Below are 57,671 nucleotides of genomic sequence, written 5' to 3' on the forward strand. Positions count from 1 at the left end.
ATAGATACCCAGTTACGTTGGTTGGCACTGAGTCCTGATGGAACTCTACCGAGCAAACTCAAGCAAATGAGGGAGAGCATAAGTCACTTCATTTTACCGGATAAAAGAAAGGACCGAACGTATCCACGTTCAGTCCTTTTTGTCCCTACAAAATATCCATTTAGATATAAGCATTAATGCTTATCCGAACGGCATTATCCAAATTTGGAGGCGCTTTTTAAATCGTTTTTAGTGTCAGTAGTATTCACCCAGTGAGCAATCATGCAAATCGGAAATACTATAGTTTCTCAATGAGTTGATTTTGAAATTAAAAATCACTTCTTTACAGACATTGTGTCCCCGCTCACTATAGGTGATGTACCCTTCACTATAAGCTCTTTGTCCATCAGATGACGTTACATGGGCAGCAAACTCTAAATGCGCAGTATGTGCGTGAACACGTTTTTTACTCTCATACATATCAAGCCATTCTTCTCGATTGGCCATTTGCATCAACATCGACTCAGCTTGCGACTCTAACTGCTGTGGATACACATAAAATCGATTGTAGGCAAAGTACGAGCTCATCAAAAAAAGTATTAACACTGCTGAGGCTGTTCTTGTCATAGAAGCTTCCTCTTATCTTTATGAATTTTTTATACTCATAAAGTTTAGGTTATGAAACTGACTTGAATAACAGCTTACAGTCAGAATCAGTCAATTCTATGACAAGCAGCCCCTTTATCTAACCTAATTCTAAATAACTAGACACTCAGTACTTACTTATCGATAGGGAACAACTTGCTTTCGAAGACAGTTGCATAAATTGGCACATCTTTTAGCTTGTTGATATCAACTTTGTAAGGGTCTTCTTCAAGTACCGTAAAGTTGGCTACTTTACCTACTTCAATACTACCGAGCGTATCTTCCATTCCCCACGAATATGCTGCTTCAATGGTAATGCCTTTTAGAGCGGCTTCACGAGAGAGCGCAAGATCTTTACGCAGCACATTTCCGTTGTTGGTTTGGCGAGTAGCGGCACTCCATGCTAGCAATAGTGGATCAGCAGGCGCCATTGGCATGTCCGAGTGTAACGACACTGGGATCTGCTCTTTCTCGATCGTAGCCAATCGAACCATAGCGTGCGCACGCTCTTCACCTAACCCGACTTCACCAAAACGGTCACCGAAACCCGTCACGTAATATGGATTAACACTAATAATCGCACCAAGCTCTTTCAGTTCCTTGACTTGTTCGTCGGTCGAATTGGCAAAGTGAACGATCGTAAAACGGTGGCTCTCACGTGGGTATTCAGCTTGACGACGTTTCAAAATTTCAATCAGCTTTTCAACGCCTTCATCACCGTTTACATGAACGAGGATTTGGTAATCCTTCTCCCAAAACAGCTTGGTGATGTCTTCAACTTCTTGAGGGGTTTGAATCCACTCGCCATGGTGACCATCCAGATAACCGTCTTTCATCATCATTAACTGAGAGATGATCGCGCCATCGAACAGTAGCTTAACTTGTTTTTTAAAGAAGCGAACTTTGCCTTCATCAGGGAAGGTTTTGGTGATCTCTTCAACCGCTTGAACCACACCCTCTTTGCCTTTTAGGAAGTACGGTGACTTACTTTCTGGTGTAAAGAAGGAGTACATTGGCGTTTCATCAGCACCCAAGATCTCTTTGTACAGGCCCACCATATCCTCGGGTATAAATGCGCCAGGTTCGTTGTAAGCCGTCACCCCTTTCTCGTGCAGCATTTCCACCATTTGCTCAAGTCCGGCACGGAATCTTGCTTCACTGCCAAGATCTTTGTAGATACGCGGTAGCAAGTAAATCAATGCGCCACCTTCCCAGAAATGGCCATTTGCCAAATCTGATTGAGCCGCCACCTCTTTACCTTGTTTATCGATATCTGCTTGGTTCAGACCAAACTTTTCAACAAATGCCGTGTTTACGTAGAACTCGTGTGCAGAACGATGCCACACACCAATTGGACGTGTCTTAGAGATCTTATCAAGATCAGCGCGCGTCAATTCACCATGGAAGAAGTTGTTGTAGCCCCATGTCCACAATACTTCATTTGGATCCTGCATCTCTTTTTCAACGGCAGTCAGCGCGTTCAGATACTCTTGATGTCCATTCACTGCAGGCCAAGTACGACTTGGTAACTGCCACTCTTCAGGAGCAATGACCGGCATACTCAACGTAAGTGCACCAAGGAATGGATGCAGGTGCTGCTCAATAAAGCCAGGCATGATCACCTTGTCTTCTAAATCGACTTTATCCGCATTTGGGAACTGCTTCAGCGCCTGCGCTTCTTCTCCAACAAAGACAATCTTGCCGTCATCGTCCGCTACAACCGCCTCTACACGAGGTTGGTCTTCGTCCATTGTGATGATGGTATCAGCCAAATAGATCGTTTCACCGCTTTCCGCAGGCGCAGTTGCTTGAGCTTGCTCTTCTACTTGGGACTCAGGCTCTGGTTCTTGTTGTTTCGCTTCTTCCGCAGGGCTACATCCTGCCATAGTTCCGATAAAGCCTAAGATGGCTCCTGCCACTAACGTTCGCTTGAATGGTTTCATGTGTTTACCTTATATCGCCAGTTTGATACTGCTTTAGTTATGGAACCCCGTTCCAAAAAGAAAGGAGTATGGTGTGTAAAGTAAAGATCGTTTTTGTCAGTATTGAGCAGATTTCACTCACAATCTTGAGAATGAAACAGGAATTAATTCAGAACGTTACCAATCACCGTCGTCACCAAGCGGTGATCAGAACCATTTGGTTGACTTGTCGATAGGCGAGTACAGATTTTTCTGCCTGTGTATTCCGATTTAAACCAAAGATGATCAATCCCAATCATGGCAAACGCCGGGACTGATAACTCTTTTATCGACGCTGGCCAACTGGCAACCGGTCGGGATTGGAAACGAGAGAACAGCTTGCTAAACCTTGGGCTTGCGGCAGAAAGGTTAAAGTCCCCAATCACAATCATTTCCGATGTTGGGTACAAGTCGGTAAGGGTTTCTATGGTTCGAATCAGCGCATTTCTGCGTTGCCACAGCGGCTCGGTTCTTGGTGAGGGAGGATGCGCCGTCATTAAGGTAATTGGGTTGTCCACTTGCCATGTTGCTCGAATCACCTCTTGACCATCTGGGGTGTGATAAATCGACACTGGCTCCAAAGGATAACGACTCAAAATCATCTGATTTGACGGGTAACCAACGCCGCGCTGGCCGCCATAATAGAAAGGATAAATATCGTCGAGAAGATGAAGTTTCTCCCCCACTTGAGGCGAGAGCTCTTGCATCACCACCAAATCCGCAGGGTGTTTAAGCAAGTAATTAATGAACTGATTGATATCCCGATTTTCGTAGAAAAGATTGAATTGGACGATCGTCAGCGGATTTTCGCAGGTTTGGTTGTTCGTGATTTGAGTGGGTAAGAGGAATGGAAAAAAAACACCGCTGATCACGATTGAGGTGAGCGCCTTCGCCCAGCGACGAAAGACGAAAAGCACGAGAGCGAGACTGAAATAGACAAATAAAATGAGGGCGGGAATCGAGGTCAGATTCTCCGCCCACCAGATATCATGATATTGCCTTGCTAGCAGCCAAATTAATGCAGGTAGAAACAACACAATCCATTTAATGACTCTCAGCACACGCACTGCTCGTTTAGCGATTACATATCATAAGCTTATATGCAGTTTGCTAACTCGCCAGTGCGTCGCTGACCAATACGCAGCTTATAAGCTTAAATGGTATGAACCGCTTCCGTTGCAGGCTCTGTATGTAGAACCTTTTCGCTCACTTCCACTTTAACCGCAGCGACCTTGAACTCAGGGATCTTCGCATGCGGGTCAGTAGCCGTTGTCGTTAAACGGTTCACTGGCGATTCAACAAAGTGGAATGGAATGAACACCACTCCTTTTTGAATGCGCTTAGTCACAAAGGCATCAATCTCAATGCTGCCGCGACGTGTAGACACCGTGAGACGCTGACCATTGCTGATGCCTAGCGCTTCTGCGTCTTCCACGCTCACCATCGCACGTGGGCCAGCAAGGTTATCCAACCCTTTGGTTTTGCGCGTCATGGTACCCGTGTGGAACTGCTCAAGCACGCGACCCGTCGTAAGCACCAGTGGATACTCCTCATCTGGCAGCTCAGCCGCATAACGGAACGGGACGCCCACCATTTGCCCTTTACCACGAGTAAACTGGGTTTGGTGCATGATGCGAGTACCCGCAGGGTTGTTCTTATTGCTCGGCCATTGCACACCGTTTGGCGTGATCGCCTCCCAACGAAGACCTGCGTATTGAGGTGTCACTCGTGCAATTTCGTTAGTGATATCAGACACACAGTGGTAGTCCCAATCACTGCCCATGGCATTGGCGATTTCTTGAATAATCCACCAATCTTCTTTTGCCTCCCCCGGTGCCGTGACAACCGGATTCACACGCTGAACACGACGCTCCGTATTGGTGAAATGCCCCGCTTTCTCTGCAAACGAGCAAGAAGGCAGAACCACATCCGCGTATTGCGCGGTTTCCGTTAGGAAGATGTCTTGAACCACTAAGAAATCGAGTGCTTCTAAGCCTTCAATCACATGCGCTTGGTTCGGGTCACTCAATACTGGGTTCTCACCCATGATGTACATACCACGAACGTCACGATGGCAAGCCGCATCAATGATTTCTGTCAGGGTTAGACCTTGCTCAGAAGGCAGATTTGGCGCGTTCCATTCAATCGCAAACTTCTGACGCACAATTGGGTTGTATACCTTTTGGTAACCCGGGAAACTGTTTGGCAAAGCGCCCATATCACACGCGCCTTGCACGTTTGATTGACCACGTAGCGGATTGATACCACCACCTTCAATACCGATGTTGCCACACAGTAATTGCAGGTTAGCGATAGAACGCACGTTGTCATGACCTGTCGTGTGCTGAGTAATACCCATCGAGTAGTACACAGCGGTACGATCTGCCGTGCCAATCATACGCGCCATTGCTTGAATGTCTTCGGCTTTAACGCCCGTAACCAACTCCACTTTGTCGAGGTTGTAAGCTGGCGACATCACCTCTTGCAACAAGGTATCAAAGCCGTCGACACGTTCTTCGATGTACTCTTGATCGTACCAGCCGTTCTTGATGATCTGCTGCATGACACCGTTTAGGAGCATCACATCCGTACCTGGACGGTGCGCCATGTACAACTCAGCATGCTCTGCCATATCGACACGTTTCGGGTCAGCTACAATCAAGCGAGCACCATGGTGACGAATTGCTTGTTTGATGTGTGAAGCGATGATCGGGTGTGCCGATGTGGTATCCGAACCGATAATAAAGATCACATCCGAGTGCTTAATACTTGGAATGTCGTTGGTCATTGCACCACTACCCAGTGACGCCTCAAGACCCGTTACACTCGATGCGTGACACAAACGCGCACAGTGATCGACGTTATTGGTGCCCAGTTCACGACGGACAAATTTTTGAAATGCGTAGTTGTCTTCGTTGGTGGTTTTCGCTGAAGAGAAACCCGCTAATGCGTTGCTGCCAAAATCTTGCTTGATGCCAGAGAACTTGCTCGCAATCAGTTGAATCGCCTCTTCCCAACTTGCAGGCTGCAACCAACCGTCTTTGCGGATCAATGGCGTGGTAAGACGCTCTTCACTGCCAATGAAATCAAAACCAAAGCGCCCTTTCACACACAGCATGCCTTGGTTCACTGGCGAGTCACCGCCCTTCACGTAACGAATCGTATTGGTTGCTTCATCCACGAACATAGTCAACTTACAACCCACACCACAGTATGTACAAATGGTGTCGACCGCTTTCAGATCTTCAGTACGGCCTTGCGAACGGTCACGACTATCGACCATTGCGCCCGTTGGACACACTTGAACGCACGCGCCACATTGCACGCAGTTCGAATCACCCATTAGGGTTAAGCCATTCTTGTTACTTCCAAAGTGTGGACGATCGTCAGGACGTAATGCCGGACGACCTTGTTTATCGCACACGAAGTTCAGTACACCGTGTACGGCTTTGTCGCGGCACGCTTGGATGCACTGACCACAGCTAATACAGCGGTTAGCATCAAACTCAATAAACTCAGAGCTACGGTCAACTTCGTACTTATGACGCAAGTCTTTCGCACGAAGATCTAACCAATCTTGATGTGATTTAATCTGCAAGGAGAAGTCAAAGCTTTGCTCGGCTTCATATTCGGTGGAGTAGTCACGCAGCGCACAATCGGTATTGGCCTGACAACCACATTCAAGACAGCGCGCGGCTTCCTTCATCGCTTCTTCGTTATCAAAGCCCAACTCAACTTCAGCGAAGCTTTGCTCGCGTTGTGCTGGAGTTAGTTCAGGCATGATAGAGCGAGCGACTTTTTGGATGTTCTCGAAGTGAAGCGGATCGACTTGAGAGAGCTTCTTCTCTTTACGTGAGTTGAACGCCGCCTTTGGCATGTCTGCCATATCACCATTCAAAAACAGATCAATGGCTTTTGCCGCAACGCGACCATCACCAACCGCTTCAACTGCCGTTGCTGGACCACGGCGGAAATCACCAATACTGAAGATGTTGCCCGTGCCGGTGTGCATGGTCTTTTCATCTGCATCAGAGGTGTTCCAGCGCGTAAGTGGAATCGACAAGTCTTCGCCTTCGAGGAAGCTCAGATCTGGCTTTTGCGATACTGCTGCAATCACGGTGTCGAACTCTTCGGTAAAGAACTCGCCGGTTGGTTTTGGGCTGCGACGACCAGATGCATCCGGCTCACCCAACGCCATGCGCTCTAGACGAATCGCATTCACGCGTCCGGTTTCATCGGCAAGGTTTTCTGCAGGGTTGGTCAAGAAGTGGAATTTCACCCCTTCGTGTTCAGCTTCGACAATCTCGTAGTCTTCTGCTGGCATTTCGTCACGAGTACGACGGTAAATCAACGTGGTGTCGGCACCAGCGCGACGCGCAGTACGAGCACAGTCAATTGCTGTGTTACCACCACCGATCACCGCGACTTTCTGACCCGTGACGTAGTTTTGCTCAGTCACGTAATCTTTCAGGTAATCAACGCCTAGGTAACAACCTTCAAGGTCGCTGCCTGTGTAATGCATTTCAACCGCTTGAGACGCACCGACAGCCAAACACACTGCGTCGTATTCTTCGCTCAATTGAGAAAGCGTGAAATCGACACCCAGCTTTTGATTGGTATGAACTTGCATGCCATTACGGCACATTAATTCGATTTCTTTATCGAGAATGTCTTTTGGCAAACGGTATTCAGGAATACCATAACGAAGCCAACCACCCGCTTTGGGCATGGATTCAAATACAGTAACGTCGTAGCCTTCATTCGATAAGTAGTAGCCAGCCGTTAGACCACCAGGACCACTGCCGACGACGGCAATGTTCAAACCTTTGCTTGGTTTCTTTTCTGGTACATAGGCTTCATGCGCAGACAAATCCGCATCCGCGGCATGACGTTTTAGCTGACGAATAGCGATAGGCTCATCGACTAACGAGCGGCGACATTCGCTCTCACAGAATGCCGGGCACACACGACCAATCGATAACGGCATAGGAAGCGTACGCTTAATCACTTCAATCGCTTTTTGATGATCGTTTTGTGCGATGTGATAAAGGTACGATTGGATATCCACACCCGCAGGACAAGCGGTTTTGCATGGTGCTTCACAGTCGGCGTAATGGTCCGTCATGATGCGGTTTAAGGCTTTTTTGCGATGCTCGCTTAGTTGTTCTGATTGCGTGACCACATTAAGGCCACGGTAAACTTCAAGTTCACACGCGCGCTTAGTACCGCCGCTTTCAACTTCAACCACACACAAGTCACACGGTACTTTTTCATTACTTTTGTTCATTCCGCACAGTGATGGAATCTCAACTCCACACACTTTTGCTGCTTCTAGAAGGGTCAGCCCCTCTTCTACAATTCTATATTTTCCATCGATGACAATTTCTATCATACAACCTCCGCAGCAAAGCAAATCCACATCTGCACAAATAAAACCATGCATTCTATAAGGATAAACATTTGCAAGACAAGGCGGTGTGATACAAAACTTATAAACCACATTTTTTTCGTGTCATAAAAAGAAAGCACTTCTGTCACGAAGTATCACAAGTAAGAACTCAACAAACGTTTTACTCCCTCGATTATGCAGAAACTAGTGAACGCTACTATTTTGATAAGAATGGCAATAAAATATTGACCTTCCCCTAAGGTTAACCTTTAGAATCGAAGGGTTTTCATCATTTTCATCAAACACATGGGAAAAGGTATGCACTTAAAGTCGCTGCATACAATCTGGTTAACTCTCTTCACAACACTGGTACTTTTGGTATCGAGTGTGGCGAATAGTGAGCCGTTGATGAATATCCAAATGATGTCAAAAGGCATGGCACATCATTCGTCTATGATGAGTGAAAGTGAACACTGCGGTATGCCTGGCATGATGGACGTCTCCATGACAGACGTTTCTATGTCCGAAGCTTCCGTAGCAGAAAATAGCGATGCAAGAGAAACCAGTATGAACTGTGGCGGAGGCTCAGGCATGGTTCATACCTGCTGTACTGCCGCGTGTACGATAGTTTTCGTCCCCCTACCGAATCCTATCAATAGCCCAATGCCTGTCGTTTATCGCGCAACCATTACTCCTGAAGTTGCTTCCCCAGTAGTACACGTCAGCCGCGACCTGTACCGACCTCCTATAGTTTAAGTCAGTCAAGCATTCGACCCTGCGTGTGTATCGCAGGTTGTTTTAATGCGCCTGAACGATGAGGTAACAAGGCTTTACTGTTCCCGCAATAAAATCCGCACCTCCATCGATCCGGCGAACACTGGATTTAGATTATGGATATCAAACCATACCGCTTAGCTGCACCTATTTTTATGGTGGCTCTGGTCGCTGCGCCAACCTTGGTTAACGCCGCAGGTAACGAGACGCACGCAGCGCAAAATTCCGCATCAAGTGAGCGAGCTTCAACCAACAAGCTTGCCCAACTGATCAACGTAGCTTTGAGTAATGATGGCAATCGTAAGCAATACTCAGCGCAATCTGCTGCCATGCGTGAAACGGGCGTTGCAAGCTCTACCTTGATGGACCCAAAACTGAAAGTGGGTTTCGGTGGCTTGCCTGTCGACAGCTTCAAGTTCGATGAAGACCCAATGACCAACATCTCCGTTGGTTTAATGCAACAGTTTGAGCGTGGCTCAACGCTTGATTTACAGCAGAAGAAAGCCAATCAACAAGCCGACGGCCTTGGACTTCAAGTCCGTGCTCGTGAGCTTGAGGTGGCCAACAGCATGACTCAACTTTGGCTAGAGCTTGGCTATCAGCAACAAGCTGAGCAAATCTTGCGAGAAAACCGTAAGTTGATGAAGGAAATGGAAATCTTTATTCAAACCAACTATTCGATTGGTAAGAGTGAAGCGCAAGATCTGCTCAACGCCCAACTTCAAGTCAGTAAGTTGGATGAGAAACTTCAAGCCAACGCACAAATGCAACGTCGTCTTATCTCTCAACTCTCCGAATGGTTGGGGTCAGATTGGTTAGCGACGGAACAGGCTCTGTACGCTACCAATCAACTCAACTGGGATACACTGAATAGCAAACTTGCTTCCAGCAAAGATTCCACCAAGCACTACCAACAACTTAGCCAGCACCCAATGGTTAAAATGGCCGATGTGAGTATTTCTGCCAATAAAACTCAGGTAGAGATTGCTGAACAAGCTTATAACCCACAGTTTGGTGTGGAGGTTATGTACGCTTATCGTCAAGCCAATAACATGAAGGGTGAGCCAGCATCAGACTTGGTCAGCGCTTACCTCACCATGGACATTCCACTGTTCACTGGTGACCGCCAAGATCGCAATCTCGCGGCCGCTCAATACCAAGTTGGCGCGGCACAATCACAAAAGGACACCTTACTAACGCAGATGAATGCCAAGGTGAACACTTTGCTGGTTGATCGCAGCAACTTAACCCAGCGTTTAGAACGTTATCAATCCACCTTATTGCCTCAAGCGAAAGCGCGCATTCAAGCCGTTGAGCGGGGTTATCAAAACAACACAGCGCAGTTTAACGATGTGATTTCTGCCACGACTGACGAGTTAGCACTGCAATTAGAGCAACAACGTCTGCTGACCGATCTCAACATCGCAAACAGCAATTTAGCCACCCTACTCGGTGGTTTCGACTATCAAGTCGAGCAGCCAGAACTGTCTGAATTTAAAAAATAATAAGGTAAAACAATGAAAACATTTAAGATTGCAACCATCGCGCTGATTGTTGGTGGTGCTTTAGGGTTTGGTGCTAATCATTTTATTACGGGCTCGGCTCACGACATGAGTGCGATGGGTGGCGAATCTGCTGCAAGCCCTAATGATCCGCTTTACTGGGTTGCCCCAATGGATCCGAACTACAAACGCGACAAGCCGGGTAAATCCCCAATGGGCATGGATTTAATTCCGGTTTACGCGGAAGATTTATCTGGTGAGAAAAGTGCACCGGGTACTATCACTATCGACCCTTCCATTGAAAACAACCTGGGTGTAAAGACAGCAAAAGTCACCTTGGAAAAACTGTCCCCACGTATCGAGACCGTTGGTTATATTGCCTTTGATGAAAGCCATCTATGGCAAACAAACGTTCGTGTTGCGGGTTGGGTAGAGAAACTTTACATCAATGCTGTGGGTGAGAAGGTGAAGAAAGGCGATGTGCTTTTCACTCTCTACTCTCCAGAGTTGGTTAAGGCACAAGAAGAATTGCTGAATGCTTACCGCACTGGTCGCAACGGTTTAGTGAAAGGTGCAACTGAGCGTTTGGTGACGCTTGGTGTTGACCGCGCTCAAATCAAATCCATCACACGTAGCGGAAAAGCCTCTCAAACCATTGAAGTCAAAGCGCCTGCTGATGGTGTTATCGCAAGCTTAAACGTGCGTGAAGGTGGCTATTTGTCCCCTGCACAAGCGGTAATCAGCGCTGGTCCACTGGACAATGTTTGGGTTGATGCGGAAGTCTTTGAGCGTCAAGCGCACTGGATGAAAGCGGGTTCTCAAGCCACGATGACCCTTGACGCGATTCCGGGCAATGAATGGCAAGGTGTCGTAGATTACGTGTACCCAATCCTCGATCCGAAAACACGTACGTTACGTGTGCGTCTTAAATTCCCTAACCCAAATGGCGAATTAAAACCAAACATGTTTGCCAACATCGCGCTGCAACCAGTGACCGACGATGCCGTATTAACCATTCCTAAGTCCTCCGTCATTCGTTCCGGTGGTATGACTCGTGTAGTTCTGGCAGAAGGTGACGGAAAATACCGCTCAGCTCGAATTGAAGTCGGTCGTGAAGCTGGAGAGCAAATCGAGGTATTACAAGGTCTGAAGCAAGATGACAAGATTGTCACCTCTGCGCACTTCATGCTCGATTCTGAATCTAGCCAATCTGCAGATCTATCTCGTATTAACGGTGTCGAACCAGAAGCAGAAACGGCATGGGCAAAAGGTGAAATCACCGATGTAATGGAAAATCACCGTATGCTGACCATCAACCACCAGCCGGTACCAGAGTGGGATTGGCCTGGCATGGTGATGAACTTCACTTTCGCAGATGGCATTGATATGGGTGACTTGAAAAAAGGCCAAGCCATTGAATTTGAAATGCAAAAGACAGAATCCGGTCAGTACCAAATCATTGATTACAAAGCGGATAACAGCGTCATTGCAGCAGAAGTTTGGCTAACTGGTGACATCACGATGCTAATGGCTGATTTCGGCATGATCACTTTAAACCACCTGCCAGTAGCTGAATGGAACTGGGATGCAGGCGAGATGAACTTCTCTGTCGGTGAAGAGGTGGATTTATCCAGTTTTGAAGAAGGACAAAAGGTTCGATTTCTAGTTGAAAAACAAGGGTCTGACTATGTTCTTAAACAGCTAGAGGCCGTTGAGGAGTAATTATGATCAGTGCAATTATTCGTTGGTCGCTCAACAACCGCTTTCTAGTGTTGATCGCCACTCTAGCGCTCGTTCTGGGTGGACTTTACAGTGTAAAGAATACGCCTGTTGACGCCATTCCGGATCTTTCTGATGTGCAAGTGATCATCAAGACAAGCTATCCGGGTCAAGCCCCTCAGGTCGTCGAGGATCAAGTTACTTACCCACTCACAACCGCAATGCTTGCCGTTCCGGGAGCAGAAACAGTTCGTGGTTACTCTTTCTTTGGCGATTCGTATGTTTATATCATTTTCAACGATGATACCGACATGTACTGGGCACGTTCACGCGTGTTGGAGTACCTAAGCCAAGTAGCACCAAAGCTTCCACCTAGCGCCAAACCGACCTTAGGCCCTGATGCAACGGGTGTGGGCTGGGTTTACAGCTACGTTCTCCAAGATAAAACTGGTAAGCACGATTTAGCTGAGCTTCGTAGCCTACAAGATTGGTTCTTGAAGTACGAATTGCAGACGGTTGAAGGCGTATCTGAAGTCGCTACCGTGGGCGGTATGGTGAAGCAGTATCAAGTGCAGATTGATCCTGCCAAGCTGCGTGCGTACAACCTCACGCTTCAGCAAGTTAACATGGCGATCCAAAACGGCAACCAAGAAACCGGCGCGTCGGTTATTGAAGTGGCCGAAGCTGAGCATATGGTTCGTACCACGGGTTACCTAACCAGCATTGAAGACATCAAATCACTGCCTCTGAAAGTGACTGAAAAAGGCACTCCGCTACTACTAGGCGACATCGCAGACATTAACCTTGGTCCACAAATGCGTCGTGGTATCTCAGAGTTGAATGGCGAAGGTGAAGCCGTTGGTGGTGTTATCGTGATGCGCTTTGGTGAGAACGCAAGTGAAGTCATTGAAAAAGTAAAAGATAAGCTTTCTGAGCTACAACGAGGTCTACCAGAAGGTGTTGAAATCGTTGCGACTTACGATCGTTCGACTCTGATTGACGCAGCGGTAGAAAACCTATGGAAGAAGCTTGCAGAAGAGTTCATCGTCGTCGCGATTGTGTGTGCGTTGTTCCTATTCCACATTCGCTCTTCATTGGTTATCGCTCTGAGCTTACCTGTCGGTATTCTTACTGCGTTTATCGTGATGCATTGGCAAGGCATTAATGCCAACATTATGTCCCTTGGTGGTATCGCGATTGCCATTGGCGCTATGGTGGATGGTGCAATCGTTATGATCGAAAACGTTCACAAGCACATTGAACGAACGCCACTGACCGATAAAAACCGATGGCAAGTCATCAGTAAGGCGGCCGAAGAAGTCGGCGCTCCGCTGTTCTTCTCATTGCTGATCATTACTCTAAGCTTCGTGCCTGTGTTCGCCTTGGAAGGTCAAGAAGGCAAGATGTTCTCTCCGCTTGCGTTTACTAAAACTTACGCCATGGCTGCGGCCGCTGGTTTGGCTATCACGCTTGTTCCTGTACTTATGGGCTACTTCATTCGAGGTAAAGTACTACCTGAGCACAAGAACCCAATCAACCGTGGCTTGGTCGCGTTGTACCGCCCGCTGTTGAACACCAGCTTAAAATACCCTAAGACCATGATCGTTATCGCCTTAGGTCTTATGGCATCGGCATACTACCCAACCAGCAAGCTAGGCAGCGAGTTCATCCCACCGCTGGATGAAGGCGACTTGATGTACATGCCAACAACCTATCCGGGTATCTCGATCGGTAAGGCGCGTGAGCTGCTACAGCAAACCAATAAGCTGATCAAAACCGTCCCAGAAGTACAGACGGTATGGGGCAAAATTGGTCGTGCAGAAACCGCGACCGACCCAGCACCTCTAACTATGATTGAAACCGTGATTCAGTTGAAGCCCCGCGATCAATGGCGTGAAGGGGTAACGACAGAATCACTGCGTAAAGAGTTCGATGATCTAGTGCAATTCCCGGGGTTAACCAACGCTTGGGTAATGCCAATCAAAACGCGTATCGACATGCTAGCAACGGGCATCAAAACCCCTATCGGCATTAAGATCGCGGGTCCTGATCTGAAAGTGATTGAGGAGATCGGTTCTCAGTTGGAGCCAATTCTTAATGGCGTTCAAGGTACTGCATCGGTTTACGCAGAGCGTGTGGCAGGTGGTCGCTATGTCACAATCGACATTAAGCGTCGTGCGGCGGCTCGTTACGGCTTGAGCATTAAAGACGTTCAGCAAGTTGTCTCCACCGCAGTGGGTGGCATGAATGTGGGTGAAACCATCGAAGGCTTGGAACGTTACCCGATCAACGTTCGTTACCCACAAGACTACCGTGACTCGGTGGTAAAACTGCAAAACCTACCGTTAGTGACTCCAAATGGCGCTCGTATCGCACTGGCTGACGTAGCAGACATTCGTTACGAAGACGGTCCTCCAATGATTAAGACAGAAAACGCTCGCCCGAACGGTTGGGTATTTGTTGACATCGATGGTCGTGACTTAGGCTCTTACGTTGTAGAAGCGCAACAAATCGTAGCAGACCAACTTGAGCTTCCTGCGGGTTACTCGCTGGCTTGGTCTGGTCAATACGAATACATGGAGCGTGCAAAAGACCGCTTGAGCGTCGTGGTACCAATCACCATCGCCATCATTATGCTGCTGCTTTACTTCAGCTTCCGCCGTGTCGGCGAAGTAATGATCATCATGCTTACCCTACCACTCGCAATGGTCGGTGGTTTGTGGCTCATGCATATCCTCAACTACAACTTCTCGATTGCCGTTGGGGTCGGCTTTATTGCCCTAGCAGGCGTCGCGGTTGAAATTGGGGTCATCATGCTCGTGTATCTCAACCAAGCTTGGCACTACAAAAAACTCGACGCGGAAGAGAACCAACAGAAGCTTGAGGCGAAAGACCTAACCGATGCTATTCGTGAAGGGGCTGGCTTACGTGTTCGCCCAGTAATGATGACGGTACTAACGGTCATTATTGGCCTTATTCCAATCATGTACGGTGAAGGTACAGGTTCAGAAGTAATGCAACGTATCGCCGCGCCAATGATTGGCGGTATGGCATCAGCACTGCTGCTGACGCTATTAGTACTGCCAGCCATCTTCAAGCTGTGGAAACAACGTGAGTTGCGTCAAAGCAATGCGACTGATCACCAAGCTAGCACACAAGCTAGTGATGTAAACAACAACGCTTAAACCCTATCTTCCCCTCACACCCTCGGTTTTGAGGGGAAGCGACCAAATTATTAATGAATTAAAACAAGGATTTAAAATATGAAAAAGACATTAATCACTCTTGCTCTAGCCTTAACAACAACGACTGCTTTTGCACAAATGGATCATTCAAACATGGACCACGGCAGCATGAAGATGGATCACAGCAAAATGGACCACTCCAACATGATGGATATGCCGGGCATGTCTGCGGTAGGTATGCCAGCAAAAGGCGCTAAGCCAGATAAAGTGGTACACGTACTCTTGAGTGATGACATGACGATCAAGTTCAAGAAAGACGTCAAGATTGAGCCAAACGATGTGGTGCAGTTTGTAGTCATGAACACGGGTAAAATTAACCACGAGTTCACTATCGGTTCTACCAAAGAGCAGCTAGAACATCGTGAAATGATGAAGACGATGACTGGTGGACACATGCACGACTCAGGCAACTCTGTGACGGTAGATCCGGGCAAAGCGAAGCAGTTATTGTGGCATTTCCACGGTGACAACAACGTTGAGTTCGCGTGCAACATTCCGGGGCACGCAGAAACAGGAATGGTTAAAAATATTGAACTGTAAATAAGTATCTAAATAGAAAAAGGAGCTGATAATGCAGCTCCTTTCTTCTAGTTGAGTCAGTAAAAGTGAGGGTAAAACTCAGAAGTTATAAGCCGCCATCACGCGAATTGCGGTTTCCTCTTCTTCTGAAAGACTCAGGTCTTCATCTATTTTGTACCCCTCAACAATTAATCCGACCTTGGCAATATCAACTTTAATGCCTACTGTTGGCGTAAAGCTGTTCTGGTTGAAAGAGTCCACATATTCACCTGTCTCTTCCTCAAAATACTCAATTTCGACATTGTTGTAGTTCAAACCAATACGAGGGGTGATCGCGAAAACACTACTCAACCGAACTTCATATCCCAAAGCAGTGTGTAGCCCCCACACTTGCTTTTCAGCCCAATGAGTTCCAACACGTTCTTCCTCTCCATTATCAAAAGGCGCATTAAACCCAATCGACCAGTTTAAGTTCGGTAACACTTCAGCTCCAATCTCAATGCTTAAAATCTCATGGTCGTCCATAAATGTCACTCCCCCCCCGCCACAAAGGGGTCGCTCTCTTCTGCAAATACTGGAGCACTGCTTAAGAGCACCAAAATGAATAAGCCAAATAGATCTTTAAGCATGACACCTCCGGGTAGTGAATGCATTAATTTGCCACTATCAGATTACGTGGATTCCATGCGCATTTTTGAAGGTTAAGAAGCTCAAATTTGAACCTTTGAACGCCACACAATGTCGTACCTAACGACAAAAATTTATAATCTAAGGCACGTTGTGAAACACTCGATAGACCTAAATCTTTACCGCTTTTTAAACTTGATCTTCGAACAGAAGTCGTTACCTAAGGTGTGCCACACACTCAACATCAGCCGTGCAACATTTAACCGACAGCTAGCAGATTGTCGGGAACAGTTTGGTAATGAGTTATTTATCGCAACCAAAGGGCTTTATCATCCCACGCTATTTTGTAGTCAGTTAATGCATATTATTGACGAACCACTAGAACAGCTCGAATCGGCCCAGACTCAAGTCAATGTTCTGGAATCAGCAACTCAGCCAAAAGAGTTTCGTTTTTTTATGCCAAATCCACTCAGCGCTATCCTCACTACTCCATTACTCGAACTTCTCAATCAACACAGCAATATCGCAGATTTCTCGATGGTTGATTGGAACCTAGAAGGCATCGAATTCCCTAAAGCGGGGTCACTTGCTGTTGGCATTTCTGGCTATCCATCAGTAATGAATGAACGCGTGGTAGAACGAAAGATAGGCGAGCTGGGGTTATTCCTCTACACCTCGACAAACAACGCCTTGTCGCAGCAGGAAATCATTGACATACAACAACTGCAAGGAGAAAAGCTAGTGAGAGTATCCATGGGAGGACTAGACGATACGCCCTACTATGACAGAATAAAACGTCAACTTGGCTTCACACTATTAAGACGCTTAACCGTACCGTCAGTTCATGCTGCGCTAGATTGGCTGACGAAGACTGACTATGTGCTAATTTGCTTGTCGCTACCTGATTCAGCCTTACCGAAAAACATAAAAAAAATCCCGCTGATACAAAACAACGTGCAAATGTCCTTCGATATCGGTCTGCAGTTTCATCGGGGTTATTACCAGCACCCAACGATGATGAAGTTAGAAAAGCATTTATCAGAGATGTTGACGGTGTTGTAACCATAATCGCGGTCACAGTCTGGCTCAGAGAAACAAAAAGGCCGCCCGTAAAAGGCGGCAAAACAAGCAGAATTATAAAGCAGTGAAATAAGGGGAATGTTAGACGTTAGAAGTTGAAGCTCAGCGTTGCTCTCACTACGTCTTCTTCGAACTTTTTATTGGTCATAGGGTTAATTGTCGAATCATTGATCTTCCCGTAGTCTACAGTTAGGCCAACCATACGCCAGTTAACTGTACCGCCTATCGAGGCATAAATATTATCGATGTTCATGCTCTCGCCAGAGTGCTCGCCACTCTTGATGTCTACATCAGCGTTGAAGTAGTTCAGGCCGATCTTTGGAATAATATCGAATTCAGCGATTTCGAAACGGTAACCAACATTCGCATACATCCCCCATGCGTCTTGGTCATTGCTTTCTGACATATCGACGGCATTGTCACCAAAAAAGACGCCACCGCCAGTCACAATGTTGTTGCCTAGGTCACGGCTGTAGCCTAGAGCGAACATTTCGTTGCCACCAACAAATGTTGCACCTGCCTCAATCGAATTATTGCGGCCTTCAGCCAGTACTTGACCAGAAGCGGCTAGAGTTGCCAATGTCGTTAGCGCTAGAATGCGTTTTGATGTGATAATCATCTTTACTCTCTCGGTTTGGATTACCTAACTACCCTAACCATTTCTGACTATCGAAATTGAGGCTTAAAAAACTCATCACTGAGCTAACCTATCCTTGACACTTAACGTATAATAAATAGCTCTTCGTGATAACTTTTATCAATATTAAATTGATGTGCAGCTAGCTCTTTTTTCAGTGTTTTTGAAAAAACTTCTGGCCCACAAAAATACATTTCATATTGACTCAAATTGCCACACTGCAGCGCGATGCGTTGAGCATTCAAACGTGGTGATTTTAGCGTATCGATCACATGCAATTTAACTTTCGCTTCATGGGCGAGATGCCATAACTCATCAACTAATTGGCCGTCTATACCACGAGTGCAATAAAAAAGATGAACGTTGCTAATGCGCGCTTGCGTTTTAAGCGCTTCCAAAGCGGCAAAGAAAGAAGCAATCCCCACCCCACCAGCGATCCAGATTTGTGGTTTATCTAAATCAAATGCTAAACGCCCGTAAGGCCCTTCTACCATCACGGCATCGCCCGCTTTTACTCGTTCATAGAGACCAGTAGTAAAGTCCCCTAGTTCTTTGATTAAGAAACGTAGTTCGCTGCTTTCGGTGCTTGATACAATAGTAAACGGATGGGCATCCTCATCACCAAAGCGCAAGTAGGCAAATTGACCCGCCTTATGGCCTTGCCAAGACGCATTTGGCTTTAAGACTAACTCCATCACTTCTGATTGTGGGAAGTAACGTGTCGCGCTCACCTCCGCCGAGTGTTTGTTACGACGCCCCACAAAACCAGACAAACTGTAAACCGCGGCAATCGAACCAATTAAGGCGAAAGCAATCGTGACATAGTAAATAGGCTCCCCCCCCAATACGCACGTTTCAGCAGCAAAACAGAATGTATCGCGATAAAGAGATACGCCACTGACATCAAGCGGTGCGACAATTTGAAGGGCTTGTATTTCACTGCGCTCCATAAAGAAACCACCAGCAAAACTAATAGTAAGTAGAAAGCCCATTCCCCCATGCCTTGAGCAAAGTCGCGTAAGCCACTTATCCAAGCCTCAATACCAGAAAGATTCCCTGCGGGGCCAGCACCTGAGTGTTTTACTGGTCTAGCCAATACACCTGACATAACCAACCATTTCGGCACCTGGTACCAAAGCCAGTGTGCAACACCCAATGCAACACCGCTAATGCCTAGCCATTTGTGAACTCGATACGCTTTGTCCATACCACTCAGCCAGCTTTCAACTACAGGGAGACGCATCGCCAGCACCATGGTGATCGACATCAGCATCAACGACAAAATCCCTGAATATTGGATCATGGCAGAACGCCATTCAAAAACATTGGTTGAAGAGAAAAGCTGTGGCTCCATCGCAAACCATAATACGGACATCACAGCGATCATTGCCCAAATAATATTGCGGACTATTTTCATGATTGGTTACTCGGTTAATTGACAACTTTACTTTAGCTATCCACATGTAAAGCAACGTCAATAAACGTAAAAGCTGGTAAAGCTTGGCACATGCAAAGATTCCTACAGAAAAAAGACAAGAATCTAACAGTGATTAGAGTATTCGCTCGTTATAGTGCTCCTACTTCTCGCAAAGTGCGAACCTGAATAAATAACACTAAGAAATCGATAATGAAAAAGCTCTTGCTGCTACTTGGATTACTGGCCTCTTCTAGCGTAACTTACGCCGCCAAGCTAAATGAAGATCTAGCCGCAATTGAGCAGCACATTGGAGGTCGTATTGGCGTTTCAGTTTGGGATACACAAAACGATCAACATTGGGATTACCGCGGAGATGAACGCTTCCCAATGATGAGCACATTCAAAACGCTTGCGTGTGCGACCATGCTCAATGACATGGACAGCGAAAAGCTTGATAAAAATGCCACTGCGAAAGTAGAAGAACGCAACATAGTAGTGTGGTCACCAGTGATGGATCGCATGGCTGGGCAAACCACCCGTATTGAACATGCGTGTGAAGCCGCAATGCTGATGAGTGATAACACCGCAGCCAACATTGTTTTACGTAGCATTGGTGGCCCAAATGGTGTAACCAGATTCTTGCGTTCTATCGGGGATGGAGCAACGCGTCTTGACCGTTTTGAGCCGAGATTAAATGAAGCGAAACCGGGCGACAAGCAAGACACGACAACGCCTAACGCCATGGTAAACACTCTACACACCCTACTAGAAGGCGATGCGCTATCTTACGAATCACGCATTCAGTTAAAGATTTGGATGCAAGACAACAAAGTCTCTGATTCTTTGATGCGCTCTGTGTTGCCAAAAGGCTGGTCGATTGCCGATCGTTCAGGTGCTGGCGGCTTTGGCTCGCGTGGTATCACGGCGATGATCTGGAAAGAAAACCATAAACCGGTTTACATCAGCATTTACATTACTGAGACCGATTTATCCTTGCAGGCACGCGATCAGGTTATCGCTCAAGTGAGCCAGTTAATATTGGATGAGTACAATACTATTTAACGCTCGCTAAATAATAAAAAACGGAGCTTTCGGGCTCCGTTTTTTATTGCGGGTAACCTACCAGTATGCAGGACTATCCAAACCTTGCACGCAAGAGGACGTGCCTTGGATTGGCGTCAGTTCACCTGCAAGTGATTGTGCCAACCAACCATGTGGAAAGCTCAAAGTATGAGGCGCTTTGAATTGCGCTTCCGTCACTTGTTGGAAACCAACGCGCGAGTAGAAATTAGGATCGCCGTAGGTAAACACCAACTCTATACCTTGCTGCTTCAAGTGTTCAAGGCCAAAGCTGATCAGGGCTTGTCCTACGCCTTTACCTTGGCACTCTGTCAATGTGGCCATTGGAGACAATAAGTAACCCACTTCACCATTCTCAAAGCTTAATGGAGTAAATAACACGCCTGCGATCAAGCGTTCACCCTGTTTCGCAACAAAGCCTTTCAATTCTTGCTCTGACGTTGTAGTTAACAAATCGCCGACGAGTAAGCCAATGGTTTTACCTTCTGCTTCACCTTCAGAATCAGAAAAGGTTTGAGTAAACAAAGCGATCATCTCGCTGCTCATGGCTCTCTCATATTGAGAAAGTTTGTAGTTAGATTTTTGAGTATTATGATTTGTTGTTTCGTTCATTTTTCTATCAATCTTTTTGTAAGATATACATCTGATACGCCACTTCATTACCACGGCGTTTAACGATATCTAATTCAACTTGTATGTCTTTCAATGCTTGTGATGCTGGCATCTCAGCTTTCAAACTTTGCACACGCTCATTTAAAGGAACGTAGTAGTTATCCCATGCCTGTTGGCTAATTGGGAACGTCTCTAACACTCGGTAGCCTGTTGCTTTCGCTTGCGCAATGCGCTTCTCAACGCTGCCCATATCTGGGTACTCTTTTTGCCAGAATGCCACCGTATCTTCGCTTGGCGTGTCTGTATTCCAAACCAAATCGCTCACCACTAAGATACCGCCGTCTTTAAGCAATGGTCGCCATGCTTTGAATGCGTTTTCCACGCCCATGATGTAAGCACTGCCTTCCGCCCAAATTAGGTTGCTCGTCCCGTCGGCGAATGGCAGTTCAGTCATGCTGGCACACACCGTGGTGATATTGTCACTTAGGCCAAGAGCCTGAGCTTTGCCTTGCAAGCGTTGCAAAGACGGCTCGTCATTATCGACCGCGGTAACATGTGCGTGTTTTGCCAAAGTACGAGTCGCAATGCCCTGACCACAGCCGATTTCCAAGATTTCATCAGGTTGAGTTGATAATAGGCTCAACGCTTTCAACGTATCTTGCTCTGAACCCGGCCCCCAAAACTCCAAGGCTTCATATACGCGGAAGAAGTCCGCCATGTAGTCGTCGTGAGTATTCATGTCTTTTGATAACCAACGTAAGTGAAGGGCTTCTTTCTCGCTAAAACCTTGCGTCATCAGCCATTTCAAGTGCGCATCCGGCGCGACTTCATCCAACGATTCATGCCAATCGGTTAACGGTGTTTCACCCAGCAGCGCTGCCAACAGCTGTCGCGATTTCTGCTTTTGCTCAATCTCTTCATCGAGCTGTTTGAGTCTTTCCAACATCAACTGGCGATCCACTTTCGCTTCCAGACAGGCTTTACATTCTTTGAGCGTCAGTCCACCGCTCTGCAATTGCTGGATCAAACGCAAGCGTTGCAGATCCGCATCGCTATACGCGCGGTAGCCGTTACTTAACCGTTGCCCTTTGATGAGCTCAATCTTCTCGTAATAGAGCAATGTGGTGCGAGACAAGCCCAGCATCTCAGCCAGTTCCGATATCCGATACATGTAATTTTCCTCAGCGCTGATGAAAGCATCTTAAACTGTAGAGTTATAGACAGGTCAACATGAATTGTAGAAAAAGATACGCTGAAAGATAAAACGCGATGAGAAAAGCATCAGGTTACTAAAAGGTAACTGGTTGAATTCACACTCTTGGTCTCCATATCCATTTTATAACTCGAAAAAGTAAGGTCTGTTTTATGGAATCAGTAATCAAAATCGACGTAGTGTCAGATGTGGTTTGCCCTTGGTGCATCATCGGCTACAAACGCTTAGAACAAGCAATTCAAGAGCTAGGATTGGAAGATAAAATTGAGTTGGAATGGCAACCGTTCGAATTGAACCCAAACATGCCAGCAGAAGGTGAAAACCTACGCCAACACCTAGCGAATAAATATGGAACAACACCGGAAGACAGCATTCGTGCACGCGATAACCTGACTAATCTGGGTAAAGAAGTGGGATTCGACTTTGACTACTTTGATGACATGAAGATGGTCAATACGCGAGATGCACACGTACTGCTGCAGTGGGCGGAACAATTTGGTAAGCAAACTGAACTGAAGTTAGCCCTGTTTGCCGCGTTCTTTGGTCAACGCAAAGATGTCTCTGACCGAAGCACACTGGCAACGATTCTGACTGACATTGGTTTAGATGCAAATATGGGCATCGCCACCCTAGACGATGCAAGTAATGCTGACTCTATCGAGTATCAAGAAAGCCAATGGCATCAACTTGGCGTGAGCTCAGTACCAACAGTCGTGTTCAATATGGAAAGTGCAGTGACAGGCGCTCAACCAGTTGAAGTCTACAAGCAGATCCTGAGCGAATACGCAGAAAAACTGGCTAAGTAACAGGTCATAAGAAAACGCCCACAATACGGTCGCATTGTGGGCGTTTTTGTATTCTGTTCGTGATTGGGTGCTACTTCACTAATCCTTGTTCAACCAAGCGTGGGAAGACCTCATTGCGAAAAATCGTGCTTATCGCGATGTTATCCACGTTTGAAGAATCTACCCATTGGCACTCTGCGATTTCGTTACTGGCAACCACCTCGCCCGAGTAATCATTAACGAAGAACACATCCATGACCAAAGTAATGCCGTCTTTATCGTGTGCAGGCGCTTCAAAGCGACCAAAAAGCGTCAAGGCATCTTCCGCCACGACAATGCTTACTTCTTCTTGCAGTTCACGACACAACGCTTGCTCTGGTGTTTCGCCACTATCCAGTTTTCCACCCGGCGCATAAAAGGTGTCTTTGCCTTTTGAGCGCAGCACTAACAGTGCGCCGTCTTTAATGATGATACCTGCAGACTTGTGCATCTTGCTTTCCTTCTAAGCGTTAGAGAAACTTCTCGATCATGACTTCATTGATGTACTGGTCTTTAACTTTGGCGTGCTTCTTAGCGGTGCCGACCACTTCAAAGCCATGTTTCAGATACGTTGCGAGCGCGTTGGGGTTGTCCTCTCGTACATAAGCAAACAACTTTTCGTAACCTTTGGATTTAGCATCGGCAAAAGTGGCGGTAAACAGTGCTGAAGCGACACCTTGTCGGCGGCACTTGGCATCGACGAACGTACCAATAATGCCAACGTGAGCAAATGCCTTGGTATAGCTGGCGAAGGGCTCTACGTTTTGGAAACCCAGTACATTACTACCTTCCTCGTCTCCTTCTGTCACATTCAATGCCACATTGAATACACCCGTTTCAGGAAAGCTTTCAATGAAGCCTTCTTCCTCTTCTGGGGTGAAGGTAGTATCAAGGATTGTATATAAGCCCTCTTTGATGATGGGATTGAGAACTTCGGTAATGCCTTGAGCGTGCTGTTTCTGTGCCTTTGTGACGACAACTTTCATAGTATTTTTCGTTCTTTTTATAGGGATGGAATAGGAGCTCTATTATCTTCTATCTTGATCGTAAAACCAATGACCTAACGATCGTTCGATCAGTAAGTATCCACTGGATAATCGTATCGTTAACGCTCTATAAATAAACCACCGCTTCAATGTTGTTACCATCAGGATCATAAAGAAAAGCTGCGTAGTAATTTGGCGCATAGTGTTCACGCAAGCCAGGCTCACCATGACAAGTAAAACCAGCCTCAATAGCTGCTTTATGAAAGACCTCGACGGACGCTTTATCATTCGCTTTAAACGCAATGTGGCAAGGAGCACTTTGGTCACCCTTTTCTATCAGGAAACGCGTATTGGGTTCATCAACTAATCCAAAGCCTGCCGCTGCTTCGTCCGACCATTTTAACTCGATGCCCAAAGGGGTAAGCACCTTGGAGTAAAAAACGACACAGGCGTTAAAATCCACAACCTCAATTTCAAAATGATCAATCATACCAATCCCTATTTGATTGAATTTCCTGCATAAAAAAGACCACCTTAGTCAAAGGTGGTCTCAATTGCGAAGTCTATCGTTTTATCGGTGACAAACTTGTCGGTAACGCCTCAACTTAACTTAAAGGGCGGCCTTCATAATCGCCCGTCAGTGTTTTCAAGAACGCTTTGATGGCATCCACTTCTTCATCCGACATTTCCACTCCGACTTGGTATTTACCCATGTCGTAGATGGCTTTTTCTAGCGTATCAGCATGTCCATCGTGGAAGTATGGCGGTGTCAGTGCAATGTTACGCAAGGTTGGCACTTTGAACTTGTGTCTGTCTTCTTTGTTGCCAGTGAAGTTGTAACGACCAAGGTCTGCGTCCGTCATGTCAGTACCACGCTCAGCAAAGTAATCCGCTTTCATGCCCATGGTTTCAAACGTTTCACCACCCATGGCTTCACCTGCGTGACAGGTTTGACAGTCGTACTTTTTAAACAACATCAAACCGTATTTCTCATGTGAATCCAGTGCCTTTGTATCACCCATCATGTATTGGTCGAAGCGGCTGTTTGGTGTGGTTAGGGTTTTCTCAAACTCGGCAATCGCATCCGTAATGTTGTTGCCATTAATCTCACCTGAGTAAACCTTTTGGAACATCGCGACCATATCTGGGTCTTGGCTTAACTTATCGACGATTTCATCCCAATCCATAGAACCCATTTCAATAGGGTTAAACGGAGGACCACCCGCTTGGTCTTGCAGATCCGCGGCACGACCATCCCAGAATTGCAGCTTGTTGTACACAGCGTTAAACACAGTTGGCGCATTTATGCCACCAACTTGGCCATGAATGCCAACAGACGTTACGAGTCGGTCCACACCGCCTGTATCAAGGCTATGGCATGACGCACATGAGACACTATTGTCTCCCGATAGTCGCGTGTCGTGATAAAGCACCTTTCCCAACTCAGCCTTGTCTGCGTCGGTTTCAAACGTAGTGTAAATTGGTTGTAGAACTTTGGTTTTACGTTCTTCAGATACCGGCGATTGTGCGTGGCGCTCTGCACGCTTCTCACGAATCCATTTCAGTAGCGTGTGTTTTTCATCTTTCGACATACTTGCAGACCAGTGCATCGTGAGGTAAATCGCTGGCGGCATAGAATCGTCGTAGAGCACCTTCTCAAGACGAGCCAAAGCCACCTCAGAAACTGGATCGTTCTGCTTCACGTCATCCAGCAAGTTTGTCATGTCAAAGTGACGCATGGCCACTTTCACATCCGCTTCCATAATTTGTTTCGCCACTGGCATTTCAGAATAGAAAGGCATTTCACTGCTCGGCGTATGACAGTAGCCACAACCTTTATCCGCCAATACCTTCATCGCTTGATAATCCAGTGTCGATTGATCTAACGAACTAAATTGCGTCAGATTTTGTTGAGCCACTTTTTTATCGTCTTGGTTCACCATGTAAATGGCACCCAAGTAAGCCACCAAGCCTGCACCTACTATCCCTAGCGCTATTTTCTTTTTATTCATGAAGATTCCCCTTAATCAGTTGCGGCGAAAGTTATTTAAATGAAGCAACTTTTAAAAATGGGAAAAAGGAATTGAAATTAATCGAATATTTAGATGAGTAACTTATTTAACATCTAACATTTTCTAAATCAGTTACTTGTAGATAAAAGTGAAAAACACAACATAAAAACAACAAGTTAAAAGTGGATCTTTTCTTGATATGAGTCAAAAATGGTAGGAGAGAAAATATATAACTGGGATTAATTAAAATTGATCAAAAATAAATCAGAGCGGATTAGATAAGGAATTATAGACACAAAAAAAGGCAGCTCATGAGCCACCTTTTTTGTAAGTCAGCAAATTAAATTATGCTTTCTTAACATCTTTAGCTGGGTAAGTCAGAGTTGCTTCACCAGCTTGAACGCGTACGTAGAAACCGCCGCTGCTCAGACCTGTAACAACCATTTCACCTAGATCGATACCTTTAGTAGCTACTACTACGTCACCGATTGAAAACATATTTAATACCTTGTTTATGTAGATTATGACCTTAAGTCGTTGGCGGTATTTAATCTGAAATTACCCCCTTAACCTAATCAGGTTTTTTGTCGTTATGATTAACTTTTATTATCGCTCTAAGCCTTGTTTTTATTGGTTTTATCAGAGCTTGATGGAGATCGCTTTTACGCATTGCGACTTACATAAGTAAAGGGGAGATTTCCCCCTAATGAGCTAAGATGGAGGAGTCATAATTGCCTTTGATTATGCTTTTGCTCTCTGGAGATAAACGATGAAAAATGGTCTTACTATTCGTGCATTAGAACGTTCAGATCTGCGCTTTATTCACGATCTTAATAACAACCGTAATATCATGACGTATTGGTTTGAAGAGCCATACGAATCGCATGATGAATTGGAAGAGTTGTACCAAAAGCATATTCATGATGACGCTGAGCGTCGCTTTGTAGTGGAAGATGAACACGGCGTATTAATTGGTTTGGTAGAGTTAATCGAGATTAACTACATTCACCGCAGTGCGGAATTCCAAATTATAATCGCACCAGATCATCAGGGACGAGGATATGCCGAAGAAGTAATCCATCGTGCTTTAGACTATTCATTCTCCATTCTCAATCTTCATAAAATCTATTTGCTGGTCGCGTTGGACAATGAGAAAGCGATTCACCTATACCAGAAATGTGGCTTTATTGAGGAAGGGCATTTAGTACAAGAGTTCTTTATCAACGGAAGCTACCGCGATGTAAAACGCATGTATATCCTGCAAGAGCAGTATCGAGCCACACTGGTAAGCAACGAATGAAAAAACGCAGCCTACAGGCTGCGTTTTTATTTCAGTTCAAGCCTAACTTATAGCTTTTCGACACCCATGTTGAATAGCGTAAAGCTGTAAACATCCGCTGTTTTTTCGATAATTTTGCTAGTTGGCGTACCAGCACCATGCCCTGCATTGGTTTCAATGCGAATCAAGGTTGGATTGGTGCCTGCTTGTTTAGACTGTAGCTGCGCCGCAAACTTGTACGAGTGCGCAGGGACCACACGGTCATCGTGGTCACCCGTTGTTACCATAGTTGCGGGGTACTTAACACCGGCTTTGACGTTGTGTACTGGCGAGTAACCGTTGAGGTAATCGAACATCTCTTTACTTTGCTCTGCTGTGCCGTAGTCATAAGCCCAGCCCGCCCCTGCCGTGAAGGTATGGTAGCGAAGCATATCCAATACACCAACTGCTGGCAGTGCCACTTTGAACAGTTCTGGACGCTGCGTCATTACCGCACCGACGAGTAAGCCACCATTAGAGCCACCGTTAATCGCGAGCTTATCTGACGAGGTGTAGTTTTTATCGATAAGGAACTCTGCACCGGCAATAAAGTCATCAAACGAGTTTTGCTTCTCTAACTTTGTACCTGCATTGTGCCACTCTTTACCATATTCACCTCCACCACGAATGTTCGCAACAGCATAGATACCGCCCATTTCTAACCATGCAGCTCGGCTTGGACTAAAGTAAGGCTTTAGACTGATGTTAAAACCACCGTAACCATACAAGATTGTTGGTGCGCTGCCGTCCATCGACGTGCCTTTCTTGTAAGTGATGATCATCGGAATCTTAGTTCCGTCTTTCGATTTATAAAACACTTGACGAGATTCAAATTGAGCAGAGTCGAATGGCGCGTTCGATTTGTGGTAAACCTCGCTGTCACCCTCTTTGATATCTAATCGATAGGTCGTGCTTGGTGTCTTGTAATTGGTGAAAGAGTAGTAGACTTCAGCGTCTTCTTTCTTACCCCAAAAGCCGTAAGCACTGCCGATGTCTGGTAACTTGATTTCACGAATGAACTTACCGTCCATGTCGTATTGTTTGACCATCGAAAGGGCATCAACAATGTAGCTTGCGAATAGGTAACCGCCCGCGGTTGATGGGCTAAGCACGTTGTCAGTTTCAGGAATTAAATCTTTCCAATTCTTCGGCTCAGGGTTGCTCGCATCCACCGTCACCACGCGTTTGTTTGGTGCATCTAAGTTGGTGACCAAATACAGCTTGGTGCCTTTGCTATCAATCACCCAAGTATCAGAATTGGTGTCATCCAAAATGGTTTGCAGCGGACTATCTGGCTTGGTCAAATCTTTGAAGAACAGCTTATTGCCAGACGTTGAAGTGCTTGCCGAAATAAACAGGTAACGTTGGTCGTCGGAAGTGTAACCACGAACGTATCGGTGTTTCTCAGCCTCTGTGCCACCGAAGATAAGCTTGTCTTCACTCTGCTTAGTGCCTAGCTCGTGGTAGTAAAGCTTGTGTTGGTCGGTTTTTGCCGAAAGCTCGCTGCCTTCTGGCTTGTCGTAACTTGAGTAGTAGAAACCTTTGTTGCCTAACCAGTTTACGCCGCTGAACTTAATATCCACTAGCGTCTCACCGACAGGCTTTTTGGATTCTGCATCAAGCACAATCACTTTGCGCCAATCGCTACCGCCTTCTGAAATGCTGTAAGCGACTAAAGAACCATCTTTAGTAAAGCTCACATTCGCCAGCGAGGTCGTACCATCTTCGCTAAAGGTATTCGGGTCGAGGAAGACTTCAGGCTTGCCACCGTCAAGTTGGCGATAAAGCACATCTTGATTTTGCAAACCGTCGTTCTTGTAGAAATAGGTGTATTTACCTTCTTTGAATGGTCGCCCTAACTTCTCGTAATCCATCAACTGAGTTAAGCGTTCTTCGATCTGGTGACGATAAGGAATTTGCGCCAAGTAATCGAACGTGACTTGGTTCTGCGCTTTTACCCAATCTGCGGTTTCTTTACTGCGGTCGTCTTCTAACCAACGGTATGGGTCACTGACTTTGGTACCAAAATACTCATCCACCACATCGACTTTCTTTGTCGTTGGGTACTTCACCGCCATTTTGTGTACGTGTTCAACCAATTCCTTTGTTGAGTCTTCGGCATAAGCTCCCGGTAATACGCCCGTCATCGCAAACGCGGTCACCAGTGCTAAGGTTTTCTTTTTCATAGACTTCCTTTTCTGTTTTTGTTTTGTGTAATGCATCAAGCATCTTACCCATATCGAAGTAAGGATTCTAATTGCTTTGAGAAAATTGCTTGGTGAAGGTGTTAAAGTCACCAAAGCCAAACTAACTGCTTAGCTTCGGTGATTCCCCTCAATGTGGAGTTATAGACAAGAGCTTGTTAGCTCAGTTCAATGCTTCGAGACACACCCGATTCCGCGGCAAAATCTTGGTCGTGACTGATAAGAATAAAGCCGCCTCGATACGCGCTTAGTGCCTGAGCAAGCATGATTTTCGAATCCAAATCGAGGTGATTATCTGGCTCATCCAAGAGCAGCAAAGGCTGCGTTGGTTGATGACTGACGATCAGCATCGCGAGCTTCATTTTCTCGCCGCCACTCAATACGCTGCCCAAACGAAATACACTGTCTCGGCGAAAGCCAATGCCTGCTAGTAATGTTCTTGCATCGCTCTCTTTCATCCCCTCACAATGTTGCATCAGGTTTTCCAACATGGAGAGTTCAGGCTCTATCGCACCAAAGTGCTGGTCGAGATAATAAAGCGGCGTATTGATTTGTAGCTCACCACTTTGCAATGAGAACTCGCCCAAGAGTGTTTTCAGTAAGGTCGATTTACCGCATCCGTTTTTGCCCAACAAATGCAATTTATCATCCGCATGAACTTGCGCAGTGATGGGTTGAGCCGACCCAAATGGCAACACGCCTTCTAAAAGCGACACGACTTTTCGTGAGCGACTTTGACTATCTGCCAAATACAGTTTTTGCCCTTTGATTTGCTCTTTGCGCACTCGCAAGCTTTGCTCTTTCTCTTGCAGATGCGCTTGGCGAAGTTGCTCGTTTTTATTGCGACTGGCGGCTCGGGCTGTCGCTTTGTCTTTCATACCATCCAGTAAGATTTTCGGCTGGCTGCCATCCTTTCTCAGCTTGTTACCTTGAGCCGCTCTTTGTTCTGCTTTCTCTCGATTGCGCTGAGCTTGCTCTTCCAATTGCTTTTTTTGTTTATCGACAGCAGCTAATTGGCGTTCCACCGCTTGTAGTTCGGTGCGCTTTTGCTCAGCATACACGTCGTAATTACCGCCAAACACTTGCAAGCCTAGTCCGGACAGTTCCCAGATTTCCTCCATCTCGCGCAGTAACTCTCTGTCATGACTGATGAGCAGAATCGCGCCTGAAAAATTGCGCATCGAATGAATCAACCACTGCTTGGCATGTGTATCAAGATGGTTTGACGGTTCATCAAGGATCAGCAATTCCACTTCACTTTCGAACAGCTGCCACAGTTGCAAACGCGCTAACTGCCCGCCACTCAATTGCGAGCAAGGAAAGTCTGGCTGTGGCGGTAAACCCATGGTTTCTAACTGCTTGGCAAGTTGGAACGGCAAATCCCATTGTTCACCCACCACCTCAAACAATTGCTCAGAGCAATCGCCCATTTCGATCTGCTTGAGCGCACTTAGCACGTTGTCCTTTGCTAAAAACTGGGCAATCGACAGCCCTCCCTCCAACAAGTGAGATGGTTGCTGGCGATACACTGCAAAGGACCTTGGTAAAGTTACTGTACCGCTGGTTGGGGTTTGCTCACCGCTGAGTATCGATGCAAACACCGATTTTCCGACACCGTTGCGTCCAACTAACCCAACACGACGTTTGATCATTGAACATGAGATTTGCTGAAACAGCGTTTCGCCATTACCAAATTGGTGACTGATATTGTAAGCCTGTAAAACTGGCATAATTTGCCTCCTGTATGACAGGGACAACAGCCGTAGCTTGAGATAAATCTAGAGATGAGATCGATGCAAATACACGCGCCCATAGAAGCGCTTCAAATAGAAAAATGGTAACCGCAAAGAAATATCGGAAAGTGAGCTACGCCTACTAACCCTGTAAATCCAAAAAATAAAATGAGAGTTGGATGACAGGTTTAGTTGTTCATGTTGGCGTAATCTCCTAAAGAAGTGATAGGCAAAGTCTAAAGGCTTTCTTGTATAAAAAGCAAGCGACTTCTGTCACAACCTAAAGTTGGAGATATCAGTTTAAGCATATCGAGGTTACTCAGGTATAAGTGAACCAAACTCCGCTACTGACCGTAACAGCCAAAGAGTGACAACACTAATGGGACATGGCTATGAATCTTCTGATTGAATCGGTCGAGGGTGGTATTTACCTCGCATACAACGTAGAAAACCAAACAAGATCATTAATCTTAAATGAGCAAAAAAGTCCGCTAACGTTTGCAAGCCTTTGTGAAGCAAGGGAACATTTTCGTGGTGAAGGCTATTCTTCAGCGAAGTTGGTTCACCTCAACGCAACAGACGAAATGTGCGGCGAGAGAATACGCTGCGACGTGCCATTGGAAATTGAATTGAGCTGGTACTAGAGCCAGCTTAGCTATCCCTCCGTTTAACCTGCTGCTCTCCCTTTCCTCTTCATGATAATTTGCCAAAACTTTGAGCGATTTCGGGATCTTATCAACACATTTTTTGCCAAAGGCATACTATGCTAAAGATAACGTATTCCACATAAGGGCGTGGTTATGAAATACAAACATATCCTAGTAGCACTAGAACTATCTGACGAGAGCACTGTGTTGATTGACCGAGCGGTATCGATGGCGAGTTATCTCGGTTCAGAGATTTCATTTATTCATATCGATGGGACTCATGGTGAGATCTATCGTGAACTTGTCGACATCGTTGCTGAGCCAGATCAGAGACCTCTAAACGAGCACTCTATGGAATGCCTAAGAACGTTTAGCGATTATATGGACCATCCTTTAAAACATTTCTTTGTCGGTACCGGTGACCTCGGTGATAAATTGGAAGTGACAATCAAAGAGCAAGAAGTAGACCTACTTATCTGCGGCCATCACCAAGACTTCTGGAGTAAAATTATTTCCTACTCTAGACACCTAATAAATAAATCACCTGTCGATATTCTTGTGGTTCCTATTAGTGACTAGCATAAGCAAGCAAATCATAACCGCCTAATAACAGGCGGTTTTTTATTTCCAAAGTTTTTCGATAAATAAAATTAATCCAGTCGACAACAATATCTATTTGTCTCGACATGTCTCGACTCCTACTATTCCACCCCATATTAACGCCACTAATGCTGTGAAGTAGGTAATGCCCGATGGCAAAGAAGGAATCAAAAGTTAAGATTGGATGGCGCTTCCACAGAAAGCACATTGAAGCACTAGAACAATTGTCAAAAAAGGACGATGTTCCTATGGCCAGGCATGTGGATAAAGCTTTAGAGCAATACCTTATGTCACAGGGGGTGCTTCACTCAGCAAACGGCGATTAATCGTCAAAAAAAAGGAACTTTGAAAACTCTAGGGAATTAGTCCAACTATTAACATAGAGAATCAAATGAAAACCCTAACCTTTTTTCTCTTCATCGCACTGAGCATCAGCAATATTGCAGAAGCAAAACAACTTCCGAATCTAAAGTGTATTCAAAAGACAGGCGCATATGTTCTATTCGACTCCACAAAAGAAACTGATGACGAATTTGCGATACACACCTTCACGAAAAGCAACGCAGAACAAACCCCTATCTACATCATCGATGGTGAAGGGTTTCGGGTTCTCAGAAATACCAATGAAAACATCAAAAATGAATTTATCTTAAGTGATGGAATGGAATTTAACTATCATTCCGGAGATTCCTACGTATCAAGAAAGAACGAGCGTACACTATTTTCGTGGATGTTTTTTGAAGACTATTCACGCGCAATACGCACGACATTTGCAATAAACTCCGATAGCACATCAGGAACAACATTAGATACCTACTACTGTGAACCAACCAACATGACTTATTGGAGTTTGAAAGAGCGCTACCCTATAGCTCAGTAAGCATCGCCAGAATACCGTGCCACAACAAGAGTGGGCTAAGTGAAGCTCACTCAAAAACATACTTAGTTTGAAAAGGATAAAGGCGTCATCAAGTCAGCTGCAGTTAACATAGATTAACCACTCCATCAAACAATATCCGTTATTGGCTTAAACAATTTATTTTGTTTGTCGCATCCCAAAGCAGCCCATATTATCCGCAACACAAGGGATAACCTTCCTTACGCTCTTTAACAATCAAATGCCGCACTTCCTAATTTGGCCACTGTTCTCCTGCTGTAAAAATTTCCTTTTGATTCCCATTTTCTAATTTTTACAACCACTGAGCAGAGCATTTAACGCTGTGTTCAACATTACAGTCTATTCATGTAGGAAATCATCGTGGATAAATATCAAGCTGCATACGCTAAGCGTCTAGAGAAACTGAAGAGCAATCGTTCACCAAAAACTATTGCACGTATTTCGGCGTGGGATGCATTTTTTAACAAAGAATACGAGATGCAAGATCTAGAGTCTCAAATGGCAGACTCTGCTCGCAAGCACTACGAGCAATCTGACGTTAAAAATGAAATCAGCTTTGGTTCATTCAAACGCGCATTCTATAAAGAGTCTATCGTAATTTATGACTTGACCGATGGCGCTTCAATTCAAAAAGTATTCACACCGCTACTTGTTTTAACAACAGCATGGGTGCTGTTTGTTTACTTTAGTCAGTAATTGAATAACCCGATTTAATAGAAACGATTGGTAGAGAGTTTAAGGATGAAAGGAAGAAACATTGCGGCATTTGCCATTGTGGTGGCAGCACTTGCGTTTGGTTATGGCTTTAAATCCTACCAAGAAGCAAATGGTGTCATTTACCCAACCTTTGAGAAGGAGTTTAATCTCTAATGTCTAAGATTACCCTTCTGCTACTCGCAACGACCGTTGGTATCGGCATTACTGGCTCTGCATTCTGTGTTGGCGTCACGTACGCATTTACACAGCTGCCAATCGAACAAATTCTATCGAGCTTATAAAAAAGTAGAGCATTTCGGTGCTCTACTTTTTGCTATTCGAGGCTCAGTATCTGAGTGTAGAAACGAAAAGCGCAATCAAAATTCTTTGTTCATCTTCTGTAAGCAAGCAAACAAAATCGCCTGATGCTCAGGGTCGATATTGCGCGTTAAGTCTTGAACCAAATCTAAATGCAGTTGATTGTGATGATGATGAATCTCTTCACCGGCAGGAGTGAGCTTCACTACAATTGCGCGACGGTCTTCTGGATGAGGACAACGCTCTATTAGCTCTGCTTTCACCAGTTTCTCAATTTGAACCGTTAGTGTACCAGTTGTAATACCGAGCTTTTCCGCCAGCTCCTTCATACGCAACGCACCATGCCCACCTAACACTTCAATCGTGTGGATTTGAGCCAGTGAATAACCGGTGCCTTTTACTACAGATTGCTCCCAAGAAGACATTTTGTCATAGAACTCGGTAAGCGTTTGATTCAGCTTTTCTAATTCGCGCATCACTCAGTCGTTTGAACTTCCAAAGTTAGGTGGTGAATCTTATCAAATTTACTCAATAATTGCTTAAATTCATCCAGCGTTTTGTCGCTGTGATTTTTAAGCGCAATTGCCGCAGAGTAATGGTGACCACTCACCTTCCAGATGTGTAAATCAACAATCTCAGCATAAGGTGCAAGCGTCTCTGTAATCTCATCTTGGTAAGACTTGTTGATGCTCTCATCCAACAAGACTGGTGCGGTTTGTTTCATTAAACCCAAGGTCCATTTACCAATCACAACAGCACCAACAATACCCATCATGGCATCCAACCAAACCCAACCGTAAAACTTACCGACAATCAACGCGACAATCGCCAACAAAGACGTCAACGTATCCGCCAGCACGTGGAAGTACGCTGCAGTTAAGTTGTGGTCGTGATTATGTTCGTGCTCATGATCGTGAGAATGGTGATCATGACGCTCATGCCCATGATGATGGTGATCTTGTAGAAGCAGCATGCTTGCAAAGTTCACCACTAAACCAATCACCGCCACCATAATGGCTTCATTAAACTGAATGTTTTCTGGGTTGAAGAGACGATGAATCGACTCGACCATCATCATCAATGCCACAATCCCCAACGCAATCGCACTGGTAAAGCCTCCTAGCACACTGACCTTACCCGTACCAAATGAGAAGCGGTCATTGTTCGCATTTTGTTTCGCGTAGCGGTAAGCAAAAAGAGTAATACAAAATGCCGCTGCGTGTGTCCCCATATGCCAACCATCAGCGAGCAATGCCATTGAACCAAACATAGTCCCTGCAGCAATCTCCACCACCATTGTGGTCACGGTTAGGATCAATACATAGAGCGTACGTTTTTCACCCTTTTGGTTATGAGAAACGAAATCATGTGAATGTTGCGATACAGCCATTGAGACACTTACCTTCTGATTTTAGTTTGATTATCAAATTATTTGATTTCAACTTAGTTTGATAATCAAACAATGTCAACACAGAAAGACAACATCACCAAAAGATCATGATCGCGGTGTTAAGGAAGAATAAGAATAGGGAAACAAACGAAGAGGGAGATGAAAAAAGAAACACGGGCATTAATGAGAACAATGCCCGCTGTTATTAGTCTAGTCTTAAACCAATTCACAAGAGAGAAGCTTTGCTTCAAATTGCTCATCAATGCTGTCTGCAATCAGTTCAATTCGGCTTTCAGCACAGTCATCCAACTCCACTTCCTGTAGCCTATCCGGCGTTAGGTTGTAGCCATAAATGCCATCGTCAGTAATAAACACCGCTTTCATGCGCTCCACTTCCAGCTCGACCAGAAGAGGGATCAACTTCCGGCGATCGAACACTTTCTCTGGTGAAAAACGCCAACCGACACTCTGGAAACCTTCGCCTGAATTGGTCGCTTTGAGCATGCCACTCTCTGGCATTGGCATATCTGAAGCCAACGTCTTGTCACTTGCGTGATGATGATGGTGGTGTGGTGGATGTTCATGAATTGTGGTCTCACCTTCAAATTCAGCAAACGGAATCACACCATGCTGAGCAAAAATCACCTTTGTATTCGGGCGCCCAACTTCCGCCACGTAAGCTTCTAACTTCTGGAGATCACCTTCTTGATACAGATCGAGCTTGTTACCCACCACCGTATCGGCAATGGCGATTTGCTGATTGAATGTATCGTGCTCGGTGTAACGAAGATCTGCCAGCTTACGAGCATCAACTAAGGTGATGTTCTTTTGAAGCGAAAGCACTTGGCGATAATGATCAGTAGATAAAACCTGTAACACCTCTTTTGGATGCCCAAGACCAGTTGGCTCAATCAGCAGACGGTCTGGCTTCGCTTCATTAAGCAGTTGGTTTAAGGCGATTTGCATTGGCAACCCCGCCGCGCAACACATACAGCCGCCGGGTACTTCACGAATAAACACTTGCTGCTCTTCGCTTTGTTGCCCCCGAACTAAGCTGCCATCAACGCCGATTTCACCAAACTCATTCACTAATACTGCCCAGCGCTCGTCCTCTGGCTTGTTCGCCATCAAATTCAAAATCGCAGAGGTCTTTCCCACCCCCAGAAACCCCGTAATGATGTTAGTAGGAACACCAAGTATGGGTTGGTTCTCAGAGCTCATTGGCAATTCTCCTGTAGCCTTGCACCAGTTCGTGGTTTGCTGAAACCACAGACTCTGAAAACGCCGAGTACTCCGGTGGCACTTTCGAGATGCTGTTCAAATCAAAATCGGCACCAATATTCGTCATTGGCGGAACATGGAAGTTCTCTGGCAAGTCTAGTCCATCGACCACACAGTTATGGCGAATCACACAGCCCTTGCCAATCACAGCATTGAACACCACCGAGTTAAAACCGATGAACACGTCATCGCTAACTTCACACGGACCATGAATAATAGATCGATGTGCAATGGATGAGCGCTCACCAATGGTCACGGCAGCACCTGCTTTTGAGTGGATAACGACGCCATCTTGAATGTTGGTATCGCGCTTGATCACGATGGCTTCCATATCGCCTTGCTCGTTCACTTCATCGGCACGAATCACCGCGTAAGGACCAATAAAAACGTTATCTTCAATGATCACTTTGCCACAGATGATCGCCGTCGGATCGATGAACGCGGTTTCCGAAACTTCAGGCATGTGACCAGTAGGGTTTCTTCTTAACATATTGATTTCTCTTTATTCGGTGCCTCAAAGACACTCAAGCTACGACAACTATACTTCTACAAATAAAGCTCTAAGAAAGCGGATAAATGTAGCTTTCGAAAATAAACTGAGCTTTCAAATAATCTAAGTTTTTGAAAAACATGAGTCCTAGCGATCAAAGACCAATCGCACAGCATGTGCTGCCTGCTCATTGACTTGCTGGTCGGCATACACCAATCCACCATTGACCCAAGTCTTCTGAATTTGTGCCGAGAACTGATGGCCAGCAAATGGCGACCAACCACAGTGGTACAAGCTATTTTCATTGGTCACTAAGGTTGGCGTTTTTATATCCACCAGCACCAAATCAGCAAAGTAGCCTTCACGAATAAAACCACGATCCTGAACGCCATAACGAATCGCTGGGTTGTGAGCGGTTTTCTCTACCACTTGCTCCATCGTCATGTGTCCGCGGCTCACTTGATCGAACAACGTCAGTAGTGCGTGCTGCACCAAAGGTAAGCCAGCAGGTGCTTGCTCGTAAGGCACCTGCTTTTCTTCCCACGTATGAGGCGCGTGGTCGGTCGCTATAATGTCAATTTGGCCTGTACTCAACGCTTTTAGAATTGCTTCGCGGTCACTTGGGTATTTCACTGCTGGATTACATTTGATTTCGTTACCGCGCTCTGCATAATCTTCATTGCTAAACCACAGGTGATGAACGCAAGCTTCAGCGGTAATGTTTTTGTTCTCGATAGGGCCAGCTTGAAACAGTGCCAGCTCTTTTGCTGTTGTGATGTGCAGAACATGCAGCTGACTGTTGTGCTTCTTGGCCAGCTCTACCGCATAAGAGGAAGACGCATAACACGCTTCGTCATCACGCAGTACCGGATGATCTTCAATGGTGAATTCCGACTTCTCTTTAAGTAGTCGCTGTTTGTTTTGCGCAATCACAGGCCCGCTTTCACAGTGCGTTACGATAAGCACAGGTGAATCACGGAAAATTTCATCCAAGGCTTGAGGCGCTTCGACCAACAAATCCCCAGTCGACGCACCCATAAACACTTTCACGCCGCAGTGCTTCTTCGGATCAAGCTGTTTGATTTGTTCAAGATTGTCTTCGGTTGCGCCAAGGTAAAACGAGTAGTTGGCTAGCGAGTTCTGCTCAGCAATCGCGAATTTGCGCTCTAGCGCTTCAATGGTGGTCGTTGCCGGGCTGACGTTCGGCATTTCCATATAGCTTGTGATACCCCCAGCAACTGCTGCACGCGACTCCGTCGCAATCGATCCTTTGTGAGTCAACCCCGGCTCACGAAAGTGCACTTGGTCGTCAATCATACCGGGAATAAGGTAGCACCCTTTCGCATCAATCACCGTATCTTCCGGGTTCGCGGAGATATCTACGGCGATGGTTTCGATTCGTTGATCGACAATTCGTAAATCGGTCTCAGTGATACTCCCTTCATTGACGACAAGGGCGTTTTTAATCAGTGTTGCAGACATAGCGGTTCAGTATCTCCTTGCTGAATAGGCTAATGGTGGAAATGGATAAATAAGTCATGACGTTGTGGGAGTGAATGTGGCGGATAGCTCAGCGCTCAATACCGAGCACCTTTAGTTAGATTTGGCGCAGTCATCACAAACACAATTGATCTCTAATTGCGGGCTGACAACGGTGAAGCCTTCCTCTTTTGCATGGGATTGCAGACCGTGTATCAAGGTGGGGTCGATGGCTTGCTCGCTGATTTTGTTGCATTTGGAGCAGATAAGAAATTGAGGAACGCCGTGTTCGTGTTCGCAGAGAATATGGGAGCAGACGATGTATTTATTGGAGACTTTGAGCTTGTGAGCTAAATGCTCTGCTTCAAGAAAATCCAGAATTCGATACACCGACATCGCCTGAATATTCTGCTCAAAATGGGCTTTACAATAATCCACTAACTCATAAGCAGATAAAGCTTTATCGGCATGAACTAAAGCACGCAGCACCAATTTCCTTTTCGAGGTTAACTGCTTCCCTTGAGCTTTAAAGCTCATCTCTACATGCTTAATAATGGCGTCGACATCGCTCATTCTCACCTCACACAAGACACACGCTACCTTTTAATTATTTGAGTAATTGTTATGTTATAACATAAAAAACAAATTCATCAAGATGACGTCCAAACGAAGACAACTTGGGTATGCGCATTAGATCCGTTACTCTAATTAGTTCGTATCCTAAATCAGAATTATCAAAACGGATGGCAAGGATGAAACATATCGGCTCACGAGCGCTAATTGTAGAAGGCGGCGCAATGCGCGGGGTATTCTCCTGTGGCATACTCGACCACTTTATGGAACAAAACTTCTCCCCTTTTGACAGTTTTTGGGGCGTCTCGGCAGGCGCAAGCAACTTAGCTGCATATCTTGCAAAAATGCCGGGCAGAAACCTCAAGATCTACCTCGACTACAGCCTACGCAAAGAGTTTATCTCACCGACTCAATTGGTGCGCGGAGGCGATATGATGGACTTGGATTGGATGTGGCAGGTCACGCTCAAAGAACTTGGCATTGATAGAAAGGTACTTTCTGCTGATTCTCGACCGTTCTTTTTGGGAGTAACTCGTCAAGACAATGGACAACCAGAATACCTCACGCCTTCCGTAGAGATGCTGGCAGAAACCATGAAAGCCAGTAGCGCCTTACCAATTATGTACCGTAATGGTGTGCCATTAGATGGCGTCAGATACGTAGACGGCGGTGTGGCGGATGCGATCCCCGTTGCCGAAGCAATCAAACGGGGCGCAACCAAAATCATGGTGCTAAGGAGCCGACCTGCTAGCTATCGTAAATCCAAACCTAAGTTTGAAAAACTCACTTCACGTTTACTGAAAGATCATCCCGCGTTGATCGAGCCAATGCTCACGCGACATGTTCGTTATAACCAGAGCTTGGAATTGATAGAGAATCCACCAACTGGTGTTGAGATTATTCAAATCTGCCCGCCAGAAGGCTTTAAGTTAAAACGCTTGAGCCGCTCGCCAGAACCATTGCGCAAAGCCTATGAATTGGGGTTGGAATTTGGCAAGCATGCCATAACGCGTTGGGAACAAAGCTAAACACAAAAACAACTTTCAAAACGCAGCAGAACAAAAAAAGCCACACCATGTCGGTGTGGCTGATGCAAATTCGATGGCAGTGGATATCGTCTTTGCTTGCGTATGAGCCCAATTAACGGTCTCCAAATCAGTTAGCATGCTTCTCTTCTACTCATCCTTAAAGGGATACCTTCGGATTTTTAGTAGGTTTCAAACACGCCAGAATTATAGTCTTGAATCGCTTGTTTAATCTCGTCGATGCTGTTCATCACAAATGGACCGTAATGCACAACAGGTTCATTGATCGGTTCACCAATAAAGAGCAGTACACCGCTGGTTCCATCGGATTGTAGTTCGACCAATTCCGCTTGCGAAAGCAATGCCATCTCGCCTTGCGTGACGACATGTTCACCCACTTTGATGCTGCCTTTATAAACATAGGTCATCATATTGTGATGGTTAGGCGTCATAAGATTTAGCGATGCGCCTGAATGAGCACGCCAATCGCAACCGTAACTGGTACACCCGTTTTGCTTAGTGGGCCTTGAATAACCTCATCACCAATGTTCAACTCACCAGAAATAACGCGAACCAGACCATGAGTCTCTCCTCGGTGCTCGGTAATGGTTTCTGGTTGGAAGTCGTGATACTGAGCCGAAGACATCTTGTCTCGCGCTGGCTGATTAATCCAAATTTGGAAACCATGCAGCTCACCGTCTTCCATGATTGGCATTTCACTGTGAATCACACCGCGTCCTGCCGCCATCCATTGCGCGCCGCCGGAGCGCAACTCACCAACATTATCCATGTGGTCACGATGCTGGAAGTGCCCTGTCTGCATATAGGTGAGTGTTTCGATCCCACGGTGTGGATGTGGAGGGAAACCGCCAACATAGTCTGCTCGTTGGTCTGATTTCAGCTCATCCACCATCAAAAATGGCGAAAAGCTCGTGTTATTGAATCCGGCTACGCGACGAATTTTCACTCCATCACCATCCGCCGTGGCGTGCGATGGAATGATCTGACGAATCTCTCTCACTGTACTCATAATATTGCCTCCCTTATTGGTATGGATTCATTGTAGGAAGGGCGAAAACAAATCATGAGGGGATGAAGTTGTTCTACACCATCAGTTTTTTCGAACAAAAATTTGAAAAATAAAGGTAGCTATTTTTTAAACACCCTGTATAGTGGCGGCTGGCTCTAGAAAAGAGCTGTTAATGCTACATTTAGTTTAAGTTCCCTCTCAGTAACATCCTGAATCATTGATTCAGACTCCTGCGTAAAACTTCCTCTTGATTGCACATTCAATAGCTTAAAAAAGATCCACCACAATTCGTATATTATTGTTTAATTTCAGAGGTTTTTATGTCTGGTAAAGTAACTGGTTCAGTAAAATGGTTCAACGAAACTAAAGGTTTTGGTTTCCTAACTCAAGACAACGGCGGCCAAGATGTATTCGTACACTTCAACGCTATCGTTGCTGACGGTTTCAAAACTTTGACTGAAGGTCAGAAAGTAAGCTTCAATGTAGAAGACGGTAAAAAAGGTCCTCAAGCGACTGAAGTTACTCCTCTATAAGATAGCTTTTCTTGGTGCAGCATTTCCTTGCTGCACCAAACTCTCTCCCCCTTCAAAAATTCCTCAAACTTAACAGCCCGCAATTTAAATTTGCTCGGTTTTCTGCTGCCTAAAATAAATGGGGCGCGGATACGATATCCATCGTTGGATCGCTGTATCTATCGTTAGAACACCATAGCCATCGTTGGTATTTCACTTACTTAAAATTAGGAAAAATTATGTCTAAAAGAACAGGTCGTCAAAGACACTGGTATCAACTAATGAATAAAGAAAAGATCACTAAAAAACAGGAGAATAAATGATAGAGATTGAATTCCGTTTAAAACAACCCGACATCTCTTGGTGCGCAAAAATAAATCAACTGAACAGCGATATTTTAAGGCGTCACATATTACCGAAACTCCAATCCGCTTGTTATCTCATTGATTTTAAATATTGCGAAAAAACCTATTCTGGTGACATTCTGTGTGACTCAGGTTCAAAGCTAGGAAGTTTTATTATTAAATAAATCAATTTTAGTGCATTAATAATTAATGCGGATATTTAGGAAGAAACTCCCAAGGTAAAAACATGGCAAAGAAAACGAAAAAGCAGATTGAGCAAGAAAAGAAAGAGTCTGAACAAAACGCAGCTGCGATAAAACAACAAACGCGCCGCCGAATTGAAGACATCATGGAGCAAAGAGAATTTGATAGAATGTTCGAACTATAAACACATTCCCTTTCAGTCTCTCTTCTCTACTCTTCTCAATCTAAATATCGATGTGCAAGGTATCGCCACCCCTTCTCAGTTCACAATGAGCAATGCACAGTAGATTCGATATAACTCCCAATGTTTCTCGCGTGATGATATTCAGTTTTAGCCACTGAACTTCGAAGATCAGCAAGGTGTGTGCTGACAACGAAACCATCATGCGATGAATCAGCCCTTGCGCGATTAATCTATCGCTCAACTACGCCAACACGTTCCTCCCTTTTTTAAAATAACAAATTCATCAGCAACTCTAGCCAAGCCTCAGTTTTGGCGTATAATCGCGACCGTTTGCTTCGTATAACCCCAATGATATGGTTTGGGGGTCTCTACCAGTTCCCGCAAAGTGCTGATTACGAAGAGTCGAGATCACTGTGGATCTTACTCTTTGTAATGGCGTTCGATTTTTCTCAATCTATACCTATCCTTAGAGTAATTGCATCCACAACAACCATAAGAAAAAGTGGGAGTTTATTATGAAAGTATTTATTCAAGGTCTTCCAAAGGTAGAGTTACACTTACATATCGAAGGTTCACTAGAGCCAGAATTGTTGTTTGAACTGGCACAACGCAACAACATCGACATTCCATACGAGTCACCACAGGCATTGCGCAAAGCTTACGAGTTTGAAGATTTACAGTCTTTTCTAGATATCTATTATCAGGGCGCCAACGCGCTGCGTACGGAACAAGACTTTTACGACTTGACTTGGGCATACCTAGAGCGCTGCAAAGCCGACAACGTTATTCATACAGAGATCTTCTTTGCCCCACAAACCCATACCGACCGCGGTATTGAGTTTGAAACTGTCATCAACGGTATTTACCGTGCGATGCAAGATGGCAAAGAGAAGTTGGCTATTACCTCTCAAATCATCGCATGCTTCTTGCGTCACCTGTCGGAAGAGAGCGCCATTGAAACACTACAATCGATACTTGACCATCAAGACAAAATTATCGGTGTCGGTTTGGACTCTTCAGAGCTCGGTCACCCACCAGAAAAATTCAAACGCGCTTTCCAACAAGCAAAAGAAGCTGGCTTATTGACCGTCGCGCACGCAGGTGAAGAAGGCCCGGCGCAAAACATTGTCGATTCTGTCGAGATGCTTAGCGTCAGTCGTGTCGACCATGGTGTTCGTTGTGTTGAGGATGCATCGCTGATGCAAGCGCTGATTGAAAGCAAGATGCCACTGACGGTTTGCCCGTTATCGAATATCAAGCTGTGCGTGTTTGATGAAATGGCGCAGCACAATATTGTCGACTTGCTACGCAAAGGTGTTGCAGTGACGATAAACTCGGATGACCCGGCTTACTTTGGTGGTTATATGACGGATAACTTCATGGCGGTAAGTAACGCTCACCCAATGACAAAGCTAGAACTGGCTCAGTTTACAATTAATGCCATTGACGCGAGTTTCATTAGCGAAGCGCTTAAAGCGAAGTACCGCGCTCAAGTGACTGATTACTTAGCGAATCACTGATTATAAATACAAATCAATAAGGGCTAGCAATCTAGCCCTTATTTTGTTGTTTGGCATTCCTATTTCGCTACGCACCTCATGATGCATCTCGCTCGGTTTTAACGCAATTTCTACCCGACCTTTTTGCATGATATAGCGCTTTGTCAGCTCGCATAACTAAGCCACTAAATGACTCTTCTTTGCGGTATGTGGCTACGCCAGCACTGACTGTCACCTTAGAAACAGGCGAAAAATCAACATCCTTCAATTGCTTAAGAAGGTTAGAAGCGGCAAATTTAGCTTATTCCAACTGCGCTTCGACAACGACAATAACGAACTCTTCACCTCCCAACGCACAAAGACCTTTCTATACTGAGGAATATATCTACAGTCTAGATTGGCATGAATTAACCTTCCATATGGTATTTGGTAAATCTTCGCTTAAATCTAATAATTGACCGTAAACTTCTCAGCTGCTAAGAAACATTGCTCCCTTAACCACTGATGACTAGGGTCATTGGTACGTGAAGAGTGCCAATACATTGCAACTTCAATAGGCTCTTTTAAGAAGCTCGCTTCTAGCGCTTTTAAGTTATGCATACCCTTATATTGATCTAACAGAATCAGGGGCATCAACGCCAAATAATCGCAATGTTGAACCACAGGTAACATTTCCATAATGCTGCTTGTTTGCCACGCGACCTTTCGTTGCCCCAATATCTCTTCATCCTTGATACCCCTCCCGATCAAGTAACCACTTTGCTGGTCTAATTGAGACAAAGTTACATGCTTTTCAGCTAGGTACTCTTCAATACTGATTGTCTCCCCGGTGAGTCGGGGGTGATCAGCTCGGCACATAACCGTAAGCTTATCTGACATCAAGACCTGAGATCTAAGATGGGGATGTAAATTAGTTTGTGCCTCAATCACCAAATCGCACTGCTGCGTTCTAAGCAAGTTAGTTAAATCCATGGTGTAAAGTGGCTCAATACGTGTCGTTGCCTTGGGGGCTTTTTCACTGATTAACGCAGAGAGTTCAGGCAGAAGCGTGAAACCAAACACACTGAGGGACGAAATCACAAAACGCTTATCGCATTCCGCAGGATTAAACCGGGAGTGCTCAGGTAGCATATAAGCAATATTCTCAACCGCATTGGCCAGCGTAGGATATATATCAATGGCAAACGCTGTCGGTGATACCCCATGGCTACCTCGAACAAATAACGCATCCTTAAACACCTCACGAAGTCTCACCACCGCTTGGCTAACGGCTGACTGGCTGACCCCAAGTCGCTGCGCAGCTTTGGTATAACTTTTCTCTTCCACGATAGCGACAAACGTGGGGATGAGGCTGTAGTCAGAGTGTTTCATATTTAATGCCATATCTAAATATCTCCACGTGATATTAGCTTAACTTATATCGTTTATCACCCTACTTATGACGCTTTTTCGTACAATCATGAGCACGTGATAACACTCAGAATAATAACAATCACGCGCTCAACGGTTTACCCTCATAACATAGACAAAAGGTATAACTATGAACGTCATAAAAGCCATAGGTCGCGTTATTTTTGCGATTTTTATGGTGTTACTAAAGTTCTCAATCTTTATGGCTCTGATGCTTGGTGGTGCGTATTTACTCGCTCCCATGGGCACAATCAATTCGAAAGACATTGATATGAGCATGTTTATCAATACCCCTAACGACACCATGATGGTGATCTTCAACTCCGAATACTTCAGCGGTTACCTCTTCTCTGTCACCATAGCGCTTGCCCTTTTTGTTATCTATTTGCTATGGCAGATCCATGAAGTAGCCCTACATCGAGCTCAAGAGAAGAAAAGCTCTCACATCCAACTGGTGTTTGCCCTTTCCCTTTGTGGTTTGTTCATCCATAAAGCGTGGTGGGTTCTCGCGCTGATCATCGCCTTCGCTAACTGGGAGCACATTGGCAGCTCGTTAAGCAACATCATTCGTAATAGTCGCCTGGCTTCAAAGCCCCAAACACCAACCAAAGTGACGGAGGAATAAACCATGAAAGAGGTAATGATTCCATACATTCTGATCATGTGGATTTTGGTCTCAACAGGGGCAATTAAGTGGACGTTTAAAAGCGCCTTTTGGATCATCTCTGGCGGTGCTTTCATTCTTGTGGTGTTAGGGATCCTCTCGCGCCTTTGGGCTCCGGTTGATTTGACTTATTCATCCACAGTGAAAGCGCCCCACTCAGTTCTGTCTCCACTGTTTCGCGAGCAGATTGACCATATCTATGTAGACCACAACCAAGTCGTAAAGAAAGGGGATGTGATTTACACCCTAGCCGATACCACTTCCTTGGCGGACGTCGAAAAAATCAAAGCAAGCATCGTTCAACAAGAAGAGAACGTTGCGCAATTAAAACGCGACATCGTTCGTGGGAAAACGTCACCAGAGATCTTCAAAGGTCGAGATATTGAGTACTACGAGTCTCAACTTCGCGTAGCAGAAGCGTCACTAAAATCGTTACACGCAGATCTAGAAAAGACCGAATTTGAGCAAGAACGTAAAACCGTTCGCGCTCCTTATGACGGCCAAGTAGCTGTCGTGAACGTAGCAGACGGCAGCCGCGTAGGTAACATGCACATCTACGACACATCACGTAAATTCCTAGAAATGCGTATTCCAGATCAAAGCTACCGTTACATCGAGAAAGGACAGTTTGCTGAATTCTACGTTGATGCGTACCCAGGTGAAGTCTTCCGTGCTCGCGTACACAGTATCACTGCGGGTACCGGAGAATCATCCGTTTCACCATTACAGGGGCCACAAAGCGTGCGTCAACATGTAGGCTCAAACACTAGTAGTCACGGCCGCACGGTGATTCTAGAAATCTTTGAGCCCGAAGGCAAAACCATCCCAATTGGCGCGACAGGCTCTGCTTGGATTGCGGCGAATAAGCCACACAGCCTGTTTGGTTTCATTGATGTGATTGGCGCAGCAACCGTTCGCCTGCACTCGTACAAATCCTACTTAAACGCAATTTAACTTTTTAATAGGCGGTGTTGCCCCCTATCAATACTGTCTATTTCTTACTTCAAACACCAACAAGCCATTCACTAACTCGAATGGCTCACAGGTTTTACAATGAAAAAAACACAACTCTCTCTTATCACTCTTTCGTTATTTGCTGCAAATGCATCTGCCGCAGGTTACATGTTCCCTGAACTAGGCATGATGAACATCAGCACTGCGGGCGCCGGAGCACAAGCTATCGCAGAAGGCGCTGAAACAGCGTTTGCTAACCCAGCCGCCATGTCCGAGTTCGAATCCACTGCCATCGCCTTTAATCTACAAGGCATGGTGTCTGATATTGAGTACACTGATGCAGGTTCAACTGGCTTATTCCGTGGAGGTGAAAACTCAACCCAAGCAGGAACAGCGATGCCGGTGAGCTCATTTTACCTTGTTCAGCCCATTAATGACAAATGGACAGCGGGTTTAGCAATCGCTTCTTCAGGCGGTTCTGTGATTGATTATGGCCCTCAATTTTCTGGCGCTTTATTACTACAAGACGCTCAACTTCTTACGGTTCAGTTCAATCCAAGTATTGCCTATCAAGTGCAAGATAACTTCTCTGTTGGTGTAGGTTTAGTCACTGAATACGGCATGCTCAACCAAACGCTTGCAGGTTCAGGCAGCGGTTTAGTTCCACAAATTGATGCATCAGGCTCAAGTCTTGAGTTCGGCTACACCTTAAGTGCGTTTTACAAATTGGACGAACGTAACCAGTTTGGCTTTGCTTATCGCTCCCAAATCGAACACGACATGGATGGGGAGCTAAAAACTCGTTCAAACAAAGTGGATTCTTCAGTCAACATCATTATGCCTGCTACGGCTCTATTAAGTGGCTATCACAGCCTAAATGAGAAAGTCGCTGCGATGTGGAGTTTAGGTTGGACAGACTTCAGTAAGATCTCTGATACCTCGATCTCATTAACAAACCGCGAAGCTGATATCGCTCGAAACTGGGAGGATACCTTCTCTGCGAGCGTAGGTATGCACTATCAACTGACGGAGCAATGGCGTCTAGAAGGTGGCCTTTATTATGAAACATCACCACAAGATGACCCTCGCTATCAGTATCCAGATGTGCCTACTGGTGAGATCTGGAAGTTCGGCACTGGTGCAAGCTATGACATTAATAAGCAATGGCGCATGCAGATGTATTATGAATACTACTACGGTGGAACCCCTAGCATTGAATATACTCTGTTTGAAGGCTCACCAGCAGAAAGTACACTGCGCGGTGATTACGATGCCGATATTCACTTCTTTGGCGTCTTATTCAACTATCAGTTTTAATCGTCACTGTGAGCGCAGGGAAGCGCTCACTGAATGCACTTTACCTTAATCAGATTAAACCCTTACATTTCGTCTGTGGTTAACCCGTAGTTTTGGCGCTAGACTGAGTGAACGATATATACCTAAAAGGAAAGAAGTCATGATTCAACAAGGTCAAACATTGCCTGCTGCAACGTTAAGCGAACTGACGGCTGAGGGCATGGTAAACCACCAAGTAACCGAACTCTTTGCAGATAAGAAAGTGGTTTTATTTGCCGTACCAGGCGCATTTACGCCAACTTGTTCTGAAGCGCACTTGCCTGGTTATGTTGTATTGGCTGATCAGCTCAAAGCGAAAGGTGTGGATCTGATTGCTTGCGTATCTGTAAACGATGCATTCGTGATGCAAGCTTGGGGCGAAGCGCAAAACGCATCTGAGCTTCTAATGCTTGGTGACGGTGACGCAAGCTTTACCAAGGCATTAGGTCTAGAGATGGATACAGGTGGTTTCGGTGGCGTTCGTTCACAGCGTTACGCGATGATCATCGACAATGGCGTGGTCACCACATTGAACGTTGAAGAACCAAAGACATTTGAAGCAAGCAAAGCGGAAACCATTCTCGCAGCACTTTAAGCTCATCGCTAAGATCACAAAACGGAAGCCTCATCGCTTCCGTTTTTTCTATCTGAACTCACTGATTTAACTAGCTCAGCGCCACACATTTAATAAAGATGAAATTAGGGAACGTCGCCAAGCGTTGGTAATGCTCTTGCGAAATTTCTCGAATCTTTTCATTCACCTTACCTTCTGAAATCGCCAGCATCACCATGCCACTGCTAGCAATTGCATTGGTAATGTCTTGTAACGAACGACGGTAGAATGCCACAGGAACCGGTTCTCCTACCGTATTCCATATATCTTCTACCAACTCTTTATCGTAGTAATTGCCTGAAGCCGAACATTCGAAATCCGCAAAAGGGTGGTGAGTTGAAAATACAAACTGACCGCCCGCTTTTAAAACACGTTGAATGTCGTCAAACAATGGGCGTAAATCTTCAATGTAATGAACCATCAGAGGACAAATCACTAAGTCATACTGAGCATTCGCCTCTTCTGGCAAACCAAGTGCCAAGTTCTGAGCATAAGCGTCGACCAAGTCACCAAGCTTGTCTTTAACGATATCAATCATCTCTTGCGCAGCGTCGATACAAGTCACGGAAGTGGCGCCGCGCTCCAAAAGAATTTGCGCGTAAATACCTGAACCACAGCCTAAGTCCAGCACCTTTTTGCCAGCCACATCACCGACAAGTTCAAGCGTATTTGGGCGCTCAAAGTGCGCGTTGTACAAGTTATCTTGCGCCGCTAAATCGTATTGCTTTGCGTAAGTGGTGTACATTTCTTGCTTCATGGTGACTCCAACAGAAAAAGTGGGATGCGAAGACTAGAAAATACCCGATAACAAAGCGCGTTAGAAGCGTGATCTTTCGCGTATATTGGAGAAGATGAGTGACAGCACTAGCGCATTCGAACCACATTGGTTTCTTGTTTACTTTTCATTTCTCCAAACGTCAAAACAAACGGCGAAGACTGCTTAACTCGACTAGGCAAAGAAGACAACGCATTGTAGGCGTCCTGCTTACTCTTGAAGTCTCCCACCGTTACCGTGTACCAGCGAGTGCCTCGGCTATTCTTCCAGTTCACCCACACTGGGTGCTTCGGGTCAATGTAGCGAATGTACTCTTTTACATCCTTCTCTTTTTTCAGCGCCAATACTTGCATGGTGTAATGGTTTGGGTTGAGGTAGCCATAAGCATCTTGCGATGACATCACACCTACGCACTGCCCTGCCTCTGTTGGTTGATGCTGAGGCATTACACAGCCAGTAAGTGAAATCGCCAATGTCAAAGATAGAATCTTGCGCACGCGTAACTCCGTTTGTTGTTCTGAATGGTTCTCTTACGGATTAGGCGACCATAAATGCAAGAATATGAAACTAAAAACAAAAACGGCAGACTGAACATTTCAATCTGCCGCTTGATTAGCAATGAATTCGCTAGGGGAGTACCACCTGATTTTTCCCGTTTCGCTTCGCCTCATAAAGGCTTTTATCTGCTCGGCGGAAATACTCATCGTTATAGGTAAATGTCTCTATCAAACCGCCATGGCTGACACCAATAGAAGTAGTGATATGCAGGTTTTCCTCCCCTGCTTCAAACAATACATCATCAATGTGTTGGCGTATGGCTTCAAGGCGATTCGGCAGGTCATCGCTACCTTTTAATAACATCAAAAACTCTTCCCCACCCCAACGAATCAGCAATTCTTGAGAGCGTAAATGCAACCTCAATCGCTCTGAGAACCCTTCTAGAATGCGATCTCCAGCCTCGTGCCCATGAACATCATTCACCTTTTTAAAGTTGTCGATATCAAAAAGCACAACACGATACGGTGTTTGCGCATCTAACTGGTGAGGGTGATCAATTTGATCGTAGTAATAACGTCGGTTATGCAGTTGAGTAAGAGGATCAAGCAGAGAAAGTTGTTGAAGCTCTTGGTTTTTACGTTGCGTCACTAAAACTCTAGAAACGGCAAATGCCAATACTACTGCCGAGATCGCAATCCAAAAAATGGCGATCTGAAAACGAAGTTTCTCTTGGTCTAATTCAGATTCCGCCAAGCGTTTCTCTACTTCTAATAGGTCTCTTTCACGTTGAATATGCTCCGTCGCAAAGGCTTGCTCCAAATCATATACCTTACCCAGCAGTTGTTTTTTTCTATTGATGGAAAAGTGCTTGTACGTGTTTAGCGCTTCCTCATATTCGCCAAACTTTTCAAAAATTTTCGCCTTTTGTTCCGCGACTCTAATAATCCAACGCTCGTGTTTAATCGACTCAAATGCGGCCAAACTCGCCGCTGCACTTTTCATAGCTTGATCAGGTAGCCCTAACGCAAGCTGGCTCTTGGACATGATTAGATAACACTGTCCATACTCAACAGGGTAATCAGCGGCAGAAGGCAACGTAACACATTGCTGCGTGGCTTTAAGCGCATCGGTATAGTTTTCTTCGAGCAGCAATAGATCTGCTTTACCTTTTAACTGAATGAGGTGATAGCGCAAGTTGGTTGATGTCGGTTTATAGTATTTCTTTGACTCTTCATACGCTTGCCGTGCTAGGTCAACTTTGCCTTGGCGATTGTAAATATGCGCCTCATTCAGGTACATCACTTGAAGCCCTTTGGCTTTGTCACCACGAGCATGACGTGCCAAATAGACTTGCTGTGCTTTTTGAATAAATTCTAGTGCTCTATCCCAACTTTCAATATGCAGATAGAGAAGTCCAAGGTTGTTATAAATCGTTCCCTTGTATGCTTCTTGATTAATCTGATTTGCAGTATTGAGCCCATCTAAAAAGTAACGTTGCGCATCCACTAATTGATTGGTTGCGTTACTCAATGCGCCGGCAATGTTGTAGAGCTTTGGCAATAGGGAGTGAAGGCGGTCGCGCTCAGCAATCTTGATCGCTAGTTGAATTTCAGTAATACCAAGCTTATTTCGTCCATGTAAGGTATGGTCCATTGCACTATCGGCCAGCAATAAGGCCTCTAACCAAGGTTGCTCGGATGATTTGGTGATGTCTTGTAACTGCTGACGATAACTCTGAGCACGGATAGGCTCATCATTTGCGCGAGCTAAGCGGTATTGCAAATAGAGTGCAAAAGACTTTTCAAGATCTGTGGTAAACGGCATTCCGACGGCTGCCAAGACTTCTTGTGCGCGTTTCGAATCCACATACGTTAGCTCACTAACATCAAGCAATACTTGCCCAACGGGTGACTTGGCTAGCAACTCTTCAGGATCTAAAGTGGGTAACTGCTGCACTGGCGTATCGTCACGCCAGTAATCGTGTAAAGCAAAAGCAACCACTGCCCAAAGCAGAGCAGCTAGCAACGTGACAACATAGCTTTTTCTCACGAGGTATTACATTCCATCTCAGTTATATTAAGACTTTTCTTTTTAGAAGCATCTGATTCATAAGCGGACAATAACATCAATCAAATGCATTCCCAAGCTTGCATAGGAATTGATTGACATATAAGTGTGAAGATTAGGTAATTAGGGTCTGTTGACCTTTTGCGGTTAAATTTTGTTCGAGATAAAAGCGGTTTTAATCGCGGCGAGAGGTTTGTAGCCTAGTTATTCTAAGCAAAATCCTCTCAACAAAGAGTAAAACGCTTTTAGCCGAACCCTTCGGGCAGCGTTTGTGGCTCCTTTCTACTGCGTTATCGGCTTATCAGGTAGGGCAACTACATTTCAAAGCCTCTGCCTTGCATAAAGAACCCACAAACTGCTGCAAAAATCAGCTCAAAAGGTCAACAGACCCTAGATATTCGGGTAGCTATTTCAGAGGCAAAGAAAAGCAGCTCGACGGTGAGCTGCTTTTTGGTTTTAGTAGTGGGTCTTAGTGACTATTCAGATAAGCTAATGATTGGTAAATCGTCCCAAATCTTGCTTTCATCCGATGCACCACCAGAGAAGTTCCATGGGCCTTTGTCCTGTTCTAACGGACGGTAAGTGGCAGACAGACCATCCAAATCCCAGGTCGTCACATAGAATCTGATACCATCAAGCGAGTCAGGACGACCAAGTGCGTCACTTGCAAAGTCCATCGAAATGGTGTTGTTGGCTTTATCTACGGTTACCGTCGGTGCTGGTGTGACTGCCTCACCCCATGTTGTCGCGTCTGCACCTTTAGTGTTGTAGATAGAGCTCTGCCAGCCAAACACAACGGCATTGCGACTCCAAGTTCCACTTGGCATGCTTGCGTTGATTTTTGGTAGTTCGGATAAGTTCGTTGATGCTTCTTCTGGTAAGTCAATGAAAATGGTGAAACCAACGTGGTCAAAACCGTTTGGCGGCAACCAAGTATCAGTGATCTTGTCCATGGTGAAGGTCAAGCGTACGTTACTGCCGACAGTGAACACCTCAGCTTTATTGATTGCCAGTTGGCTGTTGTCTTTGTCAAACGTTGGATCGGTTGGTAGTGAGTAGTTACCATTTTGACCGCCCATACCGTCTTGCGCATCGCCTGCGTCATCAATAGTGTCGTCTGGCGTGTTAGACCAACTCAGGTTCGACACAAAGTTTACGTCTTCAATACCCGATTTTTTGTCAGTTGAGTAAATTGCAAAGCGGTGTTGCTGCTCGCCAATCGCAAAGTGACGGGTAGATAAAGTCGCACTGAACTGACCGTCAGCACCCACCGTAATAGCTTGCGCGGTTTCTAGGTTACCGTCGACGACAAGGTTCAACTTCTCATTCGCGTTGGCACTGCCAGTGATCACGATATCATCAGTGATAGTTTGCCCTTCCCAATCTTGCGCCAGTTGGATGTTGAGGTCTGGAGTGTCTCCTGATTGTGTGTCGTTTGTCTTTGAATAAATGACCGCAGACTTGGCAGGTAGCTCGAGTGTTACATGACCATTTTCATCTGCCACTAACTGCTCTGGTGCATCCGCCCAGTTAGACATGATTTGCTGATTGAAAACGGTGCCGCCCGTTTGCTCAACATCGAGCTGGTTCATCAGCATTGGTGAGTTTGATGTGTTCATGACAACCAGCACTTCATCGTTGTCTAATGTGCGAGTAAACGCAAAGACACCAGCACCTGCTTTGTCACTACCAATCACTTTGAGCTCACCGTGCGTCATGACTTTGTTCTCAGTACGTAGTTTGGCAAGCTCTTGGATGAACAAATACATTTCGCTGTTTTGGTCAAATGAATCTACATAATCACCATCTTCACGGTAGCCACCTGCAAACATCGCGTCGCGAGCTGCAGACATCGCTTGTTCTGTACCTTGGTAGATGACAGGGATCCCAGGAATCGCCATCATGGTAATCAGTGCTTGTTTCATGTCATTGACACTGCCTTGCGATAGGAAACGCGGCATATCGTGGTTATCAATGAAGTTCGGCATGATGTATGGATTCGGGAACATCTCCATCATCTTCTCGAGGCGGAAGCGAAGATAGTCAGTTGGTTGACCAGAAGCAAAAACTCGAGTCATGGTCGCTTGTAGAGGGAAGTTTAGAACCGAGGTAAGCTGTTTCGGCGAGCCACTTTCACCAATGTAAGTCAGCATCTTCGCTTCACCTTCGGTGTTGTAAGGTGTGGAAGCTTCGAACACTTCGCCAAAGGTAAGGAAGTTCTCACGTCCAGTATCTACAGCCTGAGTCATTACACCATCATCTGCGTGAAGGAAGTCGTTCCAGAAATCGTGCTCAACAAACTTAACCGTGTCGATACGGAAACCGTCGACGCCCACTTCACGGATCCATTTACGGTAGCTCTCTTTTAAGTATGCACGTACCTCAGGATCGGAAGTATTGAGATCATCGAGATCAGACAGTTGCCAGGTTTTTTCTTGTACTGGGTTATTGTGATCAGTGATGCTTGGTGTCCAGTGGTACGAGCCTGTGCCATCTTCTTTGCACTCATTCATGTTTAGTGGATAAGGCAGTTCTTGTCCTGCTGGCAGTGCATTTTCAATGATACGGAACCCCTGGCACGGTAAGCTTGGGTCGTAGCTGTATGGATTATCATAAGTAAAGAAGTTGCCGACATGGTTGGTAACGATATCCTGGATCAAAAACATGTTACGAGCATGCACTTCACGCGCTAGTGCTTGATAGCTCTCTAAGTTTCCGAAGTGTTCATCCACTTTTTGGAAATCGCGAGCCCAATAGCCATGGTAACCACCGTAGTTTTGTTCTGCGTCCCACCATTGGTTAGCAACTGGTGGCGTGATCCAGATAGAGGTAGCGCCCAAATCTTCGATGTAACCTAATTTGTCGCTGATACCGACAAGATCGCCACCGCTGAATTTCTTATCAGAAGTTGGGTCGAACTCATTTTGACCTTGATCGTTAAGGGCATTATCGCCGTCATTAAAACGGTCGATCATCAAGAAGTAAATGATCTGGTCTTGCCAATCAGGAGATGCCACATGGCTACCTGGATCTTGTGTTGTGGTTTCGTCACTACCACAGCCAGATAGCGCAAGCGCAATGGCTAGAGGAAGTATTTTTATTTTATTCATAGGGTTAGATGAGGTTTCAAACACGGTTATTGTCTCCGTTGTGCAGCAATGCGAAAACGATAAAATAAATGCTTGAAACTTAGAGTGTCATTTTACGCCAAAAGAGACGTGAAATGATGTCACGCACTAATGAATATGATCTAGGCAACAGTTCTAACTGAGTGATTGCACAATTGGATACTGTTTAGGATAGTGTTCCTTTGCTAATTCAGCTCCTGTTGAATCATAGAGGCGAAATTGACACTTCTTGGCTGTACTTGGTAATGATAACTGCAGCGTCCAACAGGTATATTCTTCCGAGCTGTGTGTGAGCTCCATTGCGTAGGGCTCTGGTTCCTCATCAATGAAGCAATCTACGTTTGTTGCTTCTTTGATGCGGTTGGCCAGTTCAATAAACAGTGTGTACTGCCCATTGCAGCGGATAGCTTGACGCGTGGGAACGATATACTCGGTTGTTCCTATCAGTAGGCCTTTCGATACGACATAATCACGTTGGTGGTTGTTATCAATGTAGCGCTCCCCATCGACTTCATAGCACAGCCTAAAAGTTAGTGGGTGAGCGACAGGAAGCTCTGTTGTTGCCCATAGTTCGGTGCCATTATTCAAGAAACGTTCGAAGAATGCGGGGTAACGGCGCCACACACCATCACGGTCTCGGCACTCCACTGACACGACTTTTTCGAATGCGATGTTATCCACTTCCATCCAGATTTTACCGACGGGTTGATCAATGTCGTTCTCGGCTAGGGTATTGGCTTTCGCGTAGCTCAACCGGATAGGTTGTAGATTGATTTGAGCTCGGTTATCCAAACACTGCTGGCGATATTGCATTGGTGAAAATGGGTACCAACGGCGAAAGGTTCGATGAAAGTTAGATGGCTCTTCATATCCGAGCTGATAGGCGATTTGTTGAGTGGTTAGCTGGGTGTCAGCAAGTAGGGCTAGTGCGTGCTTTTTCTTGGCAAAATCGACGCATTGGGAGTAGCTCATTTGTTTTTCTTGCAGGCGACGTTGTAAGGTGCGCTTGGACACGCCCAGTTGCAGCGCGGCTTGTTCTAATTTCAGTGCGTAGTTGCTGTTTTTGACGAACAGGGCATTAAGCACACTCAATAATTCCGGTTGTTCAATTGGTTGGTGAGAAAGCAGCAAATAAACATGTTTTACCAAGTCGAACACGACTGAGTTCCGTTTCGGGTTGTTCTCTTCTTCTAGTTCGAAATGAGCAGAAAGAAGGTCATGGCTGTGAAGTTGAATGTGCACAAATTCACTCAAACCTAGCTGATCCAACTGCATTAGCAGCAGGCCATAAATCGATTCTGCCCAGCTTGGCATCTCAGTAGCTCTGCACTCTAGCTGCATTTGAATTTGGTTATCATTGTGTTCGAAAACAACGTATAGCCGACGGTCGAACAGCGAAACACTTTTGCTCCACCACAGCAGACCTTCACGCAGGTTTGGAGCCTCTTGTAGCATCATACATTGCAAGGCAACCAGCTTTTCGATGTGCCAATATTCACCCGCTATTCGTAGGTGGTTATGGCCTAGTTTTTTGCATAGAAAGGTCGTTATGGTGTTATTTTCAGGCAGCATAAAGTTAGT

At 45.5% G+C, this 57,671-nt stretch carries 53 protein-coding genes, 3 pseudogenes and 1 riboswitch; of the genes and pseudogenes, 26 read left to right on the plus strand and 30 right to left on the minus strand.

Annotated elements, in window-relative coordinates:
* Nucleotides 1-177: pseudogene (locus B853_RS18455) on the plus strand (IS4 family transposase); the annotation flags it as partial.
* 57 nt (nt 178-234) lie between these two features.
* Here the strand turns inward: B853_RS18455 and B853_RS18460 are convergent.
* The 4 genes from B853_RS18460 to fdhF form a co-directional block, all read right to left on the minus strand.
* Complete coding sequence (locus B853_RS18460; protein WP_010452786.1) at nt 235-606, minus strand: hypothetical protein; 372 nt, start codon at nt 604-606, stop codon at nt 235-237.
* A gap of 152 nt (nt 607-758) precedes the next feature.
* On the minus strand, nt 759-2,567 hold the full coding sequence (locus tag B853_RS18465) for an amidohydrolase (protein WP_038882978.1): 1,809 nt from the start codon (nt 2,565-2,567) through the stop codon (nt 759-761).
* 143 nt (nt 2,568-2,710) lie between these two features.
* Nucleotides 2,711-3,646: an endonuclease/exonuclease/phosphatase family protein gene (locus tag B853_RS18470; RefSeq protein WP_038882979.1), complete on the minus strand. Its 936-nt coding sequence runs from the start codon at nt 3,644-3,646 to the stop codon at nt 2,711-2,713.
* A gap of 92 nt (nt 3,647-3,738) precedes the next feature.
* A complete protein-coding gene (gene fdhF, locus B853_RS18475; RefSeq protein WP_038882980.1) occupies nt 3,739-7,977 on the minus strand; it encodes a formate dehydrogenase subunit alpha in 4,239 nt (1,412 codons plus the stop codon).
* Nucleotides 7,978-8,292: 315 nt separating this feature from the next.
* Here fdhF and B853_RS18480 point away from each other — a divergent pair, with 315 nt between their 5' ends.
* The 5 genes from B853_RS18480 to copI all read left to right on the plus strand — a co-directional run bounded on the left by B853_RS18480 (nt 8,293) and on the right by copI (nt 15,754).
* Nucleotides 8,293-8,730, plus strand: a complete 438-nt coding sequence (locus B853_RS18480; RefSeq protein WP_038882981.1) for a hypothetical protein — start codon at nt 8,293-8,295, stop codon at nt 8,728-8,730.
* Nucleotides 8,731-8,864: 134 nt separating this feature from the next.
* Nucleotides 8,865-10,253 carry a TolC family protein gene (locus B853_RS18485; RefSeq protein ID WP_038882983.1) on the plus strand — a complete coding sequence of 463 codons (1,389 nt, stop codon included), beginning with the start codon at nt 8,865-8,867 and terminating at the stop codon, nt 10,251-10,253.
* A gap of 12 nt (nt 10,254-10,265) precedes the next feature.
* On the plus strand, nt 10,266-11,972 hold the full coding sequence (locus tag B853_RS18490; RefSeq protein ID WP_038882985.1) for an efflux RND transporter periplasmic adaptor subunit: 1,707 nt from the start codon (nt 10,266-10,268) through the stop codon (nt 11,970-11,972).
* 2 nt (nt 11,973-11,974) lie between these two features.
* On the plus strand, nt 11,975-15,154 hold the full coding sequence (locus B853_RS18495; protein WP_038882986.1) for an efflux RND transporter permease subunit: 3,180 nt from the start codon (nt 11,975-11,977) through the stop codon (nt 15,152-15,154).
* A gap of 78 nt (nt 15,155-15,232) precedes the next feature.
* Nucleotides 15,233-15,754, plus strand: coding sequence for a copper-resistant cuproprotein CopI (gene copI / locus B853_RS18500; protein WP_038882987.1), 522 nt, complete (start codon nt 15,233-15,235; stop codon nt 15,752-15,754).
* Between the two features lie 78 nt (nt 15,755-15,832).
* Here the strand turns inward: copI and B853_RS18505 are convergent, their stop codons facing one another.
* Nucleotides 15,833-16,258, minus strand: a complete 426-nt coding sequence (locus B853_RS18505; protein WP_249027427.1) for an autotransporter domain-containing protein — start codon at nt 16,256-16,258, stop codon at nt 15,833-15,835.
* 255 nt (nt 16,259-16,513) lie between these two features.
* Here B853_RS18505 and B853_RS18510 point away from each other — a divergent pair, with 255 nt between their 5' ends.
* On the plus strand, nt 16,514-17,422 hold the full coding sequence (locus tag B853_RS18510) for a LysR family transcriptional regulator (protein ID WP_038883024.1): 909 nt from the start codon (nt 16,514-16,516) through the stop codon (nt 17,420-17,422).
* 106 nt (nt 17,423-17,528) lie between these two features.
* Here B853_RS18510 and B853_RS18515 read toward each other — a convergent pair whose 3' ends face one another.
* Together B853_RS18515 and B853_RS18520 are read right to left on the minus strand one after the other, a co-directional pair.
* Nucleotides 17,529-18,059, minus strand: a complete 531-nt coding sequence (locus tag B853_RS18515; protein WP_010452799.1) for an autotransporter outer membrane beta-barrel domain-containing protein — start codon at nt 18,057-18,059, stop codon at nt 17,529-17,531.
* A gap of 101 nt (nt 18,060-18,160) precedes the next feature.
* Nucleotides 18,161-19,494: pseudogene (locus tag B853_RS18520) on the minus strand (ferredoxin reductase family protein).
* 210 nt (nt 19,495-19,704) lie between these two features.
* Here B853_RS18520 and blaCARB point away from each other — a divergent pair.
* Complete coding sequence (blaCARB, locus tag B853_RS18525) at nt 19,705-20,556, plus strand: CARB/PSE/RTG family carbenicillin-hydrolyzing class A beta-lactamase (protein ID WP_038882990.1); 852 nt, start codon at nt 19,705-19,707, stop codon at nt 20,554-20,556.
* Between the two features lie 57 nt (nt 20,557-20,613).
* Here blaCARB and B853_RS18530 read toward each other — a convergent pair whose 3' ends face one another.
* A complete protein-coding gene (locus tag B853_RS18530) occupies nt 20,614-21,186 on the minus strand; it encodes a GNAT family N-acetyltransferase (protein ID WP_081641144.1) in 573 nt (190 codons plus the stop codon).
* 7 nt (nt 21,187-21,193) lie between these two features.
* Complete coding sequence (locus B853_RS18535; RefSeq protein WP_038882991.1) at nt 21,194-22,357, minus strand: MerR family transcriptional regulator; 1,164 nt, start codon at nt 22,355-22,357, stop codon at nt 21,194-21,196.
* A gap of 194 nt (nt 22,358-22,551) precedes the next feature.
* Here B853_RS18535 and B853_RS18540 point away from each other — a divergent pair, with 194 nt between their 5' ends.
* Nucleotides 22,552-23,205, plus strand: a complete 654-nt coding sequence (locus tag B853_RS18540) for a DsbA family oxidoreductase (protein WP_038882992.1) — start codon at nt 22,552-22,554, stop codon at nt 23,203-23,205.
* A gap of 70 nt (nt 23,206-23,275) precedes the next feature.
* Here B853_RS18540 and B853_RS18545 read toward each other — a convergent pair whose 3' ends face one another.
* From B853_RS18545 to B853_RS18565, 5 genes are all read right to left on the minus strand, one after another.
* Entirely contained in the window at nt 23,276-23,674 is a 399-nt protein-coding gene (locus B853_RS18545; protein WP_038882993.1) for an NUDIX hydrolase, read from the minus strand.
* Nucleotides 23,675-23,693: 19 nt separating this feature from the next.
* A complete protein-coding gene (locus B853_RS18550; RefSeq protein WP_038882994.1) occupies nt 23,694-24,209 on the minus strand; it encodes a GNAT family N-acetyltransferase in 516 nt (171 codons plus the stop codon).
* Between the two features lie 127 nt (nt 24,210-24,336).
* On the minus strand, nt 24,337-24,699 hold the full coding sequence (locus tag B853_RS18555) for a VOC family protein (protein ID WP_038882995.1): 363 nt from the start codon (nt 24,697-24,699) through the stop codon (nt 24,337-24,339).
* 115 nt (nt 24,700-24,814) lie between these two features.
* Nucleotides 24,815-26,221, minus strand: coding sequence for a cytochrome c peroxidase (locus tag B853_RS18560; RefSeq protein WP_038882996.1), 1,407 nt, complete (start codon nt 26,219-26,221; stop codon nt 24,815-24,817).
* Between the two features lie 345 nt (nt 26,222-26,566).
* The gene (locus tag B853_RS18565; RefSeq protein WP_005426336.1) at nt 26,567-26,719 is read right to left on the minus strand and encodes a hypothetical protein; all 153 of its coding nucleotides are present in this window, start codon (nt 26,717-26,719) and stop codon (nt 26,567-26,569) included.
* Nucleotides 26,720-26,990: 271 nt separating this feature from the next.
* On the opposite strand from B853_RS18565, the gene speG reads away from it, so the two are divergent.
* Nucleotides 26,991-27,521 (plus strand): spermidine N1-acetyltransferase, encoded by a 531-nt coding sequence (gene speG / locus B853_RS18570; RefSeq protein ID WP_038882997.1) that lies wholly within the window; start codon nt 26,991-26,993, stop codon nt 27,519-27,521.
* Nucleotides 27,522-27,568: 47 nt separating this feature from the next.
* On the opposite strand, the gene B853_RS18575 is transcribed toward speG, so the two are convergent.
* Nucleotides 27,569-29,725, minus strand: a complete 2,157-nt coding sequence (locus B853_RS18575; RefSeq protein WP_038882998.1) for a prolyl oligopeptidase family serine peptidase — start codon at nt 29,723-29,725, stop codon at nt 27,569-27,571.
* Between the two features lie 176 nt (nt 29,726-29,901).
* Complete coding sequence (locus B853_RS18580; protein WP_038882999.1) at nt 29,902-31,473, minus strand: ABC-F family ATP-binding cassette domain-containing protein; 1,572 nt, start codon at nt 31,471-31,473, stop codon at nt 29,902-29,904.
* A 395-nt stretch (nt 31,474-31,868) separates the two neighbouring features.
* Here B853_RS18580 and B853_RS18585 point away from each other — a divergent pair, with 395 nt between their 5' ends.
* From B853_RS18585 to B853_RS26720, 7 genes are all read left to right on the plus strand, one after another.
* The gene (locus tag B853_RS18585) at nt 31,869-32,120 is read left to right on the plus strand and encodes a DUF6482 family protein (protein ID WP_038883026.1); all 252 of its coding nucleotides are present in this window, start codon (nt 31,869-31,871) and stop codon (nt 32,118-32,120) included.
* A gap of 156 nt (nt 32,121-32,276) precedes the next feature.
* Nucleotides 32,277-32,702: a universal stress protein gene (locus B853_RS18590; protein ID WP_010452822.1), complete on the plus strand. Its 426-nt coding sequence runs from the start codon at nt 32,277-32,279 to the stop codon at nt 32,700-32,702.
* A gap of 173 nt (nt 32,703-32,875) precedes the next feature.
* Nucleotides 32,876-33,049, plus strand: coding sequence for a ribbon-helix-helix domain-containing protein (locus B853_RS18595; RefSeq protein ID WP_110422313.1), 174 nt, complete (start codon nt 32,876-32,878; stop codon nt 33,047-33,049).
* A 65-nt stretch (nt 33,050-33,114) separates the two neighbouring features.
* Complete coding sequence (locus B853_RS18600) at nt 33,115-33,603, plus strand: hypothetical protein (protein ID WP_038883000.1); 489 nt, start codon at nt 33,115-33,117, stop codon at nt 33,601-33,603.
* Between the two features lie 378 nt (nt 33,604-33,981).
* Nucleotides 33,982-34,317, plus strand: coding sequence for a hypothetical protein (locus tag B853_RS18605; RefSeq protein ID WP_010452828.1), 336 nt, complete (start codon nt 33,982-33,984; stop codon nt 34,315-34,317).
* A gap of 45 nt (nt 34,318-34,362) precedes the next feature.
* The gene (locus B853_RS26715; RefSeq protein ID WP_010452830.1) at nt 34,363-34,491 is read left to right on the plus strand and encodes a hypothetical protein; all 129 of its coding nucleotides are present in this window, start codon (nt 34,363-34,365) and stop codon (nt 34,489-34,491) included.
* Entirely contained in the window at nt 34,491-34,619 is a 129-nt protein-coding gene (locus B853_RS26720) for a hypothetical protein (protein ID WP_038883001.1), read from the plus strand. Before B853_RS26715 ends, B853_RS26720 begins: the two co-directional genes overlap by 1 nt.
* A gap of 75 nt (nt 34,620-34,694) precedes the next feature.
* On the opposite strand, the gene B853_RS18610 is transcribed toward B853_RS26720, so the two are convergent.
* From B853_RS18610 to B853_RS18635, 6 genes are all read right to left on the minus strand, one after another.
* On the minus strand, nt 34,695-35,111 hold the full coding sequence (locus B853_RS18610; protein WP_010452835.1) for a MarR family winged helix-turn-helix transcriptional regulator: 417 nt from the start codon (nt 35,109-35,111) through the stop codon (nt 34,695-34,697).
* A complete protein-coding gene (dmeF, locus tag B853_RS18615; protein WP_038883002.1) occupies nt 35,111-36,025 on the minus strand; it encodes a CDF family Co(II)/Ni(II) efflux transporter DmeF in 915 nt (304 codons plus the stop codon). Before dmeF ends, B853_RS18610 begins: the two co-directional genes overlap by 1 nt.
* A 216-nt stretch (nt 36,026-36,241) precedes the next feature.
* Nucleotides 36,242-37,246, minus strand: a complete 1,005-nt coding sequence (locus B853_RS18620; RefSeq protein ID WP_038883003.1) for a CobW family GTP-binding protein — start codon at nt 37,244-37,246, stop codon at nt 36,242-36,244.
* A complete protein-coding gene (locus tag B853_RS18625; RefSeq protein ID WP_005426373.1) occupies nt 37,236-37,796 on the minus strand; it encodes an LbetaH domain-containing protein in 561 nt (186 codons plus the stop codon). The genes B853_RS18620 and B853_RS18625 overlap by 11 nt, the downstream gene beginning before the upstream one ends.
* A 147-nt stretch (nt 37,797-37,943) precedes the next feature.
* The gene (locus tag B853_RS18630; RefSeq protein WP_038883005.1) at nt 37,944-39,278 is read right to left on the minus strand and encodes a dihydroorotase; all 1,335 of its coding nucleotides are present in this window, start codon (nt 39,276-39,278) and stop codon (nt 37,944-37,946) included.
* Between the two features lie 111 nt (nt 39,279-39,389).
* Nucleotides 39,390-39,848, minus strand: a complete 459-nt coding sequence (locus B853_RS18635; protein WP_010452844.1) for a Fur family transcriptional regulator — start codon at nt 39,846-39,848, stop codon at nt 39,390-39,392.
* A 179-nt stretch (nt 39,849-40,027) separates the two neighbouring features.
* Between B853_RS18635 and B853_RS18640 the strand changes: the two genes are divergently transcribed.
* Nucleotides 40,028-40,876, plus strand: coding sequence for a patatin-like phospholipase family protein (locus tag B853_RS18640; RefSeq protein ID WP_038883006.1), 849 nt, complete (start codon nt 40,028-40,030; stop codon nt 40,874-40,876).
* A gap of 179 nt (nt 40,877-41,055) precedes the next feature.
* Here B853_RS18640 and B853_RS18650 read toward each other — a convergent pair.
* Nucleotides 41,056-41,903, minus strand: a pseudogene (locus B853_RS18650) (pirin family protein).
* Nucleotides 41,904-42,223: 320 nt separating this feature from the next.
* Here B853_RS18650 and cspE point away from each other — a divergent pair.
* The 4 genes from cspE (at nt 42,224) to B853_RS18670 (ending at nt 44,667) form a co-directional block, all read left to right on the plus strand.
* Nucleotides 42,224-42,436 (plus strand): transcription antiterminator/RNA stability regulator CspE, encoded by a 213-nt coding sequence (gene cspE, locus B853_RS18655; protein ID WP_005426339.1) that lies wholly within the window; start codon nt 42,224-42,226, stop codon nt 42,434-42,436.
* A 298-nt stretch (nt 42,437-42,734) separates the two neighbouring features.
* Complete coding sequence (locus B853_RS26540; RefSeq protein WP_010452854.1) at nt 42,735-42,944, plus strand: hypothetical protein; 210 nt, start codon at nt 42,735-42,737, stop codon at nt 42,942-42,944.
* A 62-nt stretch (nt 42,945-43,006) separates the two neighbouring features.
* Entirely contained in the window at nt 43,007-43,147 is a 141-nt protein-coding gene (locus B853_RS18665) for a PA3496 family putative envelope integrity protein (RefSeq protein ID WP_010452856.1), read from the plus strand.
* A gap of 315 nt (nt 43,148-43,462) precedes the next feature.
* A riboswitch (purine riboswitch) is annotated at nt 43,463-43,562 on the plus strand.
* 100 nt (nt 43,563-43,662) lie between these two features.
* Nucleotides 43,663-44,667, plus strand: a complete 1,005-nt coding sequence (locus tag B853_RS18670) for an adenosine deaminase (RefSeq protein ID WP_038883007.1) — start codon at nt 43,663-43,665, stop codon at nt 44,665-44,667.
* Between the two features lie 76 nt (nt 44,668-44,743).
* Here B853_RS18670 and B853_RS26545 read toward each other — a convergent pair whose 3' ends face one another.
* Nucleotides 44,744-44,914 (minus strand): diguanylate cyclase domain-containing protein, encoded by a 171-nt coding sequence (locus B853_RS26545; protein WP_227741873.1) that lies wholly within the window; start codon nt 44,912-44,914, stop codon nt 44,744-44,746.
* Nucleotides 44,915-45,093: 179 nt separating this feature from the next.
* Nucleotides 45,094-46,017, minus strand: a complete 924-nt coding sequence (locus tag B853_RS18680) for a LysR family transcriptional regulator (RefSeq protein WP_038883027.1) — start codon at nt 46,015-46,017, stop codon at nt 45,094-45,096.
* A 169-nt stretch (nt 46,018-46,186) separates the two neighbouring features.
* Between B853_RS18680 and B853_RS18685 the strand changes: the two genes are divergently transcribed.
* The 4 genes from B853_RS18685 (at nt 46,187) to B853_RS18700 (ending at nt 49,604) form a co-directional block, all read left to right on the plus strand.
* Nucleotides 46,187-46,681 (plus strand): hypothetical protein, encoded by a 495-nt coding sequence (locus tag B853_RS18685; RefSeq protein ID WP_038883008.1) that lies wholly within the window; start codon nt 46,187-46,189, stop codon nt 46,679-46,681.
* Nucleotides 46,682-46,684: 3 nt separating this feature from the next.
* A complete protein-coding gene (locus tag B853_RS18690; RefSeq protein ID WP_038883009.1) occupies nt 46,685-47,674 on the plus strand; it encodes an efflux RND transporter periplasmic adaptor subunit in 990 nt (329 codons plus the stop codon).
* 99 nt (nt 47,675-47,773) lie between these two features.
* Nucleotides 47,774-48,991: an OmpP1/FadL family transporter gene (locus B853_RS18695; RefSeq protein ID WP_038883010.1), complete on the plus strand. Its 1,218-nt coding sequence runs from the start codon at nt 47,774-47,776 to the stop codon at nt 48,989-48,991.
* A gap of 139 nt (nt 48,992-49,130) precedes the next feature.
* Complete coding sequence (locus tag B853_RS18700; protein ID WP_038883011.1) at nt 49,131-49,604, plus strand: peroxiredoxin; 474 nt, start codon at nt 49,131-49,133, stop codon at nt 49,602-49,604.
* A gap of 70 nt (nt 49,605-49,674) precedes the next feature.
* Here the strand turns inward: B853_RS18700 and B853_RS18705 are convergent, their stop codons facing one another.
* The 5 genes from B853_RS18705 to B853_RS18730 form a co-directional block, all read right to left on the minus strand.
* Nucleotides 49,675-50,379 carry a class I SAM-dependent methyltransferase gene (locus tag B853_RS18705; protein WP_038883012.1) on the minus strand — a complete coding sequence of 235 codons (705 nt, stop codon included), beginning with the start codon at nt 50,377-50,379 and terminating at the stop codon, nt 49,675-49,677.
* Nucleotides 50,380-50,486: 107 nt separating this feature from the next.
* Entirely contained in the window at nt 50,487-50,894 is a 408-nt protein-coding gene (locus B853_RS18710; RefSeq protein WP_010452876.1) for an SPOR domain-containing protein, read from the minus strand.
* Between the two features lie 130 nt (nt 50,895-51,024).
* Nucleotides 51,025-52,944, minus strand: a complete 1,920-nt coding sequence (locus B853_RS18715; protein ID WP_038883013.1) for a tetratricopeptide repeat-containing diguanylate cyclase — start codon at nt 52,942-52,944, stop codon at nt 51,025-51,027.
* Nucleotides 52,945-53,438: 494 nt separating this feature from the next.
* A complete protein-coding gene (locus B853_RS18725; RefSeq protein WP_038886239.1) occupies nt 53,439-56,096 on the minus strand; it encodes an alpha-amylase family glycosyl hydrolase in 2,658 nt (885 codons plus the stop codon).
* A gap of 129 nt (nt 56,097-56,225) precedes the next feature.
* Complete coding sequence (locus B853_RS18730) at nt 56,226-57,662, minus strand: helix-turn-helix transcriptional regulator (protein WP_038886288.1); 1,437 nt, start codon at nt 57,660-57,662, stop codon at nt 56,226-56,228.
* Between the last annotated feature and the right edge of the window lie 9 nt (nt 57,663-57,671).

The organism is Vibrio rotiferianus CAIM 577 = LMG 21460 (assembly GCF_002741985.1).
Classification (GTDB): domain Bacteria; phylum Pseudomonadota; class Gammaproteobacteria; order Enterobacterales; family Vibrionaceae; genus Vibrio; species Vibrio rotiferianus.

Coding starts and splice junctions, on each gene's coding strand:
- B853_RS18460 (WP_010452786.1), bottom strand. CDS start 606: ATGACAAGAACAGCCTCAGCAGTGTTAATACTTTTTTTGATGAGCTCG.
- B853_RS18465 (WP_038882978.1), bottom strand. CDS start 2,567: ATGAAACCATTCAAGCGAACGTTAGTGGCAGGAGCCATCTTAGGCTTT.
- fdhF (WP_038882980.1), bottom strand. CDS start 7,977: ATGATAGAAATTGTCATCGATGGAAAATATAGAATTGTAGAAGAGGGG.
- B853_RS18480 (WP_038882981.1), top strand. CDS start 8,293: ATGCACTTAAAGTCGCTGCATACAATCTGGTTAACTCTCTTCACAACA.
- B853_RS18485 (WP_038882983.1), top strand. CDS start 8,865: ATGGATATCAAACCATACCGCTTAGCTGCACCTATTTTTATGGTGGCT.
- B853_RS18490 (WP_038882985.1), top strand. CDS start 10,266: ATGAAAACATTTAAGATTGCAACCATCGCGCTGATTGTTGGTGGTGCT.
- B853_RS18495 (WP_038882986.1), top strand. CDS start 11,975: ATGATCAGTGCAATTATTCGTTGGTCGCTCAACAACCGCTTTCTAGTG.
- copI (WP_038882987.1), top strand. CDS start 15,233: ATGAAAAAGACATTAATCACTCTTGCTCTAGCCTTAACAACAACGACT.
- B853_RS18505 (WP_249027427.1), bottom strand. CDS start 16,258: ATGGACGACCATGAGATTTTAAGCATTGAGATTGGAGCTGAAGTGTTA.
- B853_RS18515 (WP_010452799.1), bottom strand. CDS start 18,059: ATGATTATCACATCAAAACGCATTCTAGCGCTAACGACATTGGCAACT.
- blaCARB (WP_038882990.1), top strand. CDS start 19,705: ATGAAAAAGCTCTTGCTGCTACTTGGATTACTGGCCTCTTCTAGCGTA.
- B853_RS18530 (WP_081641144.1), bottom strand. CDS start 21,186: ATGAACGAAACAACAAATCATAATACTCAAAAATCTAACTACAAACTT.
- B853_RS18535 (WP_038882991.1), bottom strand. CDS start 22,357: ATGTATCGGATATCGGAACTGGCTGAGATGCTGGGCTTGTCTCGCACC.
- B853_RS18540 (WP_038882992.1), top strand. CDS start 22,552: ATGGAATCAGTAATCAAAATCGACGTAGTGTCAGATGTGGTTTGCCCT.
- B853_RS18545 (WP_038882993.1), bottom strand. CDS start 23,674: ATGCACAAGTCTGCAGGTATCATCATTAAAGACGGCGCACTGTTAGTG.
- B853_RS18550 (WP_038882994.1), bottom strand. CDS start 24,209: ATGAAAGTTGTCGTCACAAAGGCACAGAAACAGCACGCTCAAGGCATT.
- B853_RS18555 (WP_038882995.1), bottom strand. CDS start 24,699: ATGATTGATCATTTTGAAATTGAGGTTGTGGATTTTAACGCCTGTGTC.
- B853_RS18560 (WP_038882996.1), bottom strand. CDS start 26,221: ATGAATAAAAAGAAAATAGCGCTAGGGATAGTAGGTGCAGGCTTGGTG.
- B853_RS18565 (WP_005426336.1), bottom strand. CDS start 26,719: ATGTTTTCAATCGGTGACGTAGTAGTAGCTACTAAAGGTATCGATCTA.
- speG (WP_038882997.1), top strand. CDS start 26,991: ATGAAAAATGGTCTTACTATTCGTGCATTAGAACGTTCAGATCTGCGC.
- B853_RS18575 (WP_038882998.1), bottom strand. CDS start 29,725: ATGAAAAAGAAAACCTTAGCACTGGTGACCGCGTTTGCGATGACGGGC.
- B853_RS18580 (WP_038882999.1), bottom strand. CDS start 31,473: ATGCCAGTTTTACAGGCTTACAATATCAGTCACCAATTTGGTAATGGC.
- B853_RS18585 (WP_038883026.1), top strand. CDS start 31,869: ATGAATCTTCTGATTGAATCGGTCGAGGGTGGTATTTACCTCGCATAC.
- B853_RS18590 (WP_010452822.1), top strand. CDS start 32,277: ATGAAATACAAACATATCCTAGTAGCACTAGAACTATCTGACGAGAGC.
- B853_RS18595 (WP_110422313.1), top strand. CDS start 32,876: ATGGCAAAGAAGGAATCAAAAGTTAAGATTGGATGGCGCTTCCACAGA.
- B853_RS18600 (WP_038883000.1), top strand. CDS start 33,115: ATGAAAACCCTAACCTTTTTTCTCTTCATCGCACTGAGCATCAGCAAT.
- B853_RS26715 (WP_010452830.1), top strand. CDS start 34,363: ATGAAAGGAAGAAACATTGCGGCATTTGCCATTGTGGTGGCAGCACTT.
- B853_RS26720 (WP_038883001.1), top strand. CDS start 34,491: ATGTCTAAGATTACCCTTCTGCTACTCGCAACGACCGTTGGTATCGGC.
- B853_RS18610 (WP_010452835.1), bottom strand. CDS start 35,111: ATGCGCGAATTAGAAAAGCTGAATCAAACGCTTACCGAGTTCTATGAC.
- dmeF (WP_038883002.1), bottom strand. CDS start 36,025: ATGGCTGTATCGCAACATTCACATGATTTCGTTTCTCATAACCAAAAG.
- B853_RS18620 (WP_038883003.1), bottom strand. CDS start 37,246: ATGAGCTCTGAGAACCAACCCATACTTGGTGTTCCTACTAACATCATT.
- B853_RS18625 (WP_005426373.1), bottom strand. CDS start 37,796: ATGTTAAGAAGAAACCCTACTGGTCACATGCCTGAAGTTTCGGAAACC.
- B853_RS18630 (WP_038883005.1), bottom strand. CDS start 39,278: ATGTCTGCAACACTGATTAAAAACGCCCTTGTCGTCAATGAAGGGAGT.
- B853_RS18635 (WP_010452844.1), bottom strand. CDS start 39,848: ATGAGCGATGTCGACGCCATTATTAAGCATGTAGAGATGAGCTTTAAA.
- B853_RS18640 (WP_038883006.1), top strand. CDS start 40,028: ATGAAACATATCGGCTCACGAGCGCTAATTGTAGAAGGCGGCGCAATG.
- cspE (WP_005426339.1), top strand. CDS start 42,224: ATGTCTGGTAAAGTAACTGGTTCAGTAAAATGGTTCAACGAAACTAAA.
- B853_RS26540 (WP_010452854.1), top strand. CDS start 42,735: ATGATAGAGATTGAATTCCGTTTAAAACAACCCGACATCTCTTGGTGC.
- B853_RS18665 (WP_010452856.1), top strand. CDS start 43,007: ATGGCAAAGAAAACGAAAAAGCAGATTGAGCAAGAAAAGAAAGAGTCT.
- B853_RS18670 (WP_038883007.1), top strand. CDS start 43,663: ATGAAAGTATTTATTCAAGGTCTTCCAAAGGTAGAGTTACACTTACAT.
- B853_RS18680 (WP_038883027.1), bottom strand. CDS start 46,017: ATGAAACACTCTGACTACAGCCTCATCCCCACGTTTGTCGCTATCGTG.
- B853_RS18685 (WP_038883008.1), top strand. CDS start 46,187: ATGAACGTCATAAAAGCCATAGGTCGCGTTATTTTTGCGATTTTTATG.
- B853_RS18690 (WP_038883009.1), top strand. CDS start 46,685: ATGAAAGAGGTAATGATTCCATACATTCTGATCATGTGGATTTTGGTC.
- B853_RS18695 (WP_038883010.1), top strand. CDS start 47,774: ATGAAAAAAACACAACTCTCTCTTATCACTCTTTCGTTATTTGCTGCA.
- B853_RS18700 (WP_038883011.1), top strand. CDS start 49,131: ATGATTCAACAAGGTCAAACATTGCCTGCTGCAACGTTAAGCGAACTG.
- B853_RS18705 (WP_038883012.1), bottom strand. CDS start 50,379: ATGAAGCAAGAAATGTACACCACTTACGCAAAGCAATACGATTTAGCG.
- B853_RS18730 (WP_038886288.1), bottom strand. CDS start 57,662: ATGCTGCCTGAAAATAACACCATAACGACCTTTCTATGCAAAAAACTA.